Below are 43,551 nucleotides of genomic sequence, written 5' to 3' on the forward strand. Positions count from 1 at the left end.
GGTAGATTAGAACACGTGAGCGAAACCCGACTCCTCTCCACTGACGAGCTGCTGCGCAGCATCGTCGACGAGGTGATGGAGATTCGGGTTCGCGAGAACGTGGTCATGCAGAAGATCGCTGAACTTGATCAGCGTGGGGCTGCGGCCGAATTCGGTTACAAGGATTTGGCGCAGGTGTTGCAGCACGCGGTCCGTTGGGACCGGAAGGCCGCTAAGCAATGGGTCGCGCATGCCGGGCTGCTGAATCGTGAGGTCACCCCGACCGGCAGTGAACTGGCTCCCGAACTTCCGGTCACTGCCGAGGCGGCGGCGGAGGGTGCGTTGTCGGCCGAGCACGTCAGGGTGGTCGCGGAGGTGATGGCAGCGCTGCCCGCCGAGGTCGAGCAGCTCGTGGTGGACGTGGCCCGCGAGCATGATCCCTACTCGGTGCGCAGGTTCGGCAAGGACCTGGCCTACGGGCTGTACCAGAACGACCCGGAGCCGCGCGACGTCGAGCCCGCACCGGTCGTCAACCAGCTGATAAAGCAGTGGAAGAACGGTCAGCTCGAGATTCGCGCGTTGCTGGACGCGGTCACCAGCGCCACCTTCGAAGCGATGCTGGACCCGCTGGCCAAGCCCCGACCCGAGACCACCGTGGAAGGCCCGGACCTGCGGTCCCGCTCCGAGCGTGAGGGCGACGCCTTCGCCGAGCTGGTCAACCTGATGGTGCGGGCCGACCAGTTGCCCGAGCACGGCGGCGAGCCGGTGACCCTCACGGTGACCATGAGCTACGAGGACCTGGCCGACAAGGTCAGCCGGGGCATGTTGGACAACGGCGAGCGGATCCCGGCCAGCCAGGTCCGCCAGCTCGCGTGCAACGCGGGGATCATTCCGCTGGTGCTGGGGGACAAGTCGCAGCCGATGGACATCGGCCGCAAGACCCGCAACTTCCCCGCCGGAATCCGCAGGATCCTGGTCGCCCGAGACCGAGGCTGCGCCTTCCCCGGTTGTATGAGACCGCCGAGACAGTGCGACGCCCACCATATTCATCATTGGGCGGACGGCGGCAGCACCTCAGTGGAGAACGCGGTCTTGGTGTGTCGACATCACCACACGCTGATCCATCAAAGCGAGTGGGAAGTGAAAATGGTGCTGGGCACACCCACCTTCTACCCACCCTCCTGGCTCGACCGGGATCGCAACCCGAGACGCAACCTGCTCCACGCCGCCTAACGACCGCGCTCACCTACTAACCCAGGTGAGCGCCGATCGTGGCGATGCGAAGCGAGCCGTCCGAACTTATGCGGATCCGGTAAGCGGTCGTGACGTGCCCAGCTCGGCGATTGGGGCTTGACTTTGAGTGCAAGATGCTACCGTTGCAGGGAACGGCCGGGCTCCTTATGCCCGGCCTTTTAAGGCCGATGAAGCATCTTGCCAGAGGCTCAAAGTCAAGCCCCAATCGCAATCGTCGCGAAGCGGCGATGAATTGACCCGGCCCGGTAATGCCCACGCAAGCACGCTGGAATGCAACCGTCTCGCAGAAGGCGACCCCTCCGCTGGAACGCGACCAGCCCACGCAAGGTGACCAACGCAAGGTGGCCACCCGCAGGGTGCGTGAGCGCCGACCTGCTACACCCCGCTAACACGCCCCCGCATACGCTCACCCACCATGCGTAACGTCCTGCTCATCGCGTCCCTGGCGCTCGCAGCGGCCACCGGCCTGGCGGGCTGCGGCAGCTCGGCCCAGCCCTCGACCGCCTCGTCCGGCGCTCCGGCCTCCCCCTGCAAGGCCGACGACTTCAAGGTCTCCGGCGACTTCGGCAAGGCGCCCAAGGTCGAGATTCCCGCCTGCAAGCCCACTGACGAGCTCATCATCAAGGATCTGGTGCAGGGCACCGGCGCCGAGGTGAAGGCGGGTACGACGGCCACGGTCAACTACCAGCTCACCACGTTCTCCGACAAGAAGGTGCTCGACAGTTCCTTCGAGCGCGGGGCACCGTTCGACGTCGAGAACGTCGGACAGGCACAGGTGATCGACGGCTGGAACGAAGGCATCGTCGGGCTCAAGGAGAAGGGGCGGCGGCTGCTGATCGTTCCGCCGGCCAAGGGGTACGGCAAGGGCGGGCAGGGCATCAAGCCCAACGAGACCCTCGTCTTCGTGATCGACGGCGTGAAGGTCACCCCCGCCGCGTAACGAGCAGGACTCGACCCCCGGCAAACAAAGCGGCCGGGGGTCGTGGTCAAGATCTACGGCAGGAGCAGCAGCTTTCCGGTGGTCCGGCGCGACTGCAGGTCGGTGTGCGCCTGGGCCGCCTCCTCCAGCTTGTAGCGGCCGCCGATCCGGATGTTCAGGGTGCCGTCCACGATCGCCCCGAACAGGTCCGCGGCCCGCCACTCGAACTCGGCGCGGTCCTGCAGGTACGCGCCGGTCGACGGGCGCGTCAGGAACACCGAGCCCGCCGCGTTCAGCCGTTGCGGGTCCACCGGCGGCACCGCGCCGGACGAGGCGCCGAAGAGCGCCAGCAGACCTCGTGGCTTCAGCGAGGCCAGCGACTGGTCGAACGTGTCGCGGCCCACGCCGTCGTACACGACGTCGACCTTGTCGATCTGCGACGCGAAGTCCCCGTACCGCAGCACGACGTCGGCGCCGGCCTCCCGGGCCAGCGCTTCCTTCTCGTCGGTGGACACGGTTCCGACCACGAACGCGCCGCGCGACTTCGCCCACTGCGTCAGCAGCAGGCCGACGCCACCGGCAGCGGCGTGCACCAGCACGCGGTCGCCTTCCGCGACGGCGTGCGTCGAGTGCGTCAGGTAGTGCGCGGTGATTCCCTGCAGCAGCGCGGCCGCCGCCAGTTCCACGTCCAGGCCGTCCGGAACTCGCACGGCGGAAGCGGCCGGCACCACGACCTCGGAGGCGTAGCTGCCCAGCACGCTCATCCAGGCCACGCGGTCACCGACGGCGAACGCGGGGGAGTTCGAGACCACGACCTCGCCCGCGCCCTCGAGTCCGAGAGCGGTCGGCAACGGCAGCGGGTACTGGCCGCTGCGCTGGTACGTGTCGATGTAGTTGACGCCCGCGGCGCCGACGCGCACCAGCAGCTCGCCGTCGCCGGGCGTGGGCGACGGCACGTCGGTGTACTCCAGGACCTCCGGGCCACCGGCCGAACGCACCACCACTGCCTTGGGCATGTGTCCTCCTTGATCGACTCAACCCGGTCAACCCGGGCCGCGACGACGTTGTTCCCGCTCTCACGACGTGGGAACCGGTCACACTGATCCTGCGGTCAGTCCTCGCCGAGCGCCACGCGGCGCGCGAGCCCGAGCGGCAGCGCGCCCGACCCCGCGATCCGGTCGTGGAAGTCGCGCAACGACCCCAGCCCGGCCGCCAGGTAGTCGTCGCGGATCAGGTCGATCTCCAACGCACCGGTCAGATAGGAGGGTGCCTGTGTCGGCCACGCGCAGTACCGCTTCACCTCGCCGGCGGCGGTGCCCGGGGTCAACGCCGTGCGCGACACCATGAACGCCTCGGCCTCGGCGGGTGTCATGTCACCGCAGTGCAGCGCGGTGTCGACGATCATCCGCGCCGCGCGGAACAGCCGCGCCTCCACGTGCCCCATCAACGCCGCGCGAGACGTGTAGTACCCGACCGACCGCAGCAGCTTCTCCGCGTACAGCGCCCAGCCCTCGGAGAAGTAGGAGGTGCGGAACACCTTCCTAAGAGGATGCGACGGTCCCTGCGCCGCCACCCACGCCGAGTGCCAGTGGTGACCGGGGTAGGCCTCGTGCACCGAGATCGTCGGGATCTGCGAACGGGCGTTGGTGCGCAGACGATGCGTGACCTGTTCGTCCGTGGCACCGGCAGGAGTGAACGGCACGAAGAAGTAGCCGGCCCGTCGCGGCGTCAGCGGCGGCGGGCCGAGGTAGCTGGCGACCGACATGATCGCGCGGTGGAACAGCGGCGACGGCACCACGCGGCACTCCTCGCCCTCGGGCAGCGTCACCAGCGAGTGCTCGACCAGCGCGGCGCGGGCTCGCTGGGTCTCCGCGTCGTACTCCGCGCGCATCGCCTCCAGCGTGGGCGGGTGGTCGTCCTGCAGCGAGCTCATCACCGGACGCCAGTCGGGCGAGCCCGCCAGTTCGATCAGCTCGGCTTCCAGCGAGGCGTAGGCGTCCTGGCCGCGCTGGTGCAGCTCGGGAGCGCCGTAGCCGAGCAGTTCCTTGTCCTGCAACAGGGTCGAGTAGAGCTTGTCGCCCATCCGCCAGTCGCCGCTCGCGCGCAGGGCGAGGTCTTCCAGGAACGCCGCGTGCCGGTCGAACGCCTCGGCGGCGGGGCCGGCGGCCGCCACGAGCTGAGCGCGCAGCTCCGATGAGGACACTTCCAGCGGCAACGCGTCGAGCAGGAACGAACGGCCTGTCCGCACCTGTTCCATCGCGCGCCGCACGACCAGTTGAGACGCGAGCGACGGGTCGAGGTTCGCCTCGGCGGCCGCGAAGACCGACGGCACCTCGCGCAGTTTCGCCACCGCGGAGGCGACGAGCTCGTCCTCGGGCAGCAGCCGGTGCAGGAACGGCGAGAGCAGTCCGAAGAAGACCATCCCCGAGTACTCGTGCGGGTCTCGCCGCCACGACGGCCACGTTTCCATCGCCGACGCGCCGCGCAGCACCGAGAGCGCCAGATCGCGGTCCACCGAGCGGGGCAACGGTTCCAGCCGCGCCAGCCACCCGCTGCGGTCCCTGGCCCGCTGCTCGAACGCCGAGGCGGAGAAGTCCCCGAACGTCGAGTAGTGATCGAGTGAGCCGACCTGCGCCGCGTGGGCGGGGTGATGGTCGAAGTACCACGAGAGGAACGACGTCAGCGTGTCGGTGGTCACCCGACCGAACGTACTCGCTGGTTTTACAGTGTGGGGGTGTCTGATCAAACCACGCAGAAGCGCATCGCAGAGTTCGTGAAGGCCCACGGCAAGCCCGGCACGGCGGTCAGGGCCGTCGTCGAGCCGATCGGCCGCTCCGGCGCGCGGATCGTGCTGGTCGGTGCGGACGGTGCCATGGGCGACGTGATCGCCAAGGACGTCGAGGCCGCCACCAAGGCCGTCGACGCCGTCGACAACGTCGAGCAGGCCGAATGGGACCGCGAGACCATCGCGTCCACCAAGATCGGCCCCGCGCACCGCCGCAAGATGGCCAAGATGCAGTCGTGAAGGTCGTGCTCGCGTCCTGCGCCGCGTTGCCCGAGGGTGACGGCGACGAGGACGGGCTGGTCGAGGTGCTGCTGCGCGACGGCGTGGACGTCGTGTGGCAGCCCTGGGGCGAGGCCGTCGACGCCGACCTCGTGGTGCTGCGCACGACCTGGGACTACCCCGAGCGCCTCGACGAGTTCCTGGCGTGGTGCGAGAGCGTTCCCGCGCTGGTGAACCCGCTGCCGGTGGTCCGCTGGAACACCGACAAGTCCTATCTGGTCGAACTGGCGGCGCGGGGCGTCGCCGTCGTTCCCACCGCCGTCGTCGAGCCGGGGGAGAACCCGGACTTCCCCGGCGGTGAGTTCGTGGTGAAACCGGCGATCGGCGCGGGTTCCCGCGGTGCCGGTCGCTTCACCGACCACGCCGAGGCACGTGCGCACCTGGAGGCTCTGGGCGTTCGGGCTCTCGTGCAGCCCTACCAGTCCAGTGTGGACGCTCACGGCGAGACCGCGATGGTGTTCTTCGAGGGCGAGTACTCCCACTCGTTCCACAAAGGACCGATGCTGGCGCAGGGCCTCGCCGAGTCGGAGTCCGGGCTGTACGTCGAGGAGAAGCTGCGCGGCATCGAGCCGACGGAGCGTCAGATCGAGCTGGCCGACCAGGCGCTCGACGTCGCCGCCGAGCTGCTCTCGTTGTCGCGCAAGGACTTCCTCTACGCACGGGTCGACGTGGTCGAGGGTGAGAATGGCGAACCGCTGCTGCTGGAGCTCGAGCTCACCGAGCCGTCGCTCGGCCTCAAGCACACCAGCGAAGACGCCGCATCTCGTTTGAGTGCGGCAATCCGGCGAACCGCGTCTCGTTAAGACCACTTCCCGGAAATCGGGGCTAGCTTCGGGAAAGCGTTTTCCCAACCCCCCGAGTTCCAGGAGGAACCGTGCTGTCAGCGGCAACCGCGCTCACCGGAGTGGCCCTCGCGATGGCGGGCGCGGCGGCGCCCCCGTACGCGGGCAACCTCGGCACCACGACGTACCAGGGCTTCGCGACCTTCACCGACGACTACAAGCCCGACTTCAACGTCGTCGCGTGCCCGAAGAGCGACCACCTGCCCAAGCTCCCCAAGCAGTTCATCACCGGGCTCAACCGGCCCCAGTTCGGCAAGGGCGACAAGAGCCCGAACTGCGGCGTCACGATCGAGGTCACCGGCCCCAAGGGCAAGTTCAAGGTGCTGATCGTCGACGTCGCCGAGGGCCCGAAGTCCGGCGACCTCAACCTGGACCGCGCCGGGTTCGCCAAGATCGCCAAGATCGACGACGGCCGCGTCAAGGTGAGCTGGAAAGTCGCTGCCCCGTGAGGCTGTGACTCGTTACGGTCGGGTGCATGAGCACCGCGACCGTCAACGGAATCACCATCGGCTACGACGACGAAGGCACCGGCGACGACGTGCTCGTCCTCGTGCACGGCCACCCGTTCGACCGCTCGATGTGGCGGCCGCAGGTGGAGCACTTCAGCGCCGCCGGCTGGCGCGTGATCGCCGCCGATCTGCGCGGCTACGGCGACACCACGGTCGTTCCCGGCGTCACGCCGCTGTCGGCGTTCGCCGGGGACGTCGCGGCGCTGCTGGACCACCTCGGGATCGGGAAGGTCGTGCTCGGCGGCCTGTCGATGGGCGGGCAGATCGTGCTGGAGTTCCAGCGGTTGTTCGGCGAGCGCACCCGCGGCCTGATCCTCGCCGACACGTTCGCCCAGGCGGAGACCCCGCAGGGCCGCGTGAACCGCAACGACATGGCCGACCGGCTGCTGCGCGAGGGCATGTCCGGGTACGCCACCGAGGTGCTGTGGAAGATGGTGGCGCGGCACAACGCCGGGCCGGTCTCCGAGCACGTGTCGCGGATGATGCACAACGCCCCGGCGGAAGGTGCGGCGGCGGCGCTGCGGGGCCGCGCGGAACGGCCCGACTACACCGAGCTGCTCGGCACGATCACCGTGCCGACGCTCGTCGTGGTCGGCAGTGACGATGAATACACCCCGGTGCCGGATGCGGAGTACATGCACGAACGCGTCCCGGGTTCGACGCTGGTCGTGGTCGACGGTGCCGCCCACATGCCGAACCTGGAACGCGCCGAGGTGTTCAACAAGGCGGTCGGGGAACTGCTAGCGCAGGCCTGACCCGATGCCCGTGAGCCCGCGGACCTCCATCTCCGACTGCTTGGCGGGGTCCGCGGGTTCCTTGCTGAGGATCGTGCCCAGGAATCCGGCCAGGAACGACAGCGGGATCGACACGATTCCGGGGTTCGAGAGCGGGAAGAACGCGAAGTCGGCGTCCGGGAAGACGGACGACTTCGACCCGGAGATGGCGGGGGAGAACACGATGAGCAGCACGCAGGACGTGAGGCCGCCGTAGATGCTCCACAACGTGCCGCGCGTGTTGAACCGCTTCCAGAACATCGAGTAGAGCAACGTCGGCAGGTTCGCGGACGCGGCGAGAGCAAAAGCGAGCGCGACCAGGAAGGCGACGTTCTGACCGTTGGCCGCGATGCCGCCGACAATCGCGAGCACGCCGACGCAGACAGCGGTGAGACGGGCCACGCGGACCTCGTCGCGCGGGTCGGCCTCACCGTGCTTGATGACGTTCGCGTAAACGTCGTGCGCGAACGAGGCGGAAGCCGTGAGGGTCAGCCCGGCGACCACGGCGAGGATCGTGGCGAACGCCACCGCGCAGACGATGCCGAGCAGAACCGTGCCACCGATCTGGAACGCCAGCAGCGGCGCCGCGGAGTTCTCGCCACCGGGAGCGCCGGTGATCTTGTCGGTGCCGACCAGGGCCATCGCGCCGAAGCCGATGACCAGCGTGCACGAGTAGAAGATCGCCATCATCCAGGTGGCCCAGACGACGGACTTACGGGCTTCCTTGGCGTTGGGCACCGTGTAGAAGCGCATCAGCACGTGCGGGAGCGACGCGGTGCCGAGCACCAGGGCCAGCGCGAGCGACAGGAAGTCGACCTTCGACAGGCCGCTGGCGCCGTACTTCACGCCCGGCGCCAGCACCGCCTCGCCCAGCGGCGACTTCTGCGTCGCGCGCTCGAGCATCGAGGAGAAGTCGAAGCCGAACTTGCCGATCAGGAAGATCGTCAGCAGCGACACGGACAACAGCAGCAGGACAGCCTTGATGATCTGCACCCACGTGGTGCCCTTCATGCCGCCGACCAGCACGTACAGCACCATGACGATGCCCACGACGGCGATGATGATGGCTTGGCCGATGGAGCTGTGCACGTCCAGCAGCAGCGCCATCAGACCGCCGGCGCCCGCCATCTGCGCGATCATGTAGAACAGCGAGATGACCAGCGTCGCGTTCGCCGCGGCCGCGCGGACCGGCCGCTGGCGCATGCGGAACGCCATGACGTCGCCCATGGTGAAGCGGCCGGTGTTGCGCAGCCGCTCCGAGATGAGCATCAGGCCGATCAACCAGGCGACGACCCACCCGATCGAGTACATGAAGCCGTCGTAGCCGTTCACCGCGATCGCGCCCGAGATGCCGAGGAACGACGCCGCGGAGAGGAAGTCACCCGAGAGTGCGATGCCGTTCTGGGTGCCGGTGAAGCTGCTGCCCGCGGCGTAGTAGTCCGACGCGCTCACGTTCCGCGTCGACGCGCGGTACACGATGTAAAGCGTCAGCAGCACGAAGATGCCGAAGACGGACAGGTTGATCGCGGTGTTCGCCCCGGTCACGCGAGCTCCTCATCGGTTTCGGCGAGCGCGCGGACCTTTTCGACCTGCGGGTCGAGCCTCTTCTTGGAGTAACGGGCATAGGCCATCGTGATGATGATGGTCGTGACGAACTGGAGGAATCCCATCGTCAGCCCGACGTTCACGGTTCCGAACAGCGGCGTGCTCATGAAGTCCGCGGCGTAGGCGGAAAGCAATACGAACGTGACGTACCAAGCGAGGAACAGCAACGTCGCGGGGAGAATAAAACGCGTCACCCGCCGCTTCAGCGCGAGGAAATCCTCACTCGTTTGGATGGCACCGAAATCAGGCTCACCGTCACCATTGATAAGCAATGAGTGATCAGGGTCGTCAAAGGTCGCGAATCCGGGCTGCGCCGGGCGTGACACGGAGGGCAGCGCCTTCGTCATCAACCGCTCGCATTCGTTACGGGGAGTACCCGGTGAGCGCCTGCGCACAGACTGCGACACAGGCTGCGACCGGACCGGGGGTGGAGGGCGCAAGCGTAACCACGCGTGCCAGGGAGTCAATCCCCTGAACACGCAGGACCACCCCATGAGGTGGGCTGTCACGCGCAGTGACGAGTCGTACACGCCCCAGGTCGTTGTCGCGTCACGCTCTCTGGCCTAGTATCCGCTCACACCCGATACGACTGATCTCGATATCGAGCGGCGGGTGTCTCAAGTCGCGGGGATTCACCAGGCCAGGAGGTAGCCGATAGTGGGGCACTTCGAACGCGCCTTGGGGATCATTTCGTGAATGTCGAGTGGAGAAAGATCAGCGACTGGCGCAACTGGCGCCTGCCCGTCAAGCTCGGCGTCGTGCTGCTCGTCCCCGTGGCCGTGGCGGTCGGCGCGGGCGCGTTGCAGATCTCCGGTTACGTCGACCGGTCCAACAACTACGTGCAGATGCAGGGCCTGGTGCGGCTGCGGGCAGATCTCGCGCCATTGATCTCCAGCGTCCAGCAGGAACGCACGCTCGCCGCGCAGAGCGCGACGTCCGGGTCCGGTGTCGGCGCCTACCAGAACCAGATCAGCGCCACCGACAACGCCGCCGCGACCGTCCGCCGCCGCATCGACCGCACCCCCGGCCTGAGCGAGGTCGCGCACAACCGCTTCACCGAGCTCGGCAGTCAGCTCGAGACGTTGAAGAGCGTGCGGGAGAAGGTCACGCAGGGCGGCGACGGGGGCGACCCGTCCGGCGGCACCATCGGCTACACCACCGTCGTGAAGTCCCTGCTGGACTTCGAGCAGGCGCTCATCAGCCAGTTCGGCGACGAGGCCATCGCCGGCACCGCGACGGCACTGCACTACATGGTCATCGCGCAGGAGCAGATCTCCCAGCAGCACGCGATCGTCTTAGCCGGGATCGGCCGGGGCAAGCTGCTCGGCGCCGAGACCCGCTCGCTCGAGCAGTCCGACATCCGGTTGCAGGACCGCGTCAACGACTTCCAGGCCATCGGCACCACCGAGCAGCGCCGCAACTACGAGCAGACCGTCACCGGCGTCGCCGTCGCGAGCCGGACCGTGCTGGTCGAACGCGCGCTCACCCAGCCCGACGGCGTCCAGGTGACGACCCGTCCCGGCCAGCCGAAGCCGCCGCCGTCGTTCGGCATCGCCGTCGACGACTGGAACAAGGCGTCCGGCACCACCGCGCGGCTCATGGACCAGGTCACCCGCCAGCTGCAGGACGAGCTCGCGAGCTCGGCCGCCGCACTGCAGGACGACACGTCCAACAAGGCGGGCGCCGCCGCGGTCATCCTGCTCGCGATGCTGCTCATCGCCGGCACGCTCGGCTTCGTCATCGGCCGCTACCTGCTGCGGTCGCTGTCGGAACTGCGGCACTCCGCGCTCGACGTGGCGCACCACCACCTCCCCGAGGTCGTCGCCGCGATCCGCGCGGACCGCAAGCCGGACACCGAGATCGAACCCGTGCCCGTGCACACCACCGAGGAGTTCGGCCAGCTGGCCCGCGCGTTCGACGCCGTGCACGAGCAGGCCATCCGTTCCGCGGTCGAGCAGTCGTCGCTGCGGTCGGGCATGAAGAACATCTTCGTCAACCTGTCGCGCCGCTCGCAGGGCCTCGTCGAGCGCCAGCTCAAGCTCATGGAGGAGCTCGAGCGCCACGAGGAGAACCCCGAGCAGCTCGCCAACCTGTTCAAGCTCGACCACCTCGCGACGCGCATGCGCCGCAACAACGAGAACCTGATGGTGCTGTCCGGCACCGACGTCGCGCGCCGGTTCCACCAGCCCGTCCCGCTGGCGGACGTGCTGCGCGCCGCGGCGTCGGAGATCGAGCACTACCAGCGCGTCGTGGTGAAGTCGACGCCGTCGGTCGAGATCGTCGGCTACGCGGCCAGCGACCTCGTGCGCCTCGTCGCGGAGCTGCTGGACAACGCCACCGCGTTCTCCGCGCCCGCCACCCAGGTCGTGATCGGCTCGCGGGTCGACCAGCAGGGCGCGGTGCTCGTCGAGGTCGCCGACCAGGGCATCGGCATGGGCCCCGCGGAGCTCACCGAGGCCAACGAGCGACTTTCCTCTGGTACAGAAGATGATGTGCCGGTATCGCGCCAGATGGGCCTGTTCGTCGTCGGTCGCCTCGCGGCCCGCCACGGCGTCACCGTCCGCCTGCGCGGGGCGGGGGAGGGCCGTGAGGGCCTGCGCGCGTTCGTGCTCGTGCCGTCGGAGCTCGTCCGCTCGCAGGAACAGCCCGAGGCGGCCCCGCAACCGCGTCACGCCGCGCTGCCCCAGCCGAAGCCGGCCCTCAAGCAGCCGCACGTCGTCGTCAAGACCCCGAACCTGGCCCCGCCACCCGCGCCCGCCCCGGCGATCGAGCACCCGCGCGAGTCGGCCGAGTGGACGTCGTTCCGCGGCGCCGCGATCGAGGAGTCGCTGCCCCAGCGGCAGCCACGCCAGAACGGGTCGCCAGGTGAGACGCGACCCTCTCCAGTTGAGACGACTTCTTCCTGGTTCTCGGGAAGTGGCGCGCCGGACGAACCGGTCAACGGTGATCATTCGCCGGCAGCGTCCCCACCTGGGCCGTCACCCTCGGTAGCGGCGACCTGGTTCGGCAAGAAGCCCGGCGGTACTGTCTGGGAGCAACCAGGCGATCCCGCCACGGACGCCGGTGAGACCGATGCCGGGTTGCCGAAACGGGCGCCGCGTAAGAATCTGCTCCCCGACCTCGCGGAACGTCCCGAGAACGGTGCACGCCCCGCGGCGGGGCCGAAGCGTGATCCGGAGCGAGCACGGGGCTTTCTCGCCAGCTACCAGACGGGCATCCGCCAGATGCCGCTGGGCAGCAACGGGAATGGAAACGGCCAGGGGAACGGCCTGGGGAACGGGGAAAAGGCATGAGCACGCCTCAGTCGCGCCAGGTGGACCAGTTCGGCTGGCTCATCACGAACTTCACCGATCGCGTGCCCGGTGTCGCGCACGCGATCGTGATCTCGGTGGACGGCCTGCTGCTCACCAAGTCGACAGGTCTGCCGCCGGACCGCGCCGACCAGCTGGCCGCGATCGCCGCGGGCGTCACATCGCTGACGCTGAGCGCCTCGCGTTGTTTTGAAGGCGGCGGAGTGTTGCGCACCGTGATCGAGATGGACTACGGGATCATGCTCCTCATGTCCATTCGAGACGGGTCTTGTTTGGCGGTTCTCGCCGCCCCCGACAGCGACGTCGGCCAAGTCGCCTACGAGATGACCGTGGTCGTCGACCAGGTTGGCCAGATCCTCACCCCCGAACTGCGAGCGCAGCTGCACAGCGTGAGGTGATCCATGAGTTCGGCCGCTGACGCGCACCGGCGACGCAGGCGGGCGGAAACGCCCGCGGAGCAGACGTTCGCCGACCTGATGAACGGGTTCACCCTGGACTCGGGCCGAAGGCGATCGCGCACCACGTCCGAGGTGCCCGCGCGGGAAGCGACTCCCGTTGTACCGCAAGAAGAAGTTTCGGTCCTCGAACCTCCCGTCGCGGAGGCTCAGGACTCGTCGATCGTTCGTGCATATGCCTGGACGGGTGGGCGCACACGGTCCAACATCGACCTCGAGATCGAGACACTTGTCTCCGCCAATGATCAGAGTCGGCAGTCTGCAGGTATCTTGCAGGCTGAGCACCAACGCGTTGTCGAGTTGTGCCACTCACCGCGATCCGTCGCGGAGGTGGCCGCACTGATGCGTCTCCCGCTGGGAGTCGTGAAGGTGTTGCTCGGCGACATGGCGGAACGAGGTCTGGTGGACGTGCACCAGACCGCTTCCGCGGGCGGTGACACGCCGGACCTCGGGTTGATGGAGAGAGTGCTTAGTGGACTACGTCGGCTCTAGATTTCCCGACTTCGGGCCCCCCGGGCCGCCTGGACGGGAGCTGACTTCTGCCAAGGTCGTCGTCGCCGGTGGCTTCGGCGTCGGCAAGAGCACCTTCATCAGGTCCATCGTGGAGAACGATCTCCTCACGATGACCGCGCTCCCGCCGGAACGCGCGGGTCTGGTCACCGAGCTGGTGCGCATCCAGTTCGGCCGCGTGTGGCTCGATCCGGGCCTCGCCCTGCACCTGTTCGTGGCGCCGCAGTGGCAGGACCCGCGTGCGGGCTGGAGCGACGTGGTGCGCGGAGCGGTCGGCGCGGTGGTGCTGTTCGACGTGATGCGCCCGGCGGACTCCGTGGACGCGATGCGGTACTTCGAGGACAACCGGATCCCGTACGTGCTGGCGCTGAACAACGTGCACGCGTCTGTCCGGTCGGACGTGAAGGCGATCATCCACGGGATGGGCATCGACCCCAGGGTCCCTGTCGTGAACTGCGATCCTCGCGTGCGGCTGTCGGTGCGCGAGACGCTCATCTCGCTGGCGGAACACGCGAAGCTGGACCGGTGGCGCCGCCGTCCGGGCCCGGACGAGACGACGCCGCTTGCGCCGGTCTGCTGACCGCGCCGAACGCCGCCCAGAGCACGCCGGTCCCGGCGTACGCGATGAGTCCGAAGAGCCGGAAGCCCCCGAAGCTGTCCGACATCTCCTGAGGGATCAGCCCGACCGCCGTCGCCGCCGAGTAGGCGACGGCGAGGGCCGCGAGCACCGCTCTGGCCGGGCCGCGCAGCGGGGTCGTCACCGCCAGCACCACGCAGGCGGGCGCGAGGAAGAAGAGATCGAAGGGCGGGCCGACCGCGCCGAAGGCGGCGTTCATGGTCGCGAACAGCATCATCGTGGCGCACACGACGGCCAGGGCGACGGCTGTCGCGCGCCGTCCACCGGTGATGACTCCGCGCAGGCGCCACAGGCCCGCGCTGATGAGCACCTCGGGAACCGTGCCCATCACCAGGCCCCACCGGTGCATGTCCCAGCCGAGGATCTCGTGCTCGACGTTGTACGACGTCGGGCCGTGCGCCAGCGTGAACGGCACGAAGGTGCCGGCCGCGACGATCCCGCCCGCGACGAGGGCCACGCGGGACAACTCCATGCCCGGATGTCGCCGCGAGGCGGGCACGGGTTACCGCGCCCACCCCGCGTGCCTGCCTACCCGACGTCGAGGTAGTCGAGGTTCGGCGCGCCGTTCGCGGTCGTCGCCGTCACCCGGATCTTGTTCTCGCCCGCCTGCAACGTCACCGGGATCTGGACCGCCAGATAGGTGGTCCAGGCACCGGTCCCGGCGAACGCCAGCTCGTCACGTGCGAGCGTCCCGTTGACCGACACGTCCAGGGGCCGCGACACCGTGGTCCCGTTGGCGTAGCCGAAGGACAGCGTCGCGGCGCCACCGGCGGCGGAGTTGACCGTCCACTCGACGTACGGCCCGACGGCGTTGTCCGTGTTGACGAACCCGGTCCCGGAGAAGCCGGCGTGGTTCGACTCCACGACGCCTGCGGAGATCGTCGCGGTCTCGGCCTCGTACCGCGTCATCGACCCGCTGCGCGTCACCCGGTACAGCACCGTCCCGTGTGCCGGCACCGACGCGCTGATCGTGCCGGAGACCGTCCGCACCTGCTTCGACCACAGGTCCTTCAGCGTGTAGGAGGACCCGCCGCCGAGGCCGATCGCCGACGCCGTGGTCGAGATCGTCTGCGTCGACGTCGTCTCGTTGGACAGCGCCACCGCCCTGTCACCGTTCGCGAGCACCTTCGAGTAGACGACCTTGCCCGAAGACGACGACACCACGGTTCCCTGACGCCCCAACGAGTCCTGGTCGACCGCGATCACGTCGCGGTTCTCCAGGATCGCGAACGTGTCCTCGTTGACCTTGCGCAGGTCCGAGCCGATCAGCAGCGGCGCCGCCATGATCGCCCACAGCGAGAAGTGCGTGCGGTACTCGGTCGCGGTCATGCCGCCGTTGCCGACCTCCAGCATGTCCGGGTCGTTCCAGTGGCCCGGCCCGGCGTACTGGGCCAGCACCCGGTTCGCCTGCGCCTTGCCGATCATCGACGACCAGTTGTCGGAGATGTCACCGGTGGTGCGCCACAGGTTCCCGACCGGCTCGCCCCACGTCCACACCTTCGGATCGGTCCGGCCCCACTCGCAGATCGAGTACACGATCGGACGGCCGGTGCGCGCCAGCGCGTCCCGCATCGCCTTGTACCGCTGCTGCGCGTCGACACCCTGGTTGTTGCAGTTGTCGTACTTCAGGTAGTCGATGCCCCACGACGCGAAGAGGTTCGCGTCCTGCTGCTCGTGGTTGAGACCGCCGGGGAAGCCCGCCGTGTTGCAGGTCTTGGTGCCCGCGGAGGTGTAGATGCCGATCTTCAGGCCCTTGGAGTGGATGTAGTCCGCGACCGCCTTGATGCCGTTGGGGAAGCGCACCGGGTCGGGCACGAGGTTGCCGGACGAGTCACGCGACGTCTTGGCCCAGCAGTCGTCCAGGTTCACGTACTGGTAGCCCGCGTCCTTCAGGCCGCGCGAGACGAAGATGTCCGCGATGCCCTTCACCATGGCCTCGTTGAAGTCCGCGCGGCACCCGGTGCTGTTCCAGTTGTTGAAGCCCATCGGGGGAGTGCGCGCCAGGCCGTTCTCCAACGCCATCGCGGGCGCGGAAGGCATCAGGCCGACGACGAGGACTGCTGCTAACAACGCTCTGCGGAACATGATCAGCCAACTCCCTGCAGCTGTTCGTTCATGATCAGGAACGCGCCGAGGCCGTGGAAGTCGTTGGTGGCCCGGTCACGTGCGATGTAGTAGGCGTAGTCGCCCACGTTCGTGCCGATGGAGATGTCACGGATCTCCGTGCGGCCAGAGGAGTTCACGGACGTCTTCGCCAGCACGCCCGCGTACCCGCGAGCCGCCGCGTCCTTGAACGACGGATCGAGGTAGCCGCGCTCGACACCCTTCGAGAAGACGTAGGTGAACATCATCGAGCAGGACGTCTCGGTCCAGTTGTCGGACCGGGAACCCTTGTCCACCACCTGGAACCAGCGTCCGGACGAGTCCTGGAACGACCGCACGCCGGCCGCGTACTCACGCAGGTCGGTGATCATCCGGGCGCGTCGCGGGTGGTTCGCCGGCAGCTTCTCCAGCACGTCGATCGACGCCATGCCCCACCAGCCCATGGCGCGGCACCAGTACTCAGGCGCGAGGCCGGTCGTCTTGTCGGCCCACGGCTGCGACTTCGACTCGTCCCAGGCGTGCTTGAGAATCCCGTTGGGCTGCTGGAGATGCGACGCGTAGACGTTGATCTGCTTCGCGGCTTCCTCATTCGCGTAGGCGGAATCCCCGAACTCCTCACCGAACTCGGCGAGGAACGGGTTCAGCATGAACACCCCGTCCGCCCACAGCTGGTTGTGCCGCGACTCGGACGTCGAGTGCCAGAACCCGCCGTCGGACGTGCGCGGGTACGTGTTCAGCCGCGTGCGGATCTTGCGCGCCGCCTTCTCGTACTTCGCGGCGCCGGTCTCGCGGTGCAGGATCACCAGCAACCGCCCCGAGAGCATGCTGTCGAGGTTGTTGAAGCTCTGCGAGATGTTCCCGGACGAGTCGACGAACCTGTCCACCCACGCCCTGATGTACGCGAGGTACCGCGGATCGTGCGTGCGCTGGTACACGAGGTACTGCCCGTACAGGTAAAGCCCGGTCTGATAGCCCCAGCCGCCCAGCTGCGCGGGAGTTTTGGCGGCCATCGTCGACTCGACCACCGCCACCGACCAGTCGAACCCGCTCGATCCGACGGTCAGCGAGTCGAGGTTCGGGCCGCCGTTCGCGGTCGTGGCCGTCGCGCGCACCTTCGCCCCGCCCGCGGGCAGGGAGACGGACACCTGCTGCGTGCGCCACGTCGTCCACGCGCCGGTGCCGGGGAACGACACCGTGACCGCGGGTCCGCCGTCGACCGAGATGGCCAGCGGACGGTCCACTGAGGTGCCGTTCGCGTACCGGAAGGTCACCGGGCCGTCTGAGGTCACCGTGAACTCGACGTAGGAGCCCGCGACGTTGTCATAGTTGACAAAACCGGACCCGGTGAAGCCGGCGTGGTTCGACTCCACCACGCCGCGCGAGATCACCGCCGACTCTGCTTCGTACTGAGGTACGGCCGCCTGAGCGGTCGCCGGCGCCAAGCCCGCGACCAACACCAGGGCGACCACGGATCTGAGGATGCGCAACGCACACCAGCCCTTCACGAGGGGGCGGCGGCGCACCAAGTGTCAACTCATTGACCTCGAATGACAAGAAGGTCATTGACAAGATCGCTACGATGATTTCAGTGTTGACCGAAAGGAATCACTGGAGATGAGCGTCGGCAGGGAGACCAGGCTTTCGGCCTGGATCGAGCGGTTCGCGGCCCACTTCGCCGAGGAGGGCATTCCGCTGATCGGCGGCCGCATCCTCGGCTACCTCCTGATCTGCCAGCCGGTCGAGCGCACCGCCGCCGAGCTGTCCCAGGAGCTCGAGGCCAGCAGCGGTTCGATCAGCACGAACCTGAAGTACCTGGTCAACGTCGGCCTGGTGACCAAGCGGACCCGCCGCGGCCGCCAAGCCGCCGAGTACCGGATCAACGAGAAGGCCTGGACGGACTTCATCCAGCGCAAGCTGAACGCGATCGCGAGCGTCCAGACGTTGACCGACGACGGCATGCGGTTGCTCAGCGGCGACCCGGAACGCGCGATGCGGCTGCGGACGGTTGACCATCTTTACGGTTGGCTCTCAGAGGAACTACCCGCTTTGTGGGAGCGCAGGCCCGCGTCACCGAAGTAGCGTGGTGCCATGTGGCACCCGTATCGCGATGACATCGAGTACTACGAGGAGCGAGCCAGAGGGCTGCTCGCATCCGCGTGGGACGGCGTGCCCGGCGCGCTCGAGGTCTTCGACGACGTGCCGCTGACGGACGAGGGCGCGCACACCGTGCTCGCCCTCGCCCACGGGTGCGAGAGCTGGAAAGCCCTGCAGATGAACATCCGCAGGCCGAGACCGTTCGCTCGCGCGTACCAGGCCATCGAGATGCAGCACCCCGATGAGCTCAAGGCGATCATCACGCGCGACCCGTGGCTGGTGAAGGCCAGTGGTACCAACGGGAACGACCTGCTCGGGCTGTCCGCGGCCAAGTGCGACGAACGGCTGGTCGAGGTGCTGCTGGGCGAGGGCGCCGACATCAACCACCAGAACGTCCACGGCTGGACCGCGTTGCACCAGGCGGCGTACGCGAACCTCCCGCACCTGGCCCAACTTCTGCTCGACCGCGGCGCCCGCACCGACCTCGAGGCACGTGGCGAGGGCGGCACCCCGCTGACCGTCGCGTTGTTCTGGGGCAACAGGGAGGTCGCGGAACTGCTGGGAGTCCACCCGCCGAACCTGCGCACCGCGGCGGGGCTCGGCAACCTCGACCTGGCCACCGAACCGGAGGCCAAGCGCGGCTATTACCGGCCGCACAGCGGTTTCCCGCGCTGGTGGCCGACCGACGACCCGCAGGAAGTGCTCGACGAGGCGCTGTCGTGGGCCGCCCGCAACGACCGCGTCGAGGTGTTCGGCGACCTGCTCAAGCGCGGCGCCAGGATCGACGCGGACGTCTACCGCGGCACGGCGCTGGCGTGGGCGGCGTGGTGCGGCCTGGAGAACGCGACCAGGGCACTGCTGGACCTGGGCGCGAATCCCAACCAGCGCACGGATTTCGGCGGCCCGATGCACGGCGAGGGCGTGACGGCGCTGCACCTCGCGGCCGAGCGCGGCCACCTGGAGATCATCCGGATCCTGCTCGACGCGGGCGCGGACAGGACCATCACGGACTCGAACTACGACTCGACGCCGGCGAACTGGGCCGGGCACAACTCCCAGCGCGACGCTCAGGCCTTGCTGAGCGCCTGATCCTCGGCGGGAACGGCGACCTCGACGGTCCGCTCGCGGCTTGAGGTCCAGAGTGTCGCCGTGGCAACGACGACCGCGCCCGCGCCCAGCACGTGCAGCGACACGAGCACCTCGGGCACGCCGGTGAAGTACTGGACCATGCCCAGCGCGCCCTGGGCGACGACCACGCCGACCAGCGTCCAGTAGGCGCGGTTGCGGACGAAGAAGCCCATCGCGATCAGCATGCCCAGGAACAGGAACAGCAGGTCCGCGTGCAGTTGCGCGAGCGTCGCCACCTTGATGCCGAGACGCGGCGTCGCGGAGTCACCCGCGTGCGGGCCGGCCGCCGTGACGAACGTGCCCGCGATCAGCAGCAGGTACATCACGACCGCCATGACGACCTGAAGTCCGCGTGCTCCAACGGGAACGAGCCAGCGCGTCGGCCCGTCACCCTCGCTCAGCGAACGCAGCAGCAGCACGGCGAACCACACCAGCACCATCGAGACCATGAAGTGGACGGACACGCTCCACCACACCAGTCCGAGGCGGACCGTCGCGCCACCGATCACGGCCTGTGCGAGCACACCACCGACCTGGACGGCGGCCAGCACGATGACCCGCTTGCGGCGCGGCTTGTTCAGCCACGCGGCGATGAGGCACAGGCCGGTGATGATGCCGATGACGCCGAACAGCGTCCGGTTGCCGAACTCGACCCACTGGTGCAGGGCGGCGACGTCCGGGTGCTCGACGGGGACGATGCTGCCCTCGACGCACTCCGGCCACGTCGGGCAGCCGAGCCCTGAGCCGGTGACGCGCACGATCGACCCGGTGACCGCGATACCGCCCTGCGCGATGATGGCGGCAATCGCAAGGGCGCGTTGCAACGGAACGATGAATGCGGTCAATCGGGACACGCGAACGATGGTATGCCCGGTCAGGTCAGGCGAGTCGTCCGGGTCGCCAGTGCCCCGGCGGCAACACCCCAGGCCACGAGCACTGCGACCGGGCCCACACCCGGCGCGGTGCCGTGCACCACAGCGGTTTCCAGCGCCTCGGCCAGCGCGGCGGACGGCAGCAGGTGCACGAACCCGACCGGCACGCTCAACGCCACGCCGCCGACCATCAGCAGCACGAACCAGATGATGTTCGCGAGCGCCAGCACGATCTCCGCGCGCAGAGCCCCGCCCAGCAGCACACCCAGCGCACCGAACGTCAGCGTGCCCAGGACGATCAGCAGCACCACCCACGGCAGCCCCGCGAGTGGAAAGCGCCAGCCCAGGATCAACGCCGTGACCGCCAGCAACGCGACCTGGATCGCCGCGACGACCAGCGCCCCGCAGATCCGTCCGATGACCAGCAGCCAGCGGGGCAACGCCGACGCGGCCAGCCGCTTCAGCACGCCGTAACGCCGGTCGAACCCGAGAGCGATCGCCTGCCCGGTGAACGCCGAGGAGATGATCGCCAGCGCGAAGATCCGCGCGGTCGCCGAACCCACGCGGGGCTCGGGCATCGGGATCACCGACATCAACGACAGCGCGATCAGCAACGCCAGCGGGATGATCACCGTCAGCAGGATCTGCTCGCCGTTGCGCAACGTCAGCATCGCCTCGGTGCGGGCGTGCGCGAACAGCATCTTCGGCAGCGATCCGCGGCCGGGCGCGGGCGTGAACGTGCCGGGAGCGAAGGTGGTCACGAACGCAGCTCCCTGCCGGTCAGCTCCAGGAAAACGTCTTCGAGGCTGCGCTTGGCCACCGTCAGTTCCTCGGCCAGCACACCCTGCTGCGCGCACCACGACGTGACGGTCGACACGACCTGGGGATCGATCAGACCCTCCACGACGTACTGGCCCCGCGTCGCCTCGCGCACCTTCAGCCCCTCGGGCAGTGCGGCGGACAGCAACGACGTGTCGAGCCCCGGCCGGGCGCGGAACCGCAGCTGCTGGTCGTCCGCGCGGTTCGCGGTCAGCTCGGCGGGCGTGCCCTGCGCGACCACGCGACCCTGGTCGATGATCACGACCTGGTTGGCCAGCGCCTCGGCCTCGTCCATGAGGTGCGTCGTCAGCAGCACGGTCACGCCGTCGTCGCGAAGCGCGCCCACGAGGTCCCACACCAGATGGCGCGCCTGCGGGTCCATCCCCGCGGTCGGCTCGTCCAGGAACACCAGCTCGGGACGGCCGATCAACGCGCACGCCAGCGACAACCGCTGCTGCTGCCCGCCGGAGAGCCTCTTGTACGGGGTGCGCACGACTCCGGAGAGCCCGAGCACCTCGATCAGCCACTGCGGATCCAACGGATGGGCCGCGCACGCCGCCACGAGGTTCAGCATCTCCTCGGCACGGATGCCGGGATACCCGCCACCGCCCTGCGGCATCACGCCGATGCGCGGACGCAGAGCCTCGTCTCCCGGCACGAGGCCGAGCACGCGGACGGTGCCGTCGTCGGCCGGGCGGAAGCCCTCGCAGATCTCGACGGTCGTCGTCTTGCCCGCGCCGTTGGGCCCGAGCAGGGCGAGGACGGTGCCGGGCTGCGCGACGAGGTCGAGGCCGTCGACGGCGGTCTTCGAGCCGTACCTCTTGACCAGCCCCGAGACTTCCACCGCAGGCTGGGGATTCGGGCTCACGAACGGTCAGCCTAGGCGGTCGGGACAGTCCGCCCGAACGTGGGTCTCGCCGCCGTTTGCTGAAGGACGGCTGAAAAAGGTGGGGCTGTCCCTACCCCGGGTACTCAGGGACACCTCAGGGTTTGCTCGGGGGAGTTCCCCATTGGTTGATCAACGAGATCACAAGAGACTTTTGGCGTGCTCGAAACGGGGGCGGACAGACGGGGACTGGTGGTCGGGGGACTGGTGTTGTCACTGGTTCCGATTTTCTACCTGCATGTGGTGTCGGCAGGGCAGCTGAACCCGATCACGGACGTGATCAGCGACTACGTGTTCGTGCGCAACGGCACCGGGTGGCTGGCCGCGACCTCCCTTAGCCTCGCCGCCGTTTCGATGTTGCTCGCTGTCAACCTGCGCGGTGTAGGCAGGTCAGCGCAGTGGCTGATCGGCGTCTGGTCGGCCGGGCTGACCGTGTCGACGATCTTTCCGACCGATCCGACGGGGGCGCCGACGTCCATGTCGGGCTACATCCACCGGTACGCCGGCGCGGTCATGTTCGTGGCGCTGCCGGCCGCGGGAGTGGTCATCGCGCGCAAATTTCCGGCTCTTCTCGGTATCGCAATAACGGCCAGCGTGTCGAGTGCGGCATTTCTGGTCAGTCACGTTTCGTTCGCCGGTTTCGAGGCGCGGGGCCTGACCGAACGCGTTTTGTTCGCGGCCCTTTACGGACTTCTCTTCGCCATCGCGGCCCTACAGGTGAGGCGCACGACATGACCCTGCTCGCCATCACGCTCGCCGTGTTCGGCGCCGTGTGCTTCGCGCTCGCGGCACGCCTGCAGCACGACGCGATCGCCGAGACCGGTGCACGGGTCAGCGTCCTCAAGCAGCCGCGCTGGCTCGGCGGCCTGGCCCTGCTCGTCGCGGGTGCCGGGGTGCACGCGGCCGCGCTCGGCATGGCGCCGCTCACGGTCGTCCAGCCGGTCGGCGTGCTCGCGATCGGGATGACCGCGTTGCTGGACCGCCGTTTCCGCGAGCTGCCGGCGATCCTGATCACGACAGTGGGCGTGGGTGCGTTCGTCTTCCTCGCGACCGGCAGCGCTACCGCTACTCAGGTCGTGCCTGATGCCGAGCTCACGGCCGGGTTCGTGGTTCTCGGCGCGATCTCGGTGCCTGGGGTGGTCGCCGCACTCACGACGAACGCGCGCGTTCGTGCCGTGGCGTTCGCATCGGCCGGTGGTGTCGCTTACGGGTACGTGTCCGTGCTCATGCGCGCCGTCTCGCAGTCGGTGCAGCAAGGCGGGTTCGGGCTCTCGCACATCGCGTCCGTGCTCGGTATCGCTCTCTCGCTCGCCGTCGGCGGCTGGCTGGTCCAGCACGCCTACGCCGGCGGGCCCCCTCATCTCGCCGTCGCCTGCCTGACCGTGGTGGATCCGCTGGTCGCGGTCGGCATCGGCGCCTTCCTCCTCGGCGAAGCCGCGCACCTGTCCCCGTGGACCGGTGCCGCGCTGATCGCCTGCGCGTTCGCCGCCGCCAGCGGCGTGTTCGCCCTCGCTCGTCAACCTCGTGTCTCTACTCGATCGGAGCTTCCCGTGAACACCTCGAGCGCGCTGCGCGTCGTGATCGCCGCCGACACGTTCCCGCCGGACGTCAACGGAGCGGCGCGGTTCGCCCAGCGCCTCGCGTCGGGCCTCGCCTCCCGCGGACACGACGTCCACGTGATCGCGCCCGACTCGCCGAAGGCCACCGAGATCGACGGCGTGACGGTGCACCGGCTGCGCTCGCACCGGCTGCCGTTCTACCCGGACTTCCGCTTCTGCCTGCCGTGGCAGGCGTCGAAGGAGGCCGACGAGCTGATCAAGTCGCTCAACCCGGACGTCGTGCACGTCCAAGCACACTTCGTGGTGGGCCGGTTCGTCCTGAACTCCGCCGTCGCTCAGGGCATCCCCACGCTCGCCACGAACCACTTCATGCCGGAGAACCTGTTCAGCCACGCACACGTGCCGGCGTTCCTGCAGGGCATGGCCCGCAAGTTCGCCTACCGCGACCTGGCGCGGGTGTTCGGACGGGCCGACATGGTGACCGCGCCGACGCCGCGCGCCGTGCAGCTGTTGCACGAGAGCGGTTTCCCCGAACGCGCGGTGCCGGTGTCGTGCGGCATCGACATCGCCCGCTACCAGCGTTCCGTGACGCACAACGACCGTCCCACGGCGTTGTTCGTCGGGCGGCTGGACGAGGAGAAGCGCGTCGACGAGTTCCTGCGGGCTCTGGCTCGCGTGCCCGGCGCGTTCGGCGAGATCGTCGGTGACGGCACCTGCAAGGCCGAGTGGGAGCTGCTGGCCCGCGACCTGGAGATCACGGACCGCGTGCGGTTCCACGGCTTCGTGTCCGAGGACGAGCTGCTCGACGCGTACGCCCGCGCCGACCTGTTCGTGATGCCCGGTGTCGCCGAGCTGCAGAGCCTCGCCACGATGGAGGCGATGGCCGCGGGCAAGCCGGTGATCGCCGCCAACGCCATGGCGCTGCCGCACCTCGTGCACCACGGCCGCAACGGCTGGCTGTTCGAGCCCGGTGACGTGAACCAGCTGGCCCAGCGCCTGCACACGCTGGTCCACGACGAGCCGATGCGGGCGCGGATGGGCGCCGCCAGCAGCGAGATCATCTCGCACCACGCTCTGGCGGCGACCCTGGAGCGCTTCGAGGCCCTCTACGCGCGAGCGATGGGCCACACGGCGCCCGTCATCGCACTGGCGGCCTGAGCTTCTGCTCGATGCGTTGCGCGACAGCCAGTCCGTGCTGGGAGAGGGTGAGCTTCGAGGGGTGCTCGCCCTCTCCCCTGATGAGGAACCGGTAGAGCGAGGCGTGGCCCTCCAGCCGTTCGCGCAACATCTCCGCGATGTCGCTGCCGTCCGGGTAGATCGCCGGAATCGCCTCGCTGACGAGCAGCCTCCGGATCCTCCTGCGTTCCACTCTCGGCACGTACCAGGACGTGATCAGCAGCAGGGTCAGGCCGAACGCCAGCGCCGTGCCGATCACCGCCTGCCAGCCCCACCCTCGTGGCCCGATGACCAGCAGGACGTCGGCGATCGCGAGGTAGCCGAGGCCGTAGACCGCGGCCCAGCCCGCCGTCGCCGCGGCCGGTGGCTCGGCTCGTTCGGTGCCCCAGACGCCTTCGACCCGGCGCCAGCGTTGCAGCGACTTGCCGCCGCTGAGCGCCATGTAGGTGCCGAACACTCCACAGAGGACCGAAGTCGGGATCACCAGCCAGGACTTGGTGTGCAGCTCGAAATGCCAGATCGCCCAGACCAGCGCCATCGCCGTCAGCGCCACCGCCGCCTGCTTCCAGCGGCGCTTGATGATCTGCAACGGCCTGAAGTCGGCCAGTACCGCGAGCGGGGTGCGGATCGGTGCCGGGAGCGAGCCGAGGACCAGCAACGCCGTCACGACCAGCGCCACTCCGGCCACCGTGACCGTGCCCGTGGTGATCTGCGAGCGGTCGCCGGGGAGTCTTTCGACGGCGATGGCGGTCAACGGGATCACGGGTGAGAGCAGCACCAGGCCGTGCAGCATCGTGCCGCTTCTCAGTGCCGCGTAACCGAAAGCGGCGAGCAGGCAGGCCGCGCCGATCGCCGCGCCCGGACCCGCCGCCCACGTGGGCAGCATGCCGAACAGCGCCATCACGACGAGCGCGCCGCCGACCGCGAGGCCGAGCAGACCCAGGAACTGGGCCAGGTTTCCGCCTCTGGTCAGGCCGGTGATCGTCCAGTAGGGGAGCAGTGCCGCGCCTCTGACCGTGCGGGTGATCGGCCGGACCGCGCCGAAGCCCGCCCGTTCGGAGTCCGCGACCGTGACCGCGACGGCCGCTGCCGTGGCGGCCGTTCTGATCATCTGGTCGGACGCGGCTTCCTGCGTCAGCGGCTCGCGGCCGATTCCGGCCCGGTCGAAGGCGTTGAGCGCGGCCATGCCCATCGTGACCGTGTGCTCCTGCGGGAACTCCAGGCGCCGCAGCAGGTCCGCGTGTTCCTCCAGGAAGAGCTCACCCCGTGAGCGCTTGTCCGCGCCGTCGCCCCGGTCGGCGATGATCGCGGCCCGAAGCCTCGGCAGCTCCTCGCAGATGATTCGCCAGTGCAGGCCCCACGCGGCCAGTTCGGCGAGCTTCATCGACGACGGCGACAGCTCGTGCTCCGCCTCGTAGATGCCCTGCAGCTCCTTCTTGGCCTCCACCGCGCAGTTCGCGACCTGGATGGGCAGCTCAAGGCCGAACATGTGCTCGATGACGCTGTCGACGACCGCTTCGGCGCGCTGTTGTGGCGTGCGCTGGTCGTCGTCGGGGCGGCCGAGGAGGTCCATCCTGCGCAGGCGGCGCGGGTCGAACAGCACGCGGCAGAGCATCGTGGCGCCGTCCAGCCGGCCCCAGATCCAGTCGTTGACCCGCCAGGACCGCTTGAGGAACCCGGAGAACCTCGACAGCGACGCGCCGCCCGCCTTGTCGTCGGCCGTGATCGACTGCTGGGCGAACGCGTTGCGGGTCTGCAACGAGACCTGGACGAGCTCGACGGGCGTGTCCAGCCCGGTCGAGGAGTCGTCGGACAGGCAGGTGCCCGCGATCTCGAGCGCGAGCAGCCTGCTGAGCGACCGTTCGCCGTCGGTCAGCCCGGCCTCCTGCGCGGTGGCCCCCTGGTCGAGCAGCGCGTGCCAGCACAGGAGTCCGCCGAGCTTGAGCCGGTGTTCGTCGAGGCCGCTGACGACCTCCTGGGCCTCGCCGACGATCCGGCCGATCTCGGTGACCTGCGCCCTGACCTCGAGGCCGAGGTGCCCGTCGATCATGTTCTCGTGGTAGCTGGCCAGCCTGCCGGTCCAGTACTCCTCGCCGAGTGAGTCGGACGGCTTCCACGCGAAGAGCTCTTCCCTGAGCCTGCGCAGCTCGGCCCTGACCTGGTGGAGCTCGTGGCGGGCATTGGTGGTCTGCTCGGCCTTGTCCTCGGGGACGACCCAGACGAGGCGCTTGAGCAGGTCGAGTGCCGACGCGCCGAGGCGTTCGGCCATCGTGATGCCCCACTCCCAGCCGACGTCCTGGCGGCACACCGTGCTGGGGAGTTTCACGCCCGGCACGTACGGGAGCACCCCGTGCCGCTTCTTCCAGTCGCGCTGCGCCGACTCCGCCGCCCTGCGCGCCCGTTCGAACGACCAGTTGGCCGGGTTTCCCTTGGGCAGCGCGAACTGCTGGGCGGTGATCTGGCGCGCGGCCAGCCGGATCTCCACGTCCTCGTAGTGCCCGAAGAGCTTGTCCGCCAACGAGTAGACCTCGTCCACCACGTTCTCGTCGTTGGCGTGCAGGCGTTCCAGGAGAGCCATCCGCCCGCCCCTGGAGCTGGCCGCCCTGCGGTTGTGCTCCTCGATCTTCTCGACGTAGGTGCGGTTCGCCTGGCTGGACATGGCACTCAGGAGCCTGGCGCCGGAGCTGACCGTGGTCGGCCCCTTGTCGAGGCTGTCGGCCACCGGTTCGGAGCCCAGCGGTTCGGCGTGCGGGAAGACCAGCAGCATCACCCGCCGAACCGGCCCGTCCGCCGGCATGCGGTCGATCGCCTCGAGCGCCTCCCTGGTCGGCGTGTTGACCAGAACGCCGCCGTCCACCGCGAACCTGCTCCGGTCGCCGCCGTTGGCCCAGCTGGCCACGTCGGCCATGTCGGGACGGTCCGGCGACTGCTGGCCGCCCACCGGGATGAAGCTGGGCTCGAAGGCGAACGGGAAGCTGGCGCTGCTCCGCGCGGCCAGGGCCAGCTGCAGGACGCGCTCGTTGAGGGCGTCCGCGCTGAAGTCGTCCCGGGTCTTCTCGCTCACCCAGTTGTAGGGGTCGCGGCGGAAGCTGAAGCTGCCCTGGTGAACGGACTGGGTCAGCGGCTGGCCCAGGTCGTCGTAGGTGATGGCGGGAACGCCGCCCAGCAGCGTGGTGGTGATCCTGAGGTCGATCGGGCGGTGGTCGGGCTCGGTCGGGTCGAAGTCCGTGGTGAGCCGCGCGAGGGCTTCCTGCAGTCGTGGCAGGAAGAACTCGTCGCCCTTGAGGAGGCTGGCCGGCTCACCCCGGAACGGAGTCCTGAGGAGCTGTTCCATGCGCCCCTGCTCGGCCCAGAGATCCCGCAGCCTGCTCAGGTCCGCCTTCTTGTTGACCTGGGACAGGGCCAGTGCCGCGCCGTTGATGCCACCCGCCGAGGTTCCGGCGATGACGTCCGCTCTGGCCGTGCAGCCGACCAGGTCCAGCAGCGGCTGGTACGTCTCGTTCGGCCTGGTCAAGCGGTCCAGCTCCAGCACGACGCCGCCCATCCAGACGGCCAGGCTCACGCCGCCGTTGAGCACTACGGCGAACCGGACCTCTTCTCGCGACATGGGTTGCTGTTGCTCGGGCATGCCGCATCACCCCCTCCGGCTTCGATCTTCCCCTGCGTACTAGGTCGTCCGCCGAACGGGTGTGGTTACTGATCCGATTGGGGACCGGGGTCTGCCGGCACGCAAGCCGACCTGATTACGGCTGACCGTCGACGAGCCGCGCGTAGAAGGCGTTCCACCGATCCGCGGTGGGCCTCAACCGCTCCAGCATCTCGGCAACCGCGGGCGACACCTCCGGCACCGACTTCCGGATGTAGTTGACCAGGTGCACCGCGACCAGCTCGGCGTCATGACCACCGTGCCGGGCAACGAAGTCGCGCTCAGCGGGATCCAGCGCGAACCGGGGAGAGGTGGCCAGCCCGAAGTCCACCAGATGAACGAGAGACCCGTCGGACCGGATGTTGCCGAAATGCACGTCGAGGTGCAGCAGGTCCACAGACCGCAACGTGGCCACGATGCCGGCGAGTTGCCGCTCGACCTCGGGCAGCAGATCCGCGGTGAGCCACGAGCGCAGGGCCAGCGGGATGTGCTCGAAGAACAGGACGAGGCTGTGCGACGCGGCGGCCAGCTCGGTGAACCGGGCCCGGATCTGCGGTGATCCGCCCAGCCGGAGGGAAGCGGCGTCGACGTCCAGGAACTCGGCGGTGATCGGCGCCCGGCCCGGCAGCACGCGGAAGTGGTGCAGCTGCGGGAAACCGGGAAGTCCGGCCACGAGTTGGTTCGCCGCCAGCTCGCGCCAGGCGTTGAAGCCCGGCGAGCCGATCCCGTACTGGCACACCACCGGCAGGTCGAACAGGTTCGCGGTGGAGAACGGGTGCGCGAGCTCGCGGTCGGTCAGCGGCACCCGCTTGGCGAACACCGGAACGCCGTCGACGGACAGCAGCACCGGGCCGCCGCCCGCGCTCGGCTCGAGTGCCTTTCCCCGCGCGAGCAACGAGATGAGCGCGGCGTCGGACTGCGCAGCGAGCCAGTCCTTCACGCGGCCCTGTCCCTCACGCGGCGGAGTCGGACTTCAGGAACGGGCCCACTCGCTTGCGAGCGATCAGGACGCAGATGGCGAACGTGATCACGGCGCCGGCCACCGCCTGCGGGACCGTGTAGGCGCGCCCGTCGAACGCGGAACCGGTCGGCGGCAGGATCACGGCGATGACCGCCGACGTCACCATGGCGAAGAGGCGGAACTTGGGCCCCACGACGGCGGTGGCCAGCGGCAGGGCAGCCCACAGCACGTACCAGGGTTGCAGGACCGGGCCGAGCACCAGGATCGCGCCGAGAGCCGCGCCCAGGCCGTTCATCGCCTTGATGCGGCCCTTGAAGCTGCGCCAGAGCAGGCCGATGGTGATCACCACGGAGATGCCCTGACCGAGCACGCGGGCCAGCGCGATCATCGACTCGGTGTGGTTGCCCAGGCCCAGCAGGATTCCGGTGCCCGCGCCCAGGAAGCCCAACGCGGTCGGCGGCGACATCCACGACTTCACGGTCGACGCGACGTTCAGGGTGGAGATCCAGCCGAAGCCGAAGCCGGTGCCGAGGCAGATCGCCACCACGCCGACACCCGCGACCAGCGCCAGCACTCCGGCGACCAGCGCGAGGTGCTTGAACTGGCCGCCGAGTTTTCGGGCCACCATGACGCCCAGGAAGCCGAGTGCGGCCATGGCGGGGATCTTCACCATGGCGCCGCAGACGATGATCGCGGCGCCTCCGGTGATCCACGTCCACTTCAACGGTTCCAGGCCGCGCAACGCGACTTCCAGGCCCACCAGCATCAGACCCAGGGCGAGGCCGTCGTTGTGCACGCCGATGACGATGTGGAACAGCACCAACGGGTTCAGTGCGCCCAGCCACAGAGCGCCGACCGGGGGCACGCCGAAGCGGGCGGCCAACCGCGGCAGGGCCCACACGATCATCGCCAGGCCGCACAGCACCAGCAGCCGGTGCACGAAGACGCCGGACACCACGTGGTCGCCGGTGATCATCGCGGTGATCCGGCCGAACGCGAGGAACAGCGGGCCGTAGGGCGCCGGGGTCTCGCGCCAGATGTTCGGCACACCGCGCGTCAGGATGTGGTCGACGCCCAGCGCGTTGGCCGGGCCCAGGACGTACGGGTCGAGGCCGCGCGCGGCGATCTCGCTCTGGGCCAGGTAGGAGTAGACGTCGCGGGAGAACATCGGCACGCAGAAGACCAGCGGCACGGTCCACATCAGCAGCGTGCGGTCCATCTGGCTGCGCGAGACCAGCCGCGAACGACCGGGGCGCACGAACCGGCCCAGCGCCAGCCAGGCCGAGACGATCATGAAGATACCGGTCCAGACGACCCCCATCGCGACTGAGGGCATCCGCGAGAAAAGTCCGAGAACAGGCACGCCGTACAGCGGCGAGTAGATGGGCGCGGCGCCGCCACCGAGCGATCCGACGGTCAGAAGAAGCGCGCCGATGGTGCCCCAGCGACGGACGATGTCCAGCTGGCGACGCTCTCGACCGTTCAAGAGGTCGCTCTCCGGAGTCACGGCTCCGCCGGATGTGGGCATGGAGGCAGCGTATCCAGCCACGTTCAGCCGTGAGTCAGGTCACCCTGTGACCGCGATCTTTGCGACCTCCGGCGAAATACGCAACACTGGTGTTGTGAAAAACGCCGAGACCCACCTTGACGCCGTGCCACAGCACGACGGCAAGACTCGGCGTGCTGTCGCCAGGCTTCTGCTGGAGCAGGGCCCGGTCACCGCGGCGGCTGTCGCCGAGGAACTGGGCATCAGCCCCACGGCCGTGCGCCGTCACATCGACGCACTGCTCGCGGACGGCGAGGTACTCACGAGGGACGCACCCCGCCAGACCCAGCGCGGTCGTGGCCGTCCCGCGAAGCTCTTCCTGCTGACTGACGCCGGACGCGCCCGGTTCGGCCACGCTTACGACGACCTCGCGGTCGCCGCGATCAGGTTCCTCGCCCAGACAGGCGGAGAGGAAGCGGTCAAGGCGTTCGCGCAGAGTCGTGTCGACGCGCTCGTGGAGGGCCACCGTGCGGCGATCGTGGCGCAGGCCACACCCGCTGACCGGGCCAAGGCCCTTGCGACCGCGCTGACCAGGGAGGGCTACGCTGCGTCGGCACGTCACGTCGGCGTGGGCGAGCAGTTGTGTCAGCACCACTGCCCGGTAGCCCACGTGGCGGCTGAGTTCCCCCAGCTGTGCGAGACCGAGACGGAAGCTTTCGCGAACCTTCTCGGTTCTCACGTGCAGCGCCTCGCGACGATCGCAAGCGGCCACGCCGTCTGCACGACGCACATCCCGAACGTTCAACCCGGCTCTGCCGGAAAGCTCATCCCAGATGATGGAGGGGAGCCCGCATGACTGCCGCTGCCGAGCAGCGCACGCCCACCACGGTGCAGTCTCCGCTCACGCAGGAAGAGACCATCGCGTCTCTCGGCAACTACGAGTTCGGCTGGGCCGACTCGGACACTGCCGGCGCGAGCGCTCGCCGAGGCCTCAGCGAGGATGTCGTCCGCGACATCTCGGCGAAGAAGAGCGAGCCCGAGTGGATGCTCGAGTACCGGTTGAAGGCGCTGCGGCTCTTCGACCTCAAGCCGATGCCGAGCTGGGGCGCCGACCTCTCTGGGATCGACTTCGACTCGATCAAGTACTTCGTGCGTTCCACCGAGAAGCAGGCCACCAGCTGGGAGGACCTGCCCGAGGACATCAAGAACACCTACGACCGGCTGGGCATCCCCGAGGCTGAGAAGCAGCGCCTCGTCGCCGGTGTCGCCGCCCAGTACGAGTCCGAGGTCGTCTACCACCAGATCCGCGAGGACCTGGAGCAGCAGGGTGTCCTCTTCCTCGACACCGACACGGCTCTGAAGGAGCAGCCGGAGCTCTTCCGGGAGTACTTCGGCTCCGTCATCCCGGCCGGTGACAACAAGTTCTCGGCGCTGAACGCCGCGACGTGGTCCGGTGGCTCGTTCATCTACGTGCCGAAGGGTGTCCACGTGGACATCCCGCTGCAGGCCTACTTCCGGATCAACACCGAGAACATGGGCCAGTTCGAGCGCACGCTGATCATCGTCGACGAGGGTGCCTACGTGCACTACGTCGAGGGCTGCACCGCGCCGATCTACTCGTCCGACTCGCTGCACTCCGCGGTCGTCGAGATCATCGTGAAGAAGGGCGGCCGCTGCCGCTACACGACGATCCAGAACTGGTCGAACAACGTCTACAACCTGGTCACCAAGCGCGCCAAGGCCGAAGAGGGCGCGACCATGGAGTGGATCGACGGCAACATCGGTTCCAAGGTCACCATGAAGTACCCGGCCGTCTTCCTGATGGGCGAGCACGCCAAGGGCGAGGTCCTCTCGATCGCGTTCGCGGGCGAGGGCCAGCACCAGGACGCCGGCGCGAAGATGGTCCACCTGGCTCCGCACACCTCTTCGACGATCATCTCGAAGTCGGTGGCGCGTGGCGGTGGCCGCACGTCCTACCGCGGCCTGGTCCAGGTCAACAAGCGGGCGCACCACTCGAAGTCCACGGTGAAGTGCGACGCGCTGCTGGTCGACACCATCAGCCGCTCGGACACCTACCCGTACGTCGACGTCCGCGAGGACGACGTGCAGATGGGTCACGAGGCCACGGTCTCGAAGGTCTCCGAGGACCAGCTGTTCTACCTGATGTCGCGCGGCCTGAACGAGGACGAGGCCATGGCGATGATCGTGCGCGGGTTCGTCGAGCCCATCGCGCGCGAGCTCCCCATGGAGTACGCCCTCGAGCTCAACCGCCTGATCGAACTGCAGATGGAAGGGGCCGTCGGCTGACATGGCCGCCCTGTCTACGAAACCTCACTCCCACGGTGCTGTTGTCCCGGTGACCTCGCGCGCGGAGCACTTCACGTCCTACGACGTGAACGCGTTCGAGGTGCCGGGCGGTCGTGAGGAGATCTGGCGCTTCACGCCTCTCAAGCGTCTTGCCGGTCTGCACTCCGGCGCTGCGGCAACGGGTTCCGCTGCCGTCGAGGTGAACGCCGCCGCCGGTGTCACCGTCGAGACGGCCGGTCGTGACGACGACCGCCTCGGCAAGGCCGGTGTGCCCGGTGACCGCATCGCCGCGCAGGCGTACTCGTCCTTCGAGAACGCCACCGTCGTGACGCTGCCCGGTGACGCGAAGTCCGAGCCGACCACCGTCACGGTGACCGGCGCGGGCGCTGGAACCGTTGCCTACGGTCACCTGCAGGTCAAGGCTTCGCAGTTCGCCGAGGGCACGGTGGTCCTGGACTACCGCGGTTCCGGCGCGTACGCGGACAACGTCGAGTTCCTCGTCGCGGACGGCGCTCACCTCACGGTGATCTCCATCCAGGACTGGGCCGACGACGCCGTGCACGTCTCGCAGCACCACGTGAAGCTCGGCCGTGACGCGTCGATCAAGCACACGGTCGTGACGCTGGGCGGCGACGTCGTCCGCATCACGCCGGTCGTGCAGTACGCGGGCCGCGGCGGCGACGCGGAGCTGCAGGGGCTGTACTTCGCGGACGCGGGGCAGCACCAGGAGCACCGCCCGTTCATCGACCACGCGCAGCCCAACTGCCGCAGCAACGTCACGTACAAGGGCGCGCTGCAGGGCGAGGGCGCGCACACCGTGTGGATCGGCGACGTGCTGATCCGCGCGGCCGCCGAGGGCACCGAGACGTTCGAGCTCAACCGCAACCTGGTGCTCACCGACGGCGCGCGCGCCGACTCGGTGCCGAACCTGGAGATCGAGACCGGCGAGATCGAGGGTGCGGGCCACGCCAGCGCCACCGGCCGGTTCGACGACGAGCAGCTGTTCTACCTGCAGGCGCGCGGTATCCCGGAGGAGCAGGCACGGCGTCTCGTCGTGCGCGGCTTCTTCCAGGAGCTGATCGCGAAGATCGCCGTTCCCGAGGTGCGCGAGCGCCTCGAGGCCGCCATCGAGGCAGAGCTCGAGGCGGTCGGGGCGTGATTCGCGTGTGTGCGCTGTCCTCATTGGACGACCGCAAGCCGTTCGCCGCCAACGTCGATGATGTCGATGTCGTGTTGGTGCGCAACGGCGAGCGGGTGCACGCGCTCGCGGATCTCTGTTCGCACGCCGCGGTGTCGTTGAGCGAGGGCGACGTTTCCCGCAAGGGGATCGAGTGCTGGTTGCACGGGTCGTGCTTCGACCTGGAGACCGGCAAGCCCTCCTCGCCGCCCGCGACCGAACCGGTCGACGTCTACGCCGTCGACATCCGTGACGGCGACGTGTTCGTCGACGTCACCGTCACCACGAACTGACTTCTAGCTACACCACCAGGAGAACGGCAAGTCATGGCCACCCTTGAGATCAAGGACCTGCACGTCTCGGTCGTCAGCGAGGACGCTCCCAAGGAGATCCTCAAGGGCGTCGACCTGACGATCAAGGCCGGCGAGACCCACGCCATCATGGGCCCCAACGGCTCCGGCAAGTCCACGCTGTCGTACGCGATCGCCGGTCACCCGAAGTACACGATCACCTCGGGCACCGTCACGCTCGACGGCGAGGACGTCCTGGAGATGTCCGTCGACGAGCGCGCCCGCGCCGGCCTGTTCCTCGCGATGCAGTACCCGGTCGAGGTTCCCGGCGTCTCGATGTCGAACTTCCTCCGCACCGCCGCCACCGCCGTGCGCGGCGAGGCCCCGAAGCTCCGCAACTGGGTCAAGGAGGTCAAGGGCGCGATGGCCGACCTCGACATCGACCCGGCGTTCGCCGAGCGTTCGGTGAACGAGGGCTTCTCCGGCGGCGAGAAGAAGCGCCACGAGATCCTGCAGCTGGGCCTGCTCCAGCCGAAGGTCGCGATCCTCGACGAGACCGACTCCGGCCTGGACGTCGACGCGCTGCGCGTCGTGTCCGAGGGCGTCAACCGCTACAAGGCCTCCGGTGAGGTCGGCGTCATGCTGATCACGCACTACACCCGGATCCTCAAGTACATCGAGCCGGACTTCGTGCACGTGTTCGCCAACGGCCGCATCGTCGAGTCCGGTGGCCGCGAGCTCGCCGACCAGCTCGAGTCCGAGGGTTACGTGAAGTACACCGGAAAGACGGAAGCCGCAGCCATTTCCTAGCGTTACAGGTGTTGAGAGGAGGCGCTGTGACCACCACCGCAGCACCATTGGATGTAACCGCTCTCCGAGCGGACTTCCCCATCCTGTCTCGCACCGTTCGTGACGGGAAGCGCCTGGTCTACCTGGACTCCGGCGCCACCTCGCAACGCCCGACGCAGGTACTGGACGCGGAACGGGCGTTCCTGGAGCAGCACAACGCCGCTGTGCACCGGGGCGCTCACCAGCTCGCCGAGGAAGCCACCGACGCGTACGAGGGTGCGCGCCAGCGCATCGCGGACTTCGTCGGGGCGACGTTCGACGAGCTGGTGTTCACCAAGAACGCCACCGAGGGCTTCAACCTCGTGGCGTACGCGATGGGCAACGCCGCCACCTCGGGTCCCGAGGGCGCGCGCTTCGTCGTGGGTCCCGGCGACGAGATCGTCGTGACCGAGATGGAGCACCACGCGAACCTCGTGCCGTGGCAGCAGCTCGCTGTTCGCACCGGTGCGACGCTGAAGTGGTTCGAGCTGACCCCGGACGGTCGCCTCGACCTGTCCGATGTAGACAGTGTGATCACCCCGCGCACCAAGGTCGTCGCGTTCACGCACCAGTCGAACGTGACCGGCGTGATCAACCCGGTCGCACTGCTGGTCGAGGCCGCCCAGCGCGTCGGCGCGCTGACCGTGCTGGACGCGTGCCAGTCGGTTCCGCACGGCCCGGTCGACTTCCACGCTCTGGACGTCGACTTCGCGTCGTTCTCCGGCCACAAGATGCTCGGCCCGTCCGGCATCGGTGTCCTCTACGGACGGCGCTCGCTGCTGGAGGCGTTGCCTCCCTTCATCACCGGCGGCTCGATGATCGAGATGGTGAAGATGGAGGGCTCGACGTTCGCGCCGCCGCCGCAGCGGTTCGAGGCCGGTTCGCCGATGACGTCGCAGGCCGTGGGTCTGGGTGCCGCGGTGGACTACCTGTCCATCGTCGGCATGGAACGGATCCACGCGCACGAGCACGCGTTGACCGTTGCCGCGCTGGAAGGTCTGTCGGGCATCAAGGGTGTCCGGCTGCTCGGCCCGCAGGACGCGGTCGATCGGGGCGGCGCCGTGCCGTTCGAGATCGAGGGCGTCCACCCGCACGACGCCGGCCAGGTGCTCGACAGCCTGGGCATCGCCGTCCGCGTGGGTCACCACTGCGCGTGGCCGCTGCACCGCTGCCTGAACGCCCAGTCGTCCGTGCGCGCGTCGTTCTACCTGTACAACACGCTGGACGAGGTCGACGCGCTGGTCGACGGCGTCCGCGAGGCGCAGAAGTTCTTCGGGGTGGCCTGATGCAGCTCCAGCAGATGTACCAGGAGATCATCCTGGACCACTACAAGAACCCGCACGGCCGAGGCCTGCGCGACCCGTACGACGCAGAGTCGTTCCAGGTCAACCCGACCTGCGGCGACGAGGTGACGTTGCGCGTGCACGTCGTCGACGACGTGGTGCGGGACGTCTCGTACGACGGCCAGGGCTGCTCGATCAGCCAGGCGTCCACCTCGGTGTTGACCGACCTCGTCGTGGGTAAGCCGGTGGGTGAGGCGTTCAAGAAGATGGACGCCTTCGTCGAGCTCATGCAGGGCCGCGGCCAGATCGAGCCCGACGAGGACGTCCTTGAGGACGGCATCGCCTTCGCCGGTGTCGCGAAGTACCCGGCGCGCGTGAAGTGCGCGCTGCTGGGCTGGATGGCCTTCAAAGACGCAGTAGCACGAAGCCAGGGAGCAGCATGAGCACCGAAGAAGTAGTCCGGGGAGCCGAAGGCATGCCGGTCTTCGAGCCCAAGGCTGACGTCGCCGCACTGGACGACGTGGAAGAGGCGATGCGCGACGTCGTCGACCCGGAGCTCGGCATCAACGTCGTCGACCTGGGTCTCGTCTACGACATCCACATCGACCAGGACAACGTCGCCACCATCGACATGACGCTGACGTCGGCGGCGTGCCCACTGACCGACGTCATCGAGGACCAGACCCGCGCTGCCCTGACCGGCGGCACGGGAGGCGGCCTCGTGTCGGACTTCCGCATCAACTGGGTGTGGATGCCGCCGTGGGGCCCGGAGAAGATCACCGACGACGGCCGCGAGCAGCTGCGGGCGCTCGGCTTCACCGTCTGAGGTTCTCGTCTTGCCGAACGGCGCGCATCCATCAGGGTGCGCGCCGTTTCTGCGTGTTGCGCGCTTGACCCGGGCCGCGACAGGTCTACGTGGACATCATCGGGATGCTGTTGCTCTTCGCGTTCGTCGGGCTGTTCGGCGCCTTCTGGGTCTTCCTGCTGTCGGTGATCGTGCTGAGCATCTTCTCGTCGCACATCAGGCGAGGCGAGGTCGTGGTGACCTACCGCCTGGGCTCGAGGCGGGTCGACCGCGTCTACGACGTGCCGGGCCGGTACTGGCGACTGCCCCACGGCGACACCCGTGTGCTGAAGCTCCGCGTCGACGAACCGGTCGTCCTCACGCAGAGACCGGTCGAGGTCCGCGCCCTGGAGAACACCTCGGTCGTCGTGACCGTGCGCCTCGTCATGGAGGTCACTGACCCGGTGCGGTACGGCACCGCGCTCGTGGGCAAGGAACTGGAGGACTGGCAGGCCGAGGCGATGCCCGGCCTGATCGCCGCGGTGGTGGCGGGCTACACGTTCGCGCAGGTGCTGAACGAGCGCGGCGAGGTGACCCGGGGCATCGAAGAGGCGGTGAGGCCCGCCGTCCCGAACTTCGGGCTTGCTTTCATGCGCGCCGCGATCGTCGAGGCGAGCGGTCCGCCGTTGCCCCGCAAGTGACCGGCGTCGCAACAATCCACTATCTGGAACACAATTAAATGCGTTGCGGGTCCGAGCGGATGTCGCTTAACTTGTTCCCATCACGACCGACAGAGATCAACCGGAGGAAGACATGCTTGCCAAGGCGGAGCTTGCGGGGTGGCGAATTCTCGCCCTCGTCGCCGGCGTGCTGCTGGCGCTGGCGTGGGGCTCCACGCCATGACCTGATCCCCAGGTCATGACCTCGGAGCCGCCCACGGGAAACCTGGGCGGTTTTCTTTTTGCCCTGCCCGAGAATGCCGACGAGCTTTGGAAGCGGAACGGATTCCAAACCCGTTTCCCGAGGGTTCGACTCCTTCCGTCGGTGCGCAAAAAAGTGAATACGCGGCTGTGGTGAACTCGGCGGACACGTCGGTCTTCCAAACCGAAGCAGAGGGTTCGATGCCCTCCGGCCGCTCGCACGATGCGGATCTAGCCCAACTGGTAGAGGCACATGGTCGAGGGCCATGACAGTCGGGGTTCGACTCCCCGGATCCGCACGCCCTTGTAGCCCAACGGGAGAGGCAACGCGCTCAGAACGCGTCCAGTCCAGGTTCGAATCCTGGTGAGGGCACTCGACAACTGAATACAGAGGGGGACGCGCCGGCGCGCAGGTGATCCTTGCAAGATCGCCCTGGAGGGTTCGACACCCTCGTCTTCCACTTCGTCCCGTAGCTCAGCTGGAGAGAGCGTCCGTCTGATACGCGGTAGGTCCCAGGTTCAAGTCCTGGCGGGACGACCACCGTCCGGTAGCTCAGCGGAAGAGCATCTGTCTTACAAACAGAGGGTCCCAGGTTCGAACCCTGGTCGGACGACCAAGCACCGCCTTCGAGTGAAGGGCGTGCGCGCGGGCGAGCAGGTTCTCCGTTTGGTTCTAACGTCCGTCTACATGCGGACAGCACTTCTGACGACGATCGCCCTGATGCTCTGCGCCGTGCCCGCCCAAGCCGGGCCGGAGGTCGAGCGGTTCATCGAGTTCTCCACCCAACACCGGTGGGGCGAGCAGAACGTCACGTTCAAGGGCGCCGTCTGGCGCATGTCGGACGACACCTACAAGGTGACCGGCGACCTGCGCTCGAACTGCGGCGGGTCGCGGCTCGGCATCAAGCTCGAGTACAGCCTCATGGACGAGCCGTGGAAGTCGTCGCCGTCGCGCCACTGCGATGACACGGGTTCGTTCAGCTCGGGGGCGCTGCCCATCAGGAAGCCGCAGAACATCGAGGTACGGGTCTGCGTCACGACCACCCCGCAGGCGAACTGCGGTGGTCACAAGTACTTCGCTCCGTGGAGCTGAGCGTACAAAGGGAGCGTGGATCACTGCAGCAGAGCGATCTCCGCGGCCGGCGCCCTGTTCTTCGACGACCAGGGCCGCGTCCTGCTCGTCGAGCCCACCTACAAGCCGAACTGGGACATCCCCGGTGGCATGGTCGAACAAGGCGAGACCCGGGCGAAGCCTGCCGTCGCGAGGTCGAGGAAGAGCTGGGCCTGCGAAGAGAACCCGGCAGGCTCCTGGTCGTCGACTGGGCGCCGCACCGGCGTGACGATCGCATCCTGTTCGTCTTCGAAGGCGGCACGATCACCGACCCGGCCGAGATCCGCCTCCAAGCCTCAGAACTCAAGTCCTGCGAGTTCGTCACGCCGGAGGAAGCGCAGAACCGCCTGATCCCCAGGCTCGCGCGCCGCGTCCACCAAGCGCTGCAAGCCCGGGAGTCAGGCGAGACCCGCTACCTGGAACACGGCTGTCAGGCGTAGACCCGTTCCACGAACGACGCCAGCTGGTCCTCCGGCAGATGCCGGGCGAGATCGGCCTCGGACACCATCCCCACCAGCCGGTGGTTCTCGATCACCGGCAGCCGCCGGATCTGGTGCTCTCCCATCGTCTCCAGCACGTGCGACAGGGAGTCCGAGGCCTCGACCCAGTGGACGTGGCAGCCGAACTCGCCGACGCGGGTCTGCTCGAGGTCCTTGCCCGCGGCGACGGCCCTGATCACGATGTCGCGGTCGGTGATGATTCCGTGCAGCCGGTCGTCCTTGCCGCAGATCGGCAGGGATCCGACGTCGAGGTCCCGCATCATGCGAGCGGCTTCGACGAGGCTCGCGTCCTCGTCCACGCACTGCACTCCGGGGTGCATGATTTCGCGCGCTGTGGTCATGCCTCACAGCATCCGCCCGGCTAAACCACTCTGCAGGGTGGTCCTCTGAACGACCTGGACGCTTGCGGGCCCAATGGTCCAAAGTGCTACTCTCTGTGTTCCTACGGTTACGCAGTTGCTATCTCCGGGGGCCGCGATGAACCTGTTAGCGGAACTGACCGACGATCCCTGGAGCGGTGTCACACCGTCGGTGTACGAGACCGGCAGACTCGTCGCGCTGGCACCGTGGCTCGAGGGTCACGCCGCCAGGGTCCGCTACCTGGAGACGACCCAGCACCCCGACGGCACGTGGGGCGGGCCCGGTGAGTACGCGCTGGTCCCGACGCTCAGTGCCGTCGACGCTCTGCAGCACCACCCGGCGGCGCGAAGAGGGCTCGAGGCGCTGCGCAAGCTGCTGAGCCGCAAGCTGACGCTGCCTGACACCGTCGCCGTCGAGCTCATCGTGCCCGCGCTCGCCGAGAGACTCGGCCTGCGCACACCGCTCGACCCGCGTCCGCTGCACGCGCTGAGACACCGGCCGTTGCCCGAAAAGCTCTGGCACACCCTGGAGATCTTCGGTCCACGCCCCGAGGTGACCGCGGTCGACGGCATCGTCGCCGCCAGCCCCGCCGCCACCGCGGTCCAGCTGCAGGGTCCCGAAAGAAGCCAGAGCCTAGACTACCTCGAGACCGTCCAAAGAAGACACAACGGCCCTGTTCCCGCCGGCGTTCCGGTACCGCTGTTCGAACGTTCCTGGATCATCGTCGCCCTGAAGTCCGCGGGCCTCGACGTACCCGACCCGATGACCGAGCAGATCAGAGCGGCGTTCACGCACGAAGGCGCGGCAGGCGGACCAGGACTCCCCGCCGACGCCGACGACACCGCCACCGCACTCCACGCGCTCGCGTTGTGCGACAGCCCTCGCCCCACCGAGGCCCTCCAGCGCTATCGGGAAGCCCGCCACTTCGCCTGCTTCCCGAACGAGCGCACCCCCTCCACCAGCACGAACGCCCACGCGCTGCAGGCACTCGGACAGGATCGCCAACTGGAGGAGTGGCTGCGCGACATGCAGCAGCCGGAAGGTTTCTGGCGCGACAAGTGGCACGCCTCGCCCTACTACGCGACCGCGTGTGTGACGAACGCCCTGCAAGGCAACGAAAAAGCGGTCGACTGGGTACTGGCGACGCAGAGAAGCGACGGCTCGTGGGGCAGATGGGAAGGCACCTACGAGGAAACCGCTTATGCCATCAGGATTCTGTCGCACTCACTACGAGACAACACCAAGGCGATGACTCGCGGCGCGAAGTTCATGCACGACTGGGGAGACCGGTCGCACCCGCCGCTGTGGCACGACAAAGACCTTTACACCCCAACGAGAATCGTCCGGGCTGAAGGCATGGCGGCGCTCCACCTCGCGTGCGCGGTGTGCCGATGAACCGCACCGAGCTGAGGTTCGCGCTGCACCTGATCGGGTTCCTGGACTCGGTGGAGGGTTTCGAGGACGGCATGGTCAAGCTCCGCGACCGGCGCTGGCTCGTCTGGCACCCGGACGTCATGGCGGCGCTGTTCCGCCACGACCGCGACCTGCGCCACCCGCCGAGCCGCACGCTCAGCCCGTTGCTGGGCAACCGGTCCGTGCTCTGGCTCGACGGCGAGGAGCACGCGAAGTACCGCCGCACCCTCGCGCCCATGTTGCGCGGCACCAGGTATCAGGCCCTCATCGACGAGATGGTCGAACGCTCGATCGCCGAACTGCCGAGCGGGCCCGTAGGTCTCGCCGAATGGACCCGCAGGCTCACCCTGAGGATCACCGGCCGCATCCTCTTCGGCGTGGACGACGAGGAGCTGCTCGCCGCGTTCACCCGCTGGCTCGACCGCCGCCTCGGCAGCCGCGTCCGCACCCTCGCCCACCGCTACCTCACCCCGGGCACCACGAGGTTCGACCCCGAACTCGACCGGATGCTCCTGCACCGCGCCGAAACCGCCGAACCACCGGCGCTGGCGGCATTTCTGCCACCGGAAGACCTGCGCGACCAGGTCGTCTCACTCCTGTTCGCGGGCCACGAGACCACCGCGAGCGCCACCGCCTGGACGGTCTACTGGATCGACCGCACGCCAGGCCTGGCACAGGACCTGCTCGGCGACGCGGACCTGCTCGAAGCCACGATCAGGGAGTCGCTGAGGCTCTCCCCGCCGGCCACGCTCGCCGGGAACCGGATGAGCGCCGACGGCATGGTGATCACCCCGAGCATCTACCTGGCCCACCGCCGCGCCGCGACCTACGACCACCCGCACACCTTCGACCCGACCAGGAGCCCACCGCCGCCGGGCGCGTTCTTCCCGTTCGGCGGGGGAGTCCGCCACTGCCTGGGCAAGGACCTGGCTCTCACGGAGATCCGCACGATCGTCACGGCGTTGCTGCGGCACCGGCGGATCCACCTCAACACCCAGAGATCCTGCACGCCCCAGCTGCGGGGCGCCGCGATGGCGCCTCCGCCGAGCCTCGCGATGGTGGCCACTTGCCGGCGCTGACCCACCTCCACCGCCTGGAACACCCCTTCGGCGTGCACTACGCGTGCTGCGCCGCCTGGGGTGCCTGCTACGCGACGAGATTCGACCTCGCCGTGGTGATCGCGGTGCTCGCCAACTTCGTCGCGATCATCTCCGGCAACCCGCTCAACGCCTACGCCGACGTCCGCAACGACATCCACACCGCCGAGAAACGCCATCTGGCCCAGGCGGTGCAGGAGATCGGCGCGCAGAAGGTCCTCGCGCTGGCGATCTTCGAGATGATCTTCGCCGAGGCGCTGGCGATCGCCGTGTCGTGGCGGGTGGCGGTCGGCGTCGGGCTGATCCTGCTGCTGTACCTGGCGTACAACCTCGAGCCGATCAGGTTGAAACGGCGTGGATATTCGGGCCCGGTGGTACTCGCGGTCGCCGCCGGGTTGTTGCCGAGCGTGACCGCCTATGCGGCGGCCGGGGGACAGGCGGACCCGGCGGTGTGGCTCGTCTTCTCCGGTGTCGCCGCACTCGCCACCGGCCGGGCGCTGTGGTGGGCCGTGCCGGACCGCGCCGGTGACGCCCGTGTCGGGTCCAACACGCCCGCTGTCGTCTACGGCACAAGACATGCGGTCAATGCGACCACACAGCTCACGGTGGGCGGGTTGCTGCTGGTCGGCGGTGGGCTGTGGTTCCGGTTCGGGCCGATGTGGGCCGGGGTGGGCGTGGCGGCGTGCTCGGCCTTCCTGCTCGCCAGAGATCTGCCGACAGCCAGGCAGCAGCTGCGGTACGGCATGTCGATGGCGGTCGTCTCCACGATCGTGCTGGCGGCTATCCCTCTGCTCGCTTAGAACTCCTAACAGAATGATCTTGGAATACTGTTGATCAACCGCGTGTTGACCTTGGTGTGAGGAAGGGCGAGCAGCTCCCCTGGATCGTGTCCG

The 43,551-nt window shown here is 68.4% G+C and carries 41 protein-coding genes, 5 tRNA genes and 1 pseudogene; 33 read left to right on the plus strand and 14 right to left on the minus strand.

Features of this window, described 5'->3' with window-relative positions:
• Both ABZ345_RS44715 and ABZ345_RS44720 read left to right on the plus strand, forming a co-directional pair.
• Positions 1–1,212, plus strand: a 1,212-nt coding sequence (locus ABZ345_RS44715) for a DUF222 domain-containing protein (protein WP_359861402.1), incomplete at its 5' end; no start/stop codon positions are given.
• A 436-nt stretch (positions 1,213–1,648) separates the two neighbouring features.
• Complete coding sequence (locus ABZ345_RS44720; protein ID WP_359861404.1) at positions 1,649–2,173, plus strand: FKBP-type peptidyl-prolyl cis-trans isomerase; 525 nt, start codon at positions 1,649–1,651, stop codon at positions 2,171–2,173.
• Between the two features lie 53 nt (positions 2,174–2,226).
• On the opposite strand, the gene ABZ345_RS44725 is transcribed toward ABZ345_RS44720, so the two are convergent.
• Entirely contained in the window at positions 2,227–3,168 is a 942-nt protein-coding gene (locus tag ABZ345_RS44725; RefSeq protein ID WP_359861406.1) for a quinone oxidoreductase, read from the minus strand.
• A gap of 95 nt (positions 3,169–3,263) precedes the next feature.
• On the minus strand, positions 3,264–4,850 hold the full coding sequence (locus ABZ345_RS44730; RefSeq protein ID WP_359861407.1) for a DUF885 domain-containing protein: 1,587 nt from the start codon (positions 4,848–4,850) through the stop codon (positions 3,264–3,266).
• Positions 4,851–4,886: 36 nt separating this feature from the next.
• Between ABZ345_RS44730 and ABZ345_RS44735 the strand changes: the two genes are divergently transcribed.
• The 4 genes from ABZ345_RS44735 (at position 4,887) to ABZ345_RS44750 (ending at position 7,322) form a co-directional block, all read left to right on the plus strand.
• Positions 4,887–5,177 (plus strand): hypothetical protein, encoded by a 291-nt coding sequence (locus tag ABZ345_RS44735; protein WP_359861408.1) that lies wholly within the window; start codon positions 4,887–4,889, stop codon positions 5,175–5,177.
• Positions 5,174–6,019 carry a hypothetical protein gene (locus ABZ345_RS44740; protein WP_359861409.1) on the plus strand — a complete coding sequence of 282 codons (846 nt, stop codon included), beginning with the start codon at positions 5,174–5,176 and terminating at the stop codon, positions 6,017–6,019. The genes ABZ345_RS44735 and ABZ345_RS44740 overlap by 4 nt, the downstream gene beginning before the upstream one ends.
• 71 nt (positions 6,020–6,090) lie before the next feature.
• On the plus strand, positions 6,091–6,507 hold the full coding sequence (locus tag ABZ345_RS44745) for a hypothetical protein (protein ID WP_359861411.1): 417 nt from the start codon (positions 6,091–6,093) through the stop codon (positions 6,505–6,507).
• Between the two features lie 26 nt (positions 6,508–6,533).
• Positions 6,534–7,322: an alpha/beta hydrolase gene (locus tag ABZ345_RS44750; RefSeq protein ID WP_359861413.1), complete on the plus strand. Its 789-nt coding sequence runs from the start codon at positions 6,534–6,536 to the stop codon at positions 7,320–7,322.
• Here the strand turns inward: ABZ345_RS44750 and ABZ345_RS44755 are convergent.
• Together ABZ345_RS44755 and ABZ345_RS44760 are read right to left on the minus strand one after the other, a co-directional pair.
• Complete coding sequence (locus ABZ345_RS44755; RefSeq protein WP_359861415.1) at positions 7,308–8,885, minus strand: cation acetate symporter; 1,578 nt, start codon at positions 8,883–8,885, stop codon at positions 7,308–7,310. The two genes, ABZ345_RS44750 and ABZ345_RS44755, sit on opposite strands and share 15 nt — an antisense overlap.
• Positions 8,882–9,292, minus strand: a complete 411-nt coding sequence (locus tag ABZ345_RS44760; RefSeq protein ID WP_359861417.1) for a DUF485 domain-containing protein — start codon at positions 9,290–9,292, stop codon at positions 8,882–8,884. The genes ABZ345_RS44755 and ABZ345_RS44760 overlap by 4 nt, the downstream gene beginning before the upstream one ends.
• A gap of 345 nt (positions 9,293–9,637) precedes the next feature.
• On the opposite strand from ABZ345_RS44760, the gene ABZ345_RS44765 reads away from it, so the two are divergent.
• The 4 genes from ABZ345_RS44765 (at position 9,638) to ABZ345_RS44780 (ending at position 13,801) form a co-directional block, all read left to right on the plus strand.
• Entirely contained in the window at positions 9,638–12,238 is a 2,601-nt protein-coding gene (locus ABZ345_RS44765; RefSeq protein WP_359861419.1) for a nitrate- and nitrite sensing domain-containing protein, read from the plus strand.
• Positions 12,235–12,654, plus strand: coding sequence for a roadblock/LC7 domain-containing protein (locus ABZ345_RS44770; protein ID WP_359861421.1), 420 nt, complete (start codon positions 12,235–12,237; stop codon positions 12,652–12,654). The genes ABZ345_RS44765 and ABZ345_RS44770 overlap by 4 nt, the downstream gene beginning before the upstream one ends.
• Positions 12,655–12,732: 78 nt before the next feature.
• A complete protein-coding gene (locus ABZ345_RS44775; RefSeq protein ID WP_359861474.1) occupies positions 12,733–13,203 on the plus strand; it encodes a DUF742 domain-containing protein in 471 nt (156 codons plus the stop codon).
• On the plus strand, positions 13,184–13,801 hold the full coding sequence (locus ABZ345_RS44780; protein ID WP_359861423.1) for an ATP-binding protein: 618 nt from the start codon (positions 13,184–13,186) through the stop codon (positions 13,799–13,801). Before ABZ345_RS44775 ends, ABZ345_RS44780 begins: the two co-directional genes overlap by 20 nt.
• On the opposite strand, the gene ABZ345_RS44785 is transcribed toward ABZ345_RS44780, so the two are convergent.
• Genes ABZ345_RS44785 through ABZ345_RS44795 form a run of 3 tightly spaced genes read right to left on the minus strand, consistent with a single transcriptional unit; the run spans position 13,713 to position 17,430 of the window.
• Positions 13,713–14,330: a hypothetical protein gene (locus ABZ345_RS44785; RefSeq protein WP_359861425.1), complete on the minus strand. Its 618-nt coding sequence runs from the start codon at positions 14,328–14,330 to the stop codon at positions 13,713–13,715. The genes ABZ345_RS44780 and ABZ345_RS44785 overlap by 89 nt on opposite strands.
• A gap of 56 nt (positions 14,331–14,386) precedes the next feature.
• A complete protein-coding gene (locus ABZ345_RS44790; RefSeq protein WP_359861427.1) occupies positions 14,387–15,943 on the minus strand; it encodes a CBM35 domain-containing protein in 1,557 nt (518 codons plus the stop codon).
• 2 nt (positions 15,944–15,945) lie between these two features.
• Positions 15,946–17,430, minus strand: coding sequence for a glycoside hydrolase family 88 protein (locus ABZ345_RS44795; protein WP_359861429.1), 1,485 nt, complete (start codon positions 17,428–17,430; stop codon positions 15,946–15,948).
• A 145-nt stretch (positions 17,431–17,575) separates the two neighbouring features.
• Between ABZ345_RS44795 and ABZ345_RS44800 the strand changes: the two genes are divergently transcribed.
• Positions 17,576–18,040, plus strand: a complete 465-nt coding sequence (locus tag ABZ345_RS44800) for a transcriptional regulator (RefSeq protein WP_359861431.1) — start codon at positions 17,576–17,578, stop codon at positions 18,038–18,040.
• A gap of 9 nt (positions 18,041–18,049) precedes the next feature.
• Positions 18,050–19,144: an ankyrin repeat domain-containing protein gene (locus tag ABZ345_RS44805; protein WP_359861433.1), complete on the plus strand. Its 1,095-nt coding sequence runs from the start codon at positions 18,050–18,052 to the stop codon at positions 19,142–19,144.
• Here ABZ345_RS44805 and ABZ345_RS44810 read toward each other — a convergent pair.
• The 3 genes from ABZ345_RS44810 to ABZ345_RS44820 are packed head-to-tail and all read right to left on the minus strand — an operon-like array spanning position 19,123 to position 21,742.
• Positions 19,123–20,037 carry a COX15/CtaA family protein gene (locus ABZ345_RS44810; RefSeq protein WP_359861434.1) on the minus strand — a complete coding sequence of 305 codons (915 nt, stop codon included), beginning with the start codon at positions 20,035–20,037 and terminating at the stop codon, positions 19,123–19,125. The two genes, ABZ345_RS44805 and ABZ345_RS44810, sit on opposite strands and share 22 nt — an antisense overlap.
• Positions 20,038–20,057: 20 nt before the next feature.
• On the minus strand, positions 20,058–20,756 hold the full coding sequence (locus ABZ345_RS44815; RefSeq protein ID WP_359861476.1) for an ABC transporter permease: 699 nt from the start codon (positions 20,754–20,756) through the stop codon (positions 20,058–20,060).
• A 56-nt stretch (positions 20,757–20,812) separates the two neighbouring features.
• Entirely contained in the window at positions 20,813–21,742 is a 930-nt protein-coding gene (locus ABZ345_RS44820; protein ID WP_359861436.1) for an ABC transporter ATP-binding protein, read from the minus strand.
• 177 nt (positions 21,743–21,919) lie between these two features.
• On the opposite strand from ABZ345_RS44820, the gene ABZ345_RS44825 reads away from it, so the two are divergent.
• Both ABZ345_RS44825 and ABZ345_RS44830 read left to right on the plus strand, forming a co-directional pair.
• Entirely contained in the window at positions 21,920–22,495 is a 576-nt protein-coding gene (locus tag ABZ345_RS44825) for a DUF998 domain-containing protein (RefSeq protein WP_359861438.1), read from the plus strand.
• Positions 22,492–24,477, plus strand: coding sequence for a glycosyltransferase (locus ABZ345_RS44830; protein WP_359861439.1), 1,986 nt, complete (start codon positions 22,492–22,494; stop codon positions 24,475–24,477). Before ABZ345_RS44825 ends, ABZ345_RS44830 begins: the two co-directional genes overlap by 4 nt.
• Here ABZ345_RS44830 and ABZ345_RS44835 read toward each other — a convergent pair.
• The 3 genes from ABZ345_RS44835 to mptB all read right to left on the minus strand — a co-directional run bounded on the left by ABZ345_RS44835 (position 24,458) and on the right by mptB (position 30,630).
• On the minus strand, positions 24,458–28,123 hold the full coding sequence (locus tag ABZ345_RS44835) for a patatin-like protein (RefSeq protein WP_359861441.1): 3,666 nt from the start codon (positions 28,121–28,123) through the stop codon (positions 24,458–24,460). The two genes, ABZ345_RS44830 and ABZ345_RS44835, sit on opposite strands and share 20 nt — an antisense overlap.
• 115 nt (positions 28,124–28,238) lie before the next feature.
• Positions 28,239–29,081 carry a serine/threonine protein phosphatase gene (locus tag ABZ345_RS44840; RefSeq protein ID WP_359861443.1) on the minus strand — a complete coding sequence of 281 codons (843 nt, stop codon included), beginning with the start codon at positions 29,079–29,081 and terminating at the stop codon, positions 28,239–28,241.
• 13 nt (positions 29,082–29,094) lie between these two features.
• Entirely contained in the window at positions 29,095–30,630 is a 1,536-nt protein-coding gene (gene mptB / locus ABZ345_RS44845) for a polyprenol phosphomannose-dependent alpha 1,6 mannosyltransferase MptB (protein WP_359861445.1), read from the minus strand.
• Positions 30,631–30,754: 124 nt separating this feature from the next.
• Between mptB and ABZ345_RS44850 the strand changes: the two genes are divergently transcribed.
• The 16 genes and pseudogenes from ABZ345_RS44850 to ABZ345_RS44925 all read left to right on the plus strand — a co-directional run bounded on the left by ABZ345_RS44850 (position 30,755) and on the right by ABZ345_RS44925 (position 39,728).
• Entirely contained in the window at positions 30,755–31,444 is a 690-nt protein-coding gene (locus ABZ345_RS44850; protein WP_359861447.1) for a metalloregulator ArsR/SmtB family transcription factor, read from the plus strand.
• Positions 31,441–32,895, plus strand: coding sequence for a Fe-S cluster assembly protein SufB (gene sufB / locus ABZ345_RS44855; RefSeq protein ID WP_359861449.1), 1,455 nt, complete (start codon positions 31,441–31,443; stop codon positions 32,893–32,895). The genes ABZ345_RS44850 and sufB overlap by 4 nt, the downstream gene beginning before the upstream one ends.
• A gap of 1 nt (position 32,896) precedes the next feature.
• On the plus strand, positions 32,897–34,054 hold the full coding sequence (gene sufD, locus ABZ345_RS44860; RefSeq protein ID WP_359861451.1) for a Fe-S cluster assembly protein SufD: 1,158 nt from the start codon (positions 32,897–32,899) through the stop codon (positions 34,052–34,054).
• Entirely contained in the window at positions 34,051–34,365 is a 315-nt protein-coding gene (locus tag ABZ345_RS44865) for a non-heme iron oxygenase ferredoxin subunit (protein ID WP_359861453.1), read from the plus strand. The genes sufD and ABZ345_RS44865 overlap by 4 nt, the downstream gene beginning before the upstream one ends.
• A 33-nt stretch (positions 34,366–34,398) precedes the next feature.
• Positions 34,399–35,172, plus strand: a complete 774-nt coding sequence (sufC, locus tag ABZ345_RS44870) for a Fe-S cluster assembly ATPase SufC (protein WP_359861455.1) — start codon at positions 34,399–34,401, stop codon at positions 35,170–35,172.
• Between the two features lie 26 nt (positions 35,173–35,198).
• Complete coding sequence (locus ABZ345_RS44875) at positions 35,199–36,476, plus strand: cysteine desulfurase (protein ID WP_359861457.1); 1,278 nt, start codon at positions 35,199–35,201, stop codon at positions 36,474–36,476.
• A complete protein-coding gene (sufU, locus tag ABZ345_RS44880; protein WP_359861459.1) occupies positions 36,476–36,916 on the plus strand; it encodes a Fe-S cluster assembly sulfur transfer protein SufU in 441 nt (146 codons plus the stop codon). The genes ABZ345_RS44875 and sufU overlap by 1 nt, the downstream gene beginning before the upstream one ends.
• Positions 36,913–37,299 carry a metal-sulfur cluster assembly factor gene (locus ABZ345_RS44885; protein WP_359861460.1) on the plus strand — a complete coding sequence of 129 codons (387 nt, stop codon included), beginning with the start codon at positions 36,913–36,915 and terminating at the stop codon, positions 37,297–37,299. Before sufU ends, ABZ345_RS44885 begins: the two co-directional genes overlap by 4 nt.
• Positions 37,300–37,388: 89 nt before the next feature.
• The gene (locus tag ABZ345_RS44890; protein WP_359861462.1) at positions 37,389–37,958 is read left to right on the plus strand and encodes an SPFH domain-containing protein; all 570 of its coding nucleotides are present in this window, start codon (positions 37,389–37,391) and stop codon (positions 37,956–37,958) included.
• A gap of 363 nt (positions 37,959–38,321) precedes the next feature.
• Positions 38,322–38,394 (plus strand) — tRNA-Gly (locus ABZ345_RS44895).
• An 8-nt stretch (positions 38,395–38,402) separates the two neighbouring features.
• Positions 38,403–38,476 (plus strand) — tRNA-Leu (locus ABZ345_RS44900).
• A 1-nt stretch (position 38,477) separates the two neighbouring features.
• Positions 38,478–38,550, plus strand: a tRNA-Leu gene (locus ABZ345_RS44905).
• Between the two features lie 91 nt (positions 38,551–38,641).
• Positions 38,642–38,718 (plus strand) — tRNA-Ile (locus ABZ345_RS44910).
• 1 nt (position 38,719) lies between these two features.
• Positions 38,720–38,794: transfer RNA gene (locus ABZ345_RS44915), tRNA-Val, on the plus strand.
• Between the two features lie 71 nt (positions 38,795–38,865).
• On the plus strand, positions 38,866–39,270 hold the full coding sequence (locus ABZ345_RS44920; protein WP_359861464.1) for a hypothetical protein: 405 nt from the start codon (positions 38,866–38,868) through the stop codon (positions 39,268–39,270).
• A gap of 15 nt (positions 39,271–39,285) precedes the next feature.
• Positions 39,286–39,728, plus strand: a pseudogene (locus tag ABZ345_RS44925) (NUDIX hydrolase).
• Here the strand turns inward: ABZ345_RS44925 and ABZ345_RS44930 are convergent.
• Positions 39,719–40,129: a CBS domain-containing protein gene (locus tag ABZ345_RS44930; RefSeq protein ID WP_359861466.1), complete on the minus strand. Its 411-nt coding sequence runs from the start codon at positions 40,127–40,129 to the stop codon at positions 39,719–39,721. The pseudogene ABZ345_RS44925 and the gene ABZ345_RS44930 overlap by 10 nt on opposite strands.
• Before the next feature lie 136 nt (positions 40,130–40,265).
• Here ABZ345_RS44930 and ABZ345_RS44935 point away from each other — a divergent pair, with 136 nt between their 5' ends.
• Genes ABZ345_RS44935 through ABZ345_RS44945 form a run of 3 tightly spaced genes read left to right on the plus strand, consistent with a single transcriptional unit; the run spans position 40,266 to position 43,458 of the window.
• Positions 40,266–41,543 (plus strand): prenyltransferase/squalene oxidase repeat-containing protein, encoded by a 1,278-nt coding sequence (locus ABZ345_RS44935; RefSeq protein ID WP_359861468.1) that lies wholly within the window; start codon positions 40,266–40,268, stop codon positions 41,541–41,543.
• Positions 41,540–42,640 (plus strand): cytochrome P450, encoded by a 1,101-nt coding sequence (locus tag ABZ345_RS44940; RefSeq protein WP_359861470.1) that lies wholly within the window; start codon positions 41,540–41,542, stop codon positions 42,638–42,640. Before ABZ345_RS44935 ends, ABZ345_RS44940 begins: the two co-directional genes overlap by 4 nt.
• The gene (locus ABZ345_RS44945) at positions 42,628–43,458 is read left to right on the plus strand and encodes a UbiA family prenyltransferase (RefSeq protein WP_359861472.1); all 831 of its coding nucleotides are present in this window, start codon (positions 42,628–42,630) and stop codon (positions 43,456–43,458) included. The genes ABZ345_RS44940 and ABZ345_RS44945 overlap by 13 nt, the downstream gene beginning before the upstream one ends.
• Positions 43,459–43,551 lie beyond the last annotated feature (93 nt).

This window comes from Lentzea sp. NPDC005914 (assembly GCF_040629405.1).
In the GTDB taxonomy this organism is placed as follows: domain Bacteria; phylum Actinomycetota; class Actinomycetes; order Mycobacteriales; family Pseudonocardiaceae; genus Lentzea.

Excerpts from the sequence above, each read along its gene's own strand:
- mptB (WP_359861445.1), bottom strand. The coding sequence starts at position 30,630 with ATGCCCACATCCGGCGGAGCCGTGACTCCGGAGAGCGACCTCTTGAAC.
- ABZ345_RS44805 (WP_359861433.1), top strand. The coding sequence starts at position 18,050 with ATGTGGCACCCGTATCGCGATGACATCGAGTACTACGAGGAGCGAGCC.
- ABZ345_RS44940 (WP_359861470.1), top strand. The coding sequence starts at position 41,540 with ATGAACCGCACCGAGCTGAGGTTCGCGCTGCACCTGATCGGGTTCCTG.
- ABZ345_RS44815 (WP_359861476.1), bottom strand. The coding sequence starts at position 20,756 with ATGCTGTTCGCGCACGCCCGCACCGAGGCGATGCTGACGTTGCGCAAC.
- ABZ345_RS44725 (WP_359861406.1), bottom strand. The coding sequence starts at position 3,168 with ATGCCCAAGGCAGTGGTGGTGCGTTCGGCCGGTGGCCCGGAGGTCCTG.
- ABZ345_RS44770 (WP_359861421.1), top strand. The coding sequence starts at position 12,235 with ATGAGCACGCCTCAGTCGCGCCAGGTGGACCAGTTCGGCTGGCTCATC.
- ABZ345_RS44935 (WP_359861468.1), top strand. The coding sequence starts at position 40,266 with ATGAACCTGTTAGCGGAACTGACCGACGATCCCTGGAGCGGTGTCACA.
- sufB (WP_359861449.1), top strand. The coding sequence starts at position 31,441 with ATGACTGCCGCTGCCGAGCAGCGCACGCCCACCACGGTGCAGTCTCCG.
- ABZ345_RS44830 (WP_359861439.1), top strand. The coding sequence starts at position 22,492 with ATGACCCTGCTCGCCATCACGCTCGCCGTGTTCGGCGCCGTGTGCTTC.
- ABZ345_RS44785 (WP_359861425.1), bottom strand. The coding sequence starts at position 14,330 with ATGGAGTTGTCCCGCGTGGCCCTCGTCGCGGGCGGGATCGTCGCGGCC.
- ABZ345_RS44750 (WP_359861413.1), top strand. The coding sequence starts at position 6,534 with ATGAGCACCGCGACCGTCAACGGAATCACCATCGGCTACGACGACGAA.
- ABZ345_RS44720 (WP_359861404.1), top strand. The coding sequence starts at position 1,649 with ATGCGTAACGTCCTGCTCATCGCGTCCCTGGCGCTCGCAGCGGCCACC.
- ABZ345_RS44835 (WP_359861441.1), bottom strand. The coding sequence starts at position 28,123 with ATGCCCGAGCAACAGCAACCCATGTCGCGAGAAGAGGTCCGGTTCGCC.
- ABZ345_RS44920 (WP_359861464.1), top strand. The coding sequence starts at position 38,866 with ATGCGGACAGCACTTCTGACGACGATCGCCCTGATGCTCTGCGCCGTG.
- ABZ345_RS44800 (WP_359861431.1), top strand. The coding sequence starts at position 17,576 with ATGAGCGTCGGCAGGGAGACCAGGCTTTCGGCCTGGATCGAGCGGTTC.
- ABZ345_RS44790 (WP_359861427.1), bottom strand. The coding sequence starts at position 15,943 with ATGTTCCGCAGAGCGTTGTTAGCAGCAGTCCTCGTCGTCGGCCTGATG.
- ABZ345_RS44885 (WP_359861460.1), top strand. The coding sequence starts at position 36,913 with ATGAGCACCGAAGAAGTAGTCCGGGGAGCCGAAGGCATGCCGGTCTTC.
- sufU (WP_359861459.1), top strand. The coding sequence starts at position 36,476 with ATGCAGCTCCAGCAGATGTACCAGGAGATCATCCTGGACCACTACAAG.
- ABZ345_RS44760 (WP_359861417.1), bottom strand. The coding sequence starts at position 9,292 with ATGACGAAGGCGCTGCCCTCCGTGTCACGCCCGGCGCAGCCCGGATTC.
- sufD (WP_359861451.1), top strand. The coding sequence starts at position 32,897 with ATGGCCGCCCTGTCTACGAAACCTCACTCCCACGGTGCTGTTGTCCCG.
- ABZ345_RS44930 (WP_359861466.1), bottom strand. The coding sequence starts at position 40,129 with ATGACCACAGCGCGCGAAATCATGCACCCCGGAGTGCAGTGCGTGGAC.
- ABZ345_RS44775 (WP_359861474.1), top strand. The coding sequence starts at position 12,733 with ATGAACGGGTTCACCCTGGACTCGGGCCGAAGGCGATCGCGCACCACG.
- sufC (WP_359861455.1), top strand. The coding sequence starts at position 34,399 with ATGGCCACCCTTGAGATCAAGGACCTGCACGTCTCGGTCGTCAGCGAG.